This is a genomic window from Comamonas composti DSM 21721, from assembly GCF_000429845.1.
Classification (GTDB): domain Bacteria; phylum Pseudomonadota; class Gammaproteobacteria; order Burkholderiales; family Burkholderiaceae_C; genus Comamonas; species Comamonas composti.
Genome location: NZ_AUCQ01000027.1, coordinates 1 through 55,976, shown reverse-complemented (window position 1 = coordinate 55,976; position 55,976 = coordinate 1). Strand labels below are relative to the sequence as shown.

General features: G+C 61.1%; 53 protein-coding genes and 1 tRNA gene (1 of these 54 running past the window's edge). 33 read left to right on the top strand and 21 right to left on the bottom strand.

Annotated elements, in window-relative coordinates:
- From G486_RS0113435 to G486_RS0113375, 12 genes are all read left to right on the top strand, one after another.
- Window positions 1-71, top strand: partial view of a YebC/PmpR family DNA-binding transcriptional regulator gene (locus tag G486_RS0113435; protein WP_027016004.1) — the final stretch only. 649 nt of this gene lie to the left of the window's left edge; 71 of the gene's 720 nt are visible here — the last part of the coding sequence; the start codon falls outside the window, past its left edge; its stop codon occupies window positions 69-71.
- Complete coding sequence (gene purD / locus G486_RS0113430; protein WP_027016003.1) at window positions 68-1,351, top strand: phosphoribosylamine--glycine ligase; 1,284 nt, start codon at window positions 68-70, stop codon at window positions 1,349-1,351. Before G486_RS0113435 ends, purD begins: the two co-directional genes overlap by 4 nt.
- A 4-nt stretch (window positions 1,352-1,355) precedes the next feature.
- Window positions 1,356-2,303, top strand: a complete 948-nt coding sequence (gene hemF, locus G486_RS0113425) for an oxygen-dependent coproporphyrinogen oxidase (RefSeq protein WP_027016002.1) — start codon at window positions 1,356-1,358, stop codon at window positions 2,301-2,303.
- 235 nt (window positions 2,304-2,538) lie between these two features.
- On the top strand, window positions 2,539-3,237 hold the full coding sequence (rsfS, locus tag G486_RS0113420) for a ribosome silencing factor (protein WP_027016001.1): 699 nt from the start codon (window positions 2,539-2,541) through the stop codon (window positions 3,235-3,237).
- 18 nt (window positions 3,238-3,255) lie between these two features.
- The gene (gene rlmH / locus G486_RS0113415) at window positions 3,256-3,723 is read left to right on the top strand and encodes a 23S rRNA (pseudouridine(1915)-N(3))-methyltransferase RlmH (RefSeq protein WP_027016000.1); all 468 of its coding nucleotides are present in this window, start codon (window positions 3,256-3,258) and stop codon (window positions 3,721-3,723) included.
- Window positions 3,724-3,796: 73 nt separating this feature from the next.
- Window positions 3,797-4,414, top strand: a complete 618-nt coding sequence (locus G486_RS0113410) for a Maf family protein (protein ID WP_027015999.1) — start codon at window positions 3,797-3,799, stop codon at window positions 4,412-4,414.
- A 125-nt stretch (window positions 4,415-4,539) separates the two neighbouring features.
- The gene (rng, locus tag G486_RS0113405; protein ID WP_027015998.1) at window positions 4,540-6,027 is read left to right on the top strand and encodes a ribonuclease G; all 1,488 of its coding nucleotides are present in this window, start codon (window positions 4,540-4,542) and stop codon (window positions 6,025-6,027) included.
- Window positions 6,028-6,651: 624 nt separating this feature from the next.
- Window positions 6,652-7,098 carry an SMU1112c/YaeR family gloxylase I-like metalloprotein gene (gloA2, locus tag G486_RS0113400; RefSeq protein WP_245587322.1) on the top strand — a complete coding sequence of 149 codons (447 nt, stop codon included), beginning with the start codon at window positions 6,652-6,654 and terminating at the stop codon, window positions 7,096-7,098.
- A 461-nt stretch (window positions 7,099-7,559) separates the two neighbouring features.
- Entirely contained in the window at window positions 7,560-9,053 is a 1,494-nt protein-coding gene (zwf, locus tag G486_RS0113390) for a glucose-6-phosphate dehydrogenase (protein ID WP_027015996.1), read from the top strand.
- Window positions 9,050-10,054 (top strand): glucokinase, encoded by a 1,005-nt coding sequence (locus G486_RS0113385; RefSeq protein WP_027015995.1) that lies wholly within the window; start codon window positions 9,050-9,052, stop codon window positions 10,052-10,054. The genes zwf and G486_RS0113385 overlap by 4 nt, the downstream gene beginning before the upstream one ends.
- Window positions 10,054-10,995 (top strand): SMP-30/gluconolactonase/LRE family protein, encoded by a 942-nt coding sequence (locus tag G486_RS0113380; RefSeq protein WP_342667342.1) that lies wholly within the window; start codon window positions 10,054-10,056, stop codon window positions 10,993-10,995. The genes G486_RS0113385 and G486_RS0113380 overlap by 1 nt, the downstream gene beginning before the upstream one ends.
- Window positions 10,996-11,113: 118 nt before the next feature.
- On the top strand, window positions 11,114-12,796 hold the full coding sequence (locus G486_RS0113375; RefSeq protein WP_027015993.1) for a long-chain fatty acid--CoA ligase: 1,683 nt from the start codon (window positions 11,114-11,116) through the stop codon (window positions 12,794-12,796).
- A gap of 45 nt (window positions 12,797-12,841) precedes the next feature.
- Here the strand turns inward: G486_RS0113375 and prmB are convergent, their stop codons facing one another.
- From prmB to dapC, 5 genes are all read right to left on the bottom strand, one after another.
- Window positions 12,842-13,783, bottom strand: a complete 942-nt coding sequence (gene prmB / locus G486_RS0113370) for a 50S ribosomal protein L3 N(5)-glutamine methyltransferase (protein ID WP_027015992.1) — start codon at window positions 13,781-13,783, stop codon at window positions 12,842-12,844.
- Window positions 13,784-13,801: 18 nt separating this feature from the next.
- On the bottom strand, window positions 13,802-15,001 hold the full coding sequence (dapE, locus tag G486_RS0113365; protein ID WP_027015991.1) for a succinyl-diaminopimelate desuccinylase: 1,200 nt from the start codon (window positions 14,999-15,001) through the stop codon (window positions 13,802-13,804).
- Between the two features lie 74 nt (window positions 15,002-15,075).
- Window positions 15,076-16,236 carry a PilT/PilU family type 4a pilus ATPase gene (locus G486_RS0113360; protein ID WP_027015990.1) on the bottom strand — a complete coding sequence of 387 codons (1,161 nt, stop codon included), beginning with the start codon at window positions 16,234-16,236 and terminating at the stop codon, window positions 15,076-15,078.
- Between the two features lie 110 nt (window positions 16,237-16,346).
- Complete coding sequence (gene dapD / locus G486_RS0113355) at window positions 16,347-17,171, bottom strand: 2,3,4,5-tetrahydropyridine-2,6-dicarboxylate N-succinyltransferase (protein ID WP_027015989.1); 825 nt, start codon at window positions 17,169-17,171, stop codon at window positions 16,347-16,349.
- Between the two features lie 42 nt (window positions 17,172-17,213).
- Window positions 17,214-18,422, bottom strand: a complete 1,209-nt coding sequence (dapC, locus tag G486_RS0113350; protein ID WP_027015988.1) for a succinyldiaminopimelate transaminase — start codon at window positions 18,420-18,422, stop codon at window positions 17,214-17,216.
- A gap of 176 nt (window positions 18,423-18,598) precedes the next feature.
- Here dapC and G486_RS0113345 point away from each other — a divergent pair, with 176 nt between their 5' ends.
- A complete protein-coding gene (locus G486_RS0113345; RefSeq protein ID WP_084455276.1) occupies window positions 18,599-20,119 on the top strand; it encodes a methyl-accepting chemotaxis protein in 1,521 nt (506 codons plus the stop codon).
- Here G486_RS0113345 and G486_RS0113340 read toward each other — a convergent pair.
- From G486_RS0113340 to lptF, 11 genes are all read right to left on the bottom strand, one after another.
- Window positions 20,116-20,799: an RnfABCDGE type electron transport complex subunit B gene (locus G486_RS0113340; RefSeq protein WP_027015986.1), complete on the bottom strand. Its 684-nt coding sequence runs from the start codon at window positions 20,797-20,799 to the stop codon at window positions 20,116-20,118. The genes G486_RS0113345 and G486_RS0113340 overlap by 4 nt on opposite strands.
- Window positions 20,800-20,804: 5 nt before the next feature.
- On the bottom strand, window positions 20,805-22,172 hold the full coding sequence (locus G486_RS0113335) for a polyhydroxyalkanoate depolymerase (RefSeq protein ID WP_027015985.1): 1,368 nt from the start codon (window positions 22,170-22,172) through the stop codon (window positions 20,805-20,807).
- Between the two features lie 228 nt (window positions 22,173-22,400).
- Entirely contained in the window at window positions 22,401-23,405 is a 1,005-nt protein-coding gene (gene dusA / locus G486_RS0113330; protein ID WP_084455274.1) for a tRNA dihydrouridine(20/20a) synthase DusA, read from the bottom strand.
- 314 nt (window positions 23,406-23,719) lie between these two features.
- Window positions 23,720-23,795 (bottom strand) — tRNA-His (locus G486_RS0113325).
- An 85-nt stretch (window positions 23,796-23,880) separates the two neighbouring features.
- Window positions 23,881-25,776 carry a SurA N-terminal domain-containing protein gene (locus G486_RS0113320; RefSeq protein WP_027015983.1) on the bottom strand — a complete coding sequence of 632 codons (1,896 nt, stop codon included), beginning with the start codon at window positions 25,774-25,776 and terminating at the stop codon, window positions 23,881-23,883.
- Window positions 25,777-26,101: 325 nt separating this feature from the next.
- Complete coding sequence (locus G486_RS0113315) at window positions 26,102-26,905, bottom strand: IclR family transcriptional regulator (protein ID WP_027015982.1); 804 nt, start codon at window positions 26,903-26,905, stop codon at window positions 26,102-26,104.
- Between the two features lie 106 nt (window positions 26,906-27,011).
- On the bottom strand, window positions 27,012-28,163 hold the full coding sequence (locus G486_RS0113310) for a pyridoxal phosphate-dependent aminotransferase (RefSeq protein WP_034387649.1): 1,152 nt from the start codon (window positions 28,161-28,163) through the stop codon (window positions 27,012-27,014).
- A gap of 122 nt (window positions 28,164-28,285) precedes the next feature.
- Window positions 28,286-29,227 (bottom strand): CysB family HTH-type transcriptional regulator, encoded by a 942-nt coding sequence (locus G486_RS0113305; protein ID WP_027015980.1) that lies wholly within the window; start codon window positions 29,225-29,227, stop codon window positions 28,286-28,288.
- A gap of 88 nt (window positions 29,228-29,315) precedes the next feature.
- Entirely contained in the window at window positions 29,316-29,729 is a 414-nt protein-coding gene (locus G486_RS0113300; protein WP_051303505.1) for a sirohydrochlorin chelatase, read from the bottom strand.
- A gap of 129 nt (window positions 29,730-29,858) precedes the next feature.
- Window positions 29,859-30,965 (bottom strand): LPS export ABC transporter permease LptG, encoded by a 1,107-nt coding sequence (gene lptG, locus G486_RS0113295; RefSeq protein ID WP_027015978.1) that lies wholly within the window; start codon window positions 30,963-30,965, stop codon window positions 29,859-29,861.
- Complete coding sequence (gene lptF, locus G486_RS0113290; RefSeq protein WP_027015977.1) at window positions 30,962-32,074, bottom strand: LPS export ABC transporter permease LptF; 1,113 nt, start codon at window positions 32,072-32,074, stop codon at window positions 30,962-30,964. The genes lptG and lptF overlap by 4 nt, the downstream gene beginning before the upstream one ends.
- Window positions 32,075-32,097: 23 nt before the next feature.
- On the opposite strand from lptF, the gene G486_RS22320 reads away from it, so the two are divergent.
- From G486_RS22320 to G486_RS23605, 3 genes are read left to right on the top strand one after another with little or no spacing between them, the layout of a single operon-like run.
- A complete protein-coding gene (locus tag G486_RS22320; protein WP_084455272.1) occupies window positions 32,098-33,720 on the top strand; it encodes a leucyl aminopeptidase in 1,623 nt (540 codons plus the stop codon).
- A gap of 22 nt (window positions 33,721-33,742) precedes the next feature.
- Complete coding sequence (locus tag G486_RS0113280; protein ID WP_027015976.1) at window positions 33,743-34,174, top strand: DNA polymerase III subunit chi; 432 nt, start codon at window positions 33,743-33,745, stop codon at window positions 34,172-34,174.
- A 6-nt stretch (window positions 34,175-34,180) separates the two neighbouring features.
- Entirely contained in the window at window positions 34,181-34,777 is a 597-nt protein-coding gene (locus tag G486_RS23605) for a hypothetical protein (protein ID WP_027015975.1), read from the top strand.
- Window positions 34,778-35,164: 387 nt separating this feature from the next.
- Here G486_RS23605 and G486_RS0113270 read toward each other — a convergent pair whose 3' ends face one another.
- The 3 genes from G486_RS0113270 to lexA all read right to left on the bottom strand — a co-directional run bounded on the left by G486_RS0113270 (window position 35,165) and on the right by lexA (window position 37,503).
- Window positions 35,165-36,181, bottom strand: a complete 1,017-nt coding sequence (locus G486_RS0113270; protein WP_027015974.1) for a D-2-hydroxyacid dehydrogenase family protein — start codon at window positions 36,179-36,181, stop codon at window positions 35,165-35,167.
- A 171-nt stretch (window positions 36,182-36,352) separates the two neighbouring features.
- Complete coding sequence (locus G486_RS22315) at window positions 36,353-36,766, bottom strand: hypothetical protein (protein WP_156920031.1); 414 nt, start codon at window positions 36,764-36,766, stop codon at window positions 36,353-36,355.
- A gap of 62 nt (window positions 36,767-36,828) precedes the next feature.
- Window positions 36,829-37,503: a transcriptional repressor LexA gene (gene lexA, locus G486_RS0113260; protein WP_027015972.1), complete on the bottom strand. Its 675-nt coding sequence runs from the start codon at window positions 37,501-37,503 to the stop codon at window positions 36,829-36,831.
- An 84-nt stretch (window positions 37,504-37,587) separates the two neighbouring features.
- Here lexA and G486_RS22310 point away from each other — a divergent pair, with 84 nt between their 5' ends.
- The 5 genes from G486_RS22310 (at window position 37,588) to G486_RS0113235 (ending at window position 42,422) form a co-directional block, all read left to right on the top strand.
- Window positions 37,588-38,613, top strand: a complete 1,026-nt coding sequence (locus G486_RS22310) for an asparaginase (RefSeq protein ID WP_051303502.1) — start codon at window positions 37,588-37,590, stop codon at window positions 38,611-38,613.
- A gap of 241 nt (window positions 38,614-38,854) precedes the next feature.
- Window positions 38,855-39,646: an SDR family oxidoreductase gene (locus tag G486_RS0113250; RefSeq protein ID WP_027015971.1), complete on the top strand. Its 792-nt coding sequence runs from the start codon at window positions 38,855-38,857 to the stop codon at window positions 39,644-39,646.
- 104 nt (window positions 39,647-39,750) lie between these two features.
- Window positions 39,751-40,179, top strand: a complete 429-nt coding sequence (locus G486_RS0113245; protein ID WP_027015970.1) for a PaaI family thioesterase — start codon at window positions 39,751-39,753, stop codon at window positions 40,177-40,179.
- A 122-nt stretch (window positions 40,180-40,301) separates the two neighbouring features.
- A complete protein-coding gene (locus G486_RS0113240) occupies window positions 40,302-41,318 on the top strand; it encodes an NADP-dependent oxidoreductase (protein WP_027015969.1) in 1,017 nt (338 codons plus the stop codon).
- Window positions 41,319-41,513: 195 nt separating this feature from the next.
- Window positions 41,514-42,422 carry an SDR family oxidoreductase gene (locus G486_RS0113235; RefSeq protein WP_027015968.1) on the top strand — a complete coding sequence of 303 codons (909 nt, stop codon included), beginning with the start codon at window positions 41,514-41,516 and terminating at the stop codon, window positions 42,420-42,422.
- Between the two features lie 39 nt (window positions 42,423-42,461).
- Here the strand turns inward: G486_RS0113235 and G486_RS22305 are convergent, their stop codons facing one another.
- Window positions 42,462-42,992 (bottom strand): Lcl C-terminal domain-containing protein, encoded by a 531-nt coding sequence (locus tag G486_RS22305; RefSeq protein WP_051303514.1) that lies wholly within the window; start codon window positions 42,990-42,992, stop codon window positions 42,462-42,464.
- Window positions 42,993-43,309: 317 nt separating this feature from the next.
- On the opposite strand from G486_RS22305, the gene G486_RS0113225 reads away from it, so the two are divergent.
- The 5 genes from G486_RS0113225 (at window position 43,310) to G486_RS0113210 (ending at window position 50,711) form a co-directional block, all read left to right on the top strand.
- The gene (locus tag G486_RS0113225; RefSeq protein ID WP_027015967.1) at window positions 43,310-44,497 is read left to right on the top strand and encodes a multidrug effflux MFS transporter; all 1,188 of its coding nucleotides are present in this window, start codon (window positions 43,310-43,312) and stop codon (window positions 44,495-44,497) included.
- Between the two features lie 174 nt (window positions 44,498-44,671).
- Entirely contained in the window at window positions 44,672-44,959 is a 288-nt protein-coding gene (locus G486_RS24570) for a hypothetical protein (RefSeq protein ID WP_245587327.1), read from the top strand.
- Window positions 44,841-46,046, top strand: coding sequence for an efflux RND transporter periplasmic adaptor subunit (locus G486_RS22300; RefSeq protein ID WP_245587325.1), 1,206 nt, complete (start codon window positions 44,841-44,843; stop codon window positions 46,044-46,046). Before G486_RS24570 ends, G486_RS22300 begins: the two co-directional genes overlap by 119 nt.
- Before the next feature lie 16 nt (window positions 46,047-46,062).
- Window positions 46,063-49,257 (top strand): efflux RND transporter permease subunit, encoded by a 3,195-nt coding sequence (locus G486_RS22295; RefSeq protein ID WP_051303500.1) that lies wholly within the window; start codon window positions 46,063-46,065, stop codon window positions 49,255-49,257.
- 8 nt (window positions 49,258-49,265) lie between these two features.
- The gene (locus tag G486_RS0113210) at window positions 49,266-50,711 is read left to right on the top strand and encodes an efflux transporter outer membrane subunit (RefSeq protein ID WP_245587321.1); all 1,446 of its coding nucleotides are present in this window, start codon (window positions 49,266-49,268) and stop codon (window positions 50,709-50,711) included.
- A gap of 41 nt (window positions 50,712-50,752) precedes the next feature.
- Here the strand turns inward: G486_RS0113210 and G486_RS22290 are convergent, their stop codons facing one another.
- Window positions 50,753-51,877, bottom strand: a complete 1,125-nt coding sequence (locus G486_RS22290) for a site-specific integrase (protein WP_407059798.1) — start codon at window positions 51,875-51,877, stop codon at window positions 50,753-50,755.
- A gap of 211 nt (window positions 51,878-52,088) precedes the next feature.
- On the opposite strand from G486_RS22290, the gene G486_RS0113200 reads away from it, so the two are divergent.
- From G486_RS0113200 to G486_RS24035, 7 genes are all read left to right on the top strand, one after another.
- Complete coding sequence (locus G486_RS0113200; RefSeq protein WP_027015965.1) at window positions 52,089-53,045, top strand: DNA-binding protein; 957 nt, start codon at window positions 52,089-52,091, stop codon at window positions 53,043-53,045.
- Between the two features lie 132 nt (window positions 53,046-53,177).
- The gene (locus tag G486_RS24045) at window positions 53,178-53,981 is read left to right on the top strand and encodes a tail fiber assembly protein (protein ID WP_156920030.1); all 804 of its coding nucleotides are present in this window, start codon (window positions 53,178-53,180) and stop codon (window positions 53,979-53,981) included.
- Window positions 53,982-54,321: 340 nt separating this feature from the next.
- Window positions 54,322-54,840: a VC1465 family Xer recombination activation factor gene (locus G486_RS23600; protein WP_169728596.1), complete on the top strand. Its 519-nt coding sequence runs from the start codon at window positions 54,322-54,324 to the stop codon at window positions 54,838-54,840.
- On the top strand, window positions 54,837-55,184 hold the full coding sequence (locus G486_RS0113190; RefSeq protein WP_156920029.1) for a hypothetical protein: 348 nt from the start codon (window positions 54,837-54,839) through the stop codon (window positions 55,182-55,184). The genes G486_RS23600 and G486_RS0113190 overlap by 4 nt, the downstream gene beginning before the upstream one ends.
- A complete protein-coding gene (locus G486_RS24040; protein WP_156920028.1) occupies window positions 55,177-55,329 on the top strand; it encodes a hypothetical protein in 153 nt (50 codons plus the stop codon). Before G486_RS0113190 ends, G486_RS24040 begins: the two co-directional genes overlap by 8 nt.
- A gap of 28 nt (window positions 55,330-55,357) precedes the next feature.
- A complete protein-coding gene (locus G486_RS0113180; RefSeq protein WP_027015963.1) occupies window positions 55,358-55,594 on the top strand; it encodes a hypothetical protein in 237 nt (78 codons plus the stop codon).
- Window positions 55,591-55,848: a hypothetical protein gene (locus G486_RS24035; RefSeq protein ID WP_156920027.1), complete on the top strand. Its 258-nt coding sequence runs from the start codon at window positions 55,591-55,593 to the stop codon at window positions 55,846-55,848. The genes G486_RS0113180 and G486_RS24035 overlap by 4 nt, the downstream gene beginning before the upstream one ends.
- Window positions 55,849-55,976 lie beyond the last annotated feature (128 nt).

Below are 55,976 nucleotides of genomic sequence, written 5' to 3'. Positions count from 1 at the left end.
TGCAAAAGCTGCTGGACATGATTGAGGATCTGGACGACGTGCAAGACGTCTACCACAACGCTGAACTATGAAAATTCTTGTGATTGGTGGCGGAGGCCGCGAGCACGCCCTGGCTTGGAAACTGGCTGAATCGCCCAAGGCTACCAAGGTGTATGTGGCTCCCGGCAATGGCGGGACGGGCCTGGCCGGCGGGAAACTGGAGAACCTGGACATCACCGAGCCCCGGGCTCTGCGTGAATGGGCCCAGGCCGAGAAAATCGCTGTGACCGTGGTCGGCCCTGAAGCCCCCCTGGCAGCCGGCGTGGTCGATGAGTTTCGCGCCCATGGCCTGCGCATCTTCGGCCCCAGCAAGGCTGCTGCCCAGCTGGAAAGCTCCAAGGCTTTTTCCAAGGACTTCATGGCGCGTCATGGCATTCCTACGGCGCGCTATGCCACGTTCAGCGACCCTGTACAGGCCCATGCCTGCGTGGAGCAGTTCGGCGCGCCCGTGGTCATCAAGGCCGACGGCCTGGCCGCAGGCAAAGGCGTGGTTGTCGCCACCAGTCTGCAGGAGGCCCACGACGCTGTGGATTTCATGCTCGTGGACAACAAATACGGCGTGACCCACAACGAAGGTGGTGCCAGAGTCGTGATCGAGGAATTCCTCGAAGGCGAGGAGGCCAGCTTCATCGTTCTGTGCGATGGCAAGAACGTGCTGGCCCTGGCCACAAGTCAGGACCACAAGCGCTTAAAGGATGGCGACCAGGGGCCGAACACCGGCGGCATGGGTGCTTATTCGCCGGCGCCCGTGGTCACGGCCGACGTGCATGCCCGAGCCATGCGTGAAATCATCCTGCCCACGATTCGCGGCATGGAAAAGGACGGCATCCCCTACACAGGCTTTTTGTATGCGGGCCTGATGATCGATGCCGCAGGCCATCTCAAGACACTGGAATTCAACTGTCGCATGGGTGATCCCGAGACCCAGCCGATTCTGATGCGCTTGAAGAGCGACCTTGTGGATGTAATGCTGGCGGCCACCGACAGCAAGCTCGATCAGGTCGAGCTGCAATGGGACAGGCGCACGGCTTTGGGCGTGGTCATGGCTGCAGCTGGCTACCCCGAGGCTCCGCGCAAGGGGGATGCCATCACAGGCCTTCCTCAGCAACTGGATGACGCCATGGTGTTCCATGCTGGCACCCAATTGCAGGACAGCGTGCCCGTGACCAGCGGCGGACGCGTGCTTTGCGTGACCGTATTGGCCGAGAGCGTGAGGCAGGCTCAGCAAAAGGTCTATGACGTGGCGCGCGGCATCCATTTCGATGGTGCCCAGTACCGCCGCGACATAGGCTACCGCGCCGTCAAGAGCTGACCCCATGAGCGAGCAAATCAAGGGCCTGGCCGTGGCTCAGGTGCGCGACTATCTCATGGGCTTGCAGACGCGCATCACCGATGCGCTGGAGCAGGTCGAAGGCTTGCATGGGGCGCGCTTTCTGAGCGACTCCTGGAGCAAGGGCCCAGAGGAAAAGCTGCAGGGCCAGGGAATCACCAGGATTCTCGAAGGAGGGGCCGTGTTCGAGCGTGCAGGCTGCGGCTTTTCCCATGTGCGCGGGCCTCAGTTGCCACCGTCGGCAACCCAGCACCGGCCCGAACTTGCAGGTGCGCCCTTTGAAGCCATGGGCGTATCTCTGGTCTTTCATCCGCGCAACCCCTATGTGCCCACGGTGCACATGAATGTGCGCATGATCGCTGCCGGTCATGCAGGTCAGGAGCCGACCTGCTGGTTTGGTGGAGGCATGGATCTGACGCCTGTCTATGGCTTTGAGGAAGATGCCCGGCATTTTCACCACGCCTGCCGGGATGCGCTCACGCCTTTTGGCGAGCAGCTCTATCCGCGTTTCAAGACTTGGTGCGACGAGTATTTCTGCCTCAAGCACCGGGGAGAGCAGCGCGGCATTGGGGGCATCTTCTTCGACGACTTCTCTGAACTTGGCCAGGACGGCAGCTTTGCCATGCTGCGCTCGGTGGGAGATGCCTTTCTGGGCGCTTACCTGCCCATCGTCGAAAAGCGCAAAGACCTCGCCTATGGCGAGCAGCAGGTGAATTTCCAGCGCTACCGACGCGGTCGCTATGTGGAGTTCAACCTGGTCTGGGACCGAGGCACGCACTTCGGTCTGCAATCGGGGGGGCGCACTGAGTCCATCTTGCTGTCCATGCCTGCCCATGCAAGCTGGAGCTATCAGCGCGAGGATGCGCCCGGTACACCGGAGCGTGAACTGGTCGAGCAGTTTCTGCGTCCGCGCGACTGGCTTGCAGGGCTCTGACGCACATGCCAAAGCTGTGGCCGGGTCTTGCAAACCGGGCCTTCAAGCGCTAAAGCTATAATTTGCGTAGCTTCATGCACAGACCTGCTCTGTGCATTCCTTCTTCTGCGCAGCATCAAACAGCATGGACTGCAGCCTGGCCTTTAGGCCGAGTCCATGGCGCTGTTATGACAGCCCTCTACGAACCTTGAGGCGCTCGCGCTATATTGACCTCTTTCTTTTTCACATTCGCCTGATGAGCACTTCCATCAAATCAGACTCCGCAGCCAAGCGCGATGTCACCAAGCTGCAGCGCGCCATTGTTGATGGACTCGAGGATGTCAAGGCCCACGACATCCAGGTCTTCAACACTGAAGCGCTGTCGCCCTTGTTCGAGCGTGTGATCATTGCTTCGGGCACCTCCAACCGCCAGACCAAGGCTTTGGCCTCCAGTGTGCGTGAGGCCGTGAAGAAAGCCGGCTTTCCCGTACCCCGCCAGGAGGGCGAAGAAAACGGCGAATGGATCATCGTGGACTGCGGCCAAGCCGTGGCCCACATCATGCAGCCTGCGATACGCCAGTACTACCGACTCGAGGAAATCTGGGGCGAGACGCCCGTGCGCCTCAAGCTCGGAGCAGCCAAGCCTGTAAAGCCCGTCAAGGCAGATGTTGCAGGCGACAAGCCGGCGAAGGCGAAGAGCGCCGCCAGAAAAAGGCCAACGGCAGGCGCCGAGGCGGCAAAGCCCGTCAGGGCAGCGAAGCCTGTCGCCAAGACGGTGAAAGCACCTGCGAAAAAGGCGGCTGCAGGCACGGCAGCCAAGCCCGCCGCCAAGAAAAGCGCCACGGCCAAGCCTGTGAAGACCGTGGTCGTCAACGGCCCGGCAAAGACCAAGAACGCGGCGACAAAGACTGCCGGCAAGACCGCAGCCAAACCTGCAGCCAAGCGCAAGGCCTGATGTGGTGCTGAGGCTCGCATGAAGCTTCTCATCGTGGCCGTGGGTCTGCATGTACCCGATTGGGCGCAGACGGCTTATGACGACTACGGCAAGCGCTTTCCGCCCGAGCTCAAGGTCGAGCTCAAGCCCGTGAAGACCGAGCCGCGCGGCTCCAAGACCGTGGAGACCTTGTATGCAGCCGAGCGCAAACGCATTGAAGCGGCCATTCCGCGTGGTTACCGCATCGTGGTGCTTGATGAGCGTGGCACCAACCTGACGACCAAGGCCCTGGCCCAGAGGCTCAAGGGCTGGCAGCTCGAAGGTGATGACGTAGCTCTGGTCATAGGCGGGCCCGATGGGCTGGATCCGGAATTCAAGGCTTCGGCCCATGAGCGCATTCGCTTGTCGGATCTGACCTTGCCCCACGCCATGGTGCGCGTGTTGCTCATAGAGCAGCTGTACCGCGCCTGGTCCGTCAATGCCGGCCACCCCTATCATCGCGAGTAGCTCTGCGCTACTGTTTTCATAGCTGCTAGCGCTTTCTGGTAAAGGGCTGGAGGCATATTTTCATTGAATCATCATGGCGGCCTTTATCTATCTTGCCTCGCAAAGTCCGCGCCGGCGCCAACTGCTGGAGCAACTGGGCGTGCGCCATGAGTTGCTGCTGCCCAATGCCCCGGGAGATCAGGCCGAGGACGCAGAAGCCCTGGAGGCCGTGCTGCCCGGCGAGGCGCCCGAGGCCTATGTGCAGCGCGTCACAGGCCTGAAGCTGGATGCCGCCGTGGCCCGCCATGGGCGCCGCAGCCTGGAGGCCGCTCCCATTCTCTGCTCGGATACCACGGTGGCCTTGGGCTCCAGAATCTATGGCAAGCCCGATGATGCCGAGCATGCGAAGTGCATGCTGGCCGAGCTCAGCGGGCAAGAGCACCAGGTGCTTACGGCGGTGGCCTTGCAGGACGGAGGCCAGCGCTGGACAGCGCTCTCGGTATCGTGTGTGCGCTTTGCGCCCATGAGTGAGGCGCAGATAGCCTCCTATGTGTCCAGCGGCGAGCCCATGGGCAAGGCAGGAGCCTATGGCATACAGGGGCCGGCAGCTCAGTATGTATCCCATTTGAGCGGCAGTTATACGGGCATCATGGGGTTGCCACTGTTCGAGACGGCCCAGTTGTTGCGTGTGGCCGGCATGCTGCCCGATTGACGGGCTGTGCGAGTCTGACCAGACGCCTCCCGATCCCACACAGATCGGCCTCTGACTCTTGCCCTGTTCCGCCTGCTGGGCCCCTGGGTTTCAGGCATGATGGTCCTCTCATTTCTCAAAGCCCCATGCAACAAGACATTCTCATCAACTGGTCGCCCCAGGAAACGCGCGTCGCCATCATCGAAGGCGGGTCTGTGCAGGAGCTGCATATGGAGCGCCCCCTGGAGCGCGGCCTGGTCGGCAACATCTATCTGGGCAAGGTTTCGCGTGTGCTGCCCGGAATGCAGTCGGCCTTCATCGACATAGGTCTTGAGCGTGCCGCCTTTTTGCACGTGGCTGATGTCTGGCAGCGTCAGGAGGGTGGAGAAGCCCCCATGTTTGCGCGCAAGGACACGCCGCCCGTACCCATAGAAAAACAGGTGTTCGAAGGCCAGACCATCATGGTCCAGGTGATCAAGGATCCCATAGGCACCAAGGGGGCACGCCTGTCCACGCAAATCTCCATTGCAGGGCGGCTGCTGGTGTTCTTGCCTCAGGACGACCACATCGGCATCTCCCAGAAGATTCCGCAGGGCGAGCGCGATGCGCTACGCGAGCGCCTGCAAGCCCTGGTCGGCACCAAAGAGGCGGGCGGCGGCGGTGGCTTCATCTTGCGCACCAACGGCGAGGACTCCAGCGATGCCGAACTCGCCGACGATATCGCCTACCTGCGCAAGACCTGGGGCCGCATTCGTGAATCCTCTCTGCGTCTGCCTCCCATGTCTTTGCTGCACCAGGACCTGAATCTGCTGCAGCGTGTGCTGCGCGATCTCGTGGGAGAGCACACGCAAAGCATCCGCATCGACTCCCAGGAGCAATTTGCACTGCTAAAGACCTTTGGTCAGGAATACATGCCTGCAGCCGTGCCCAAGTTGCAGTTGTACAAGGGGGAGCGTCCGATCTTCGACTTGTATGCCGTGGACGAGGAAATCGTGCGCGCCCTGGGACGGCGCGTGGACCTCAAGTCCGGTGGCTACCTGATCGTGGACCAGACTGAGGCCTTGACCACCATTGATGTCAATACCGGCGGCTACGTGGGGGCGCGCAACTTCGACGACACCATCTTCAAGACCAACCTGGAAGCTGCGCAGCAGATCGCGCGCCAGCTGCGTCTGCGCAATCTCGGCGGCATCATCATCGTGGACTTCATCGATATGGTCCGCGACGATCACCAAGGCGAAGTTCTGTCCGAGTTCAAGCGCCAGTTGTCACGTGATCGTGTCAAGACCATGGCAGGAGGCTTTTCCCAGCTGGGCCTGGTGGAGATGACGCGCAAGCGCACGCGCGAGTCTCTGGCCCATATGCTGTGCGAGCCATGCCCCGCCTGCGAAGGCAAGGGGCATGTCAAGACTGTGCGCAGCATCTGCTATGAGGTATTGCGCGAAATACTGCGGGAAGCCCGCCAGTTCAACCCCCGCGAATTCCGCGTCGTGGCCTCGACCATGGTGATCGAGATGTTTCTGGACGAAGAAAGCCAGCATCTGGCCGGCTTGTCCGACTTCATCGGCAAGCCCATTTCCTTGCAGACAGAAGCTACCATGGGGCAGGAGCAATACGACATCGTGCTGCTCTAAATCATGTACGCCTTGGCTTTGCAAGCGCACATCTGAAACTCTTCTTGGCACCAAGTCCCAACTGCTGTACGGGGTTCGGCTGCACGAGCTACTTCTCTTGAGCAAATCACGGACTTGCCGAATGCACTCACTCAGGGCAGTTCATACGGCTGCTGCACCAAAGAGAGCGTTTTTACGACCTCCCTGATGCCTTGGCTGAATCGCATATAAACAATCTATCTTCTAAATAATTTTCATTAAACAATGAAAGTTAACTGGCAAATATTTTAAAAATCAACAATATTGATTCGAGTTAATCATATTTCTTGTTGTTTTTAACAAATAAAATCGCTTGGTTTTTTTACGTTATATTGATTTGGCGTTAGCATCCTGTTGCTGTAAAGAAGCTCTCTCCATGCAAAGATCTTCATGTGATAGCGCATTTTCAGGCAAATTCTTCTATCGAAAAGTCAGGCGAGGCCTATGAACCGCTGCTTGGCAATGACGGAACTATTCCCGGCTGAAAGGGATTGGACAGCCCAAGTTGGTAGATTTTTGCTGTTATGAGTTTTTCATTGTGGCGGCACAGATACTTTCTGCAATCATGGACTTGGCACATTTTCCCGAAATGGCTCGAGATAATTTATGAGAAAAAAGGACTATGCCACGGGGTTGATGCTTGAGCGTGTGCATCACATTGCCATTGTCTGCAGCGATTACCAAGCTTCCAGGAATTTCTACACTCAGGTCCTGGGGTTGCATGTGCTCGGCGAGGTTTACCGAGCTGAGCGAGGCTCGTTCAAGCTCAACTTGGGCTTGGCTAATGGGGGGCAGATCGAGCTGTTCAGCTTTCCTGATCCGCCGCCGCGAGCCTCCTTTCCCGAGGCCTGTGGCTTGCGCCATCTCGCATTTGCTGTGACGAATCTGGAAGCATCCAGAGAATGGCTGGAGTTGCAGCAAGTGAAGGCGGAGGAAATCAGAGTGGATCCTGAGACAGGGCTGCGTTATATGTTCTTTTTCGACCCCGATGGTTTGCCGCTGGAACTGTATGAAGAGCCCCGAGGCCCAGGGCTGTCGCTGCCAGACCCCTGAGAACGTGTTTACGATCTCTACGCTGCCGCGTTGGAACGCAATCGGGATGAGTTCAAAGCGATGGGCCGCAGCTTGGCCGGGGTGCAAGCAAGGGCCAGTGCGAAGAAATCGCCCGATTTCGCTCCAACCCTTCGGGCCAGTGCCTTTGCGAGCGGTCTACCGCGTTGCGAATCCTCGCAATAGCATGCTATTGCTGCGGTATCGCGCCTTGTATCCCATCCCGCACAGACACTGGCGCGGCACCGAGGAGATCGTAAACACGTTCTGAGGCCGTCGTGTCTTGATACCTATGCAGCCATGGCTCTTTTTGCGACTGCATTGAAGCGCCGGCTGTCTGGCCGGACTTTGACGGTATGCGCGTGTCCGGGGTGAAGCTTCAGGCCCTCCACCAAGCGTCTTTGTTGATTGGGAGCTGGCTGTTGGTCCTCGGTCTTTTGATGTGAAATTGCCAAGTTGAATTTATGAGCTTTGATCTGGTTTTGTTTGGTGGTACCGGTGATCTGGCCTGGCGCAAGCTGCTGCCTGGATTGTTCCAGGCCTTTCGTCACGGCAGCCTGCCCTCAGGGGGGCGCATCATAGGCGTGGCCCGTGATGATCTGGATGATCACGGTTACCGTGAATTCATACGCCAGCGCCTTGCGAAGACAGGTGGTGAAAAAAGCCCGCAGGCGCATGAGTTCGAGCGCTTTGCGACCTTGCTGCACTTTGTGCGCATGGACCTCTCCAAGCCTGAAGACTATGCGCAGCTTGCCCAGGTACTGCAGTCAAGAGGTGCGGAGACCGTGGTGATGTATCTGGCCACGGCTCCCGGGCTTTTCACCACGGTGTGCGAACAACTGGCGGCTTCGGGCCTGGCGACGCCATCGACGCGTATCGTCCTCGAAAAGCCTCTAGGCCATGATCTGAATTCCAATCGCGCCATCAATGCGGTGGTACGCCGCTTTTTTGATGAGTCCCAGGTCTTTCGCATAGATCACTACTTGGGCAAGCCCTCGGTACAGAACCTGTTTGCCCTGCGGTTTGGCAATGCATTGTTCGAGCCCCTGTGGCGACGCGAGCACATCGCCAACATTCAGATCACGATTGCCGAGGATCTGGGTGTGGAACAGCGTGGCGCTTTCTATGACGGTACCGGGGCCTTGCGCGACATGGTGCAAAACCATGCATTGCAGTTGCTGTGTGCCATGGCCATGGAGCCGCCCATCAATGCCTCGGCTGCGGCTATTCGTGACGAAAAGCTCAAGGCCTTGCGCTGTCTGCAGCCCTGGACAGCCCAGACCCTGGCTCAGCATGCGGTATGCGGCCAGTACACGGCGGGCAGCATAGCCGGGCAGCATGTTCCGGCCTATCGCGAGGAAGCGGGAGTACCAGCCCACAGCCAGACCGAGACTTTTGCAGCCTTGCGTGTGGAGATCGGCAACTGGCGCTGGGCCGGGGTACCGTTTTACATACGCACGGGCAAGCGCATGGCGGCGCGGGAAGCCAACATCGTGGTGAACTTTCGGCCCAGCCCTCACCCCATATTGAGAACGCCGGACGGTGGCAGCAACAAGCTGGTGATCAAGCTCCAGCCCCAGGATGGATTGGAGTTGCATTTATTGGCCGAGGACAAGGCCTCGCGCAACGCGCCGCGCGAGCATGGGGTTCAGACACTGGCTCCGGCCCATCTGGATCTGGATTTTGACAAGCGCTTTGGCTCCGAGCGTGTGGGCGCCTATGAAGGCCTGCTTCTGGACGCGATAGCGGGCCGCCTCAACCTGTTTGTGCGCAGCGATGAGCAGGAGGAGGCCTGGCGCTGGGTGCAGCCTCTGCTGGATTACTGGAGCGCTGATGGCAGGGGGCCACATTTTTATCCTGCCGGAACCTGGGGGCCGGAGGCGGCCAGCGTCATGCTGGCGCGCGATGGTTTTGCCTGGGAACACAGCTTTGGCAAGGCAAAGGAAAAGCTCGCATGAAAGACTCCTACCCCCGTATCGTGGCCGACATAGGCGGTACGAATGCGCGCTTTGGCTGGCTGGGCAGTCAGCATGCGGCCATGCAGCATGTGCGTACGCTGGAGTGTGAGCAGCATGCAGGCGTGGCCCAGGCTGTACAGGCCTATTTGAGCAGGGCGGGACTGCCCCGGCCGGTTGCCATGGCCATGGGCGTGGCAACGCCGGTCACCTCCGATCTGGTCAAGCTGACCAACCGTCCCAGCTGGAGCTTTTCGCAGACAGGATTGAGGGAGCAGATGGAGCTCGATCATCTCCTGGTCTTGAATGACTTCACTGCGCTCGCGCTCTCCATTCCAGATCTGCCACCGCATGAGCTGCATGCGATAGGCGGGGGCAGGGCAGTCCAGGGACAGGCGGTGGCGCTCATAGGTCCGGGAACCGGGCTTGGCGTCTCTGGCCTGCTGCCCTGCGGCCCGAGCTGGTTGCCGGTGTGCGGTGAGGGGGGCCATGTGACGCTGTCGCCAACCACGCCAAGAGAGGCGGCCGTGGTGCAGGCTCTGCAGCAGCGCTTTGGTCATGCCTCCGGGGAAAGAGCGCTCAGCGGCAACGGCCTGGTCTGGATGTATGAGGCACTTTGCGCTCTCGACGGTCAGGCCCCCGAGCCGCTGGATGCGGGAGAGGTCTGCACGCGCGGGCTGGCCGGCGATGCGCTGTGCGCTCAGACGCTGACCATGTTTTGCGCACTGCTGGGCAATCTGGCCGGAAATCTGGCCTTGACCCTGGGAGCGCGCTCCGGGGTTTACATCGGCGGCGGCATTGTGCCGCGCATGCTGGACTTCTTCGAGTGCTCCCCATTTCGCGAGCGTTTTGAGCAAAAAGGCCGCATGGGAAACTATCTGGCCGAGGTGCCGACCTGGGTCATCTGCTCGCCCGTCTCACCCGCACTCGCGGGCGCGGCCCGGGCCTTGGATCAATCGCTGTTGCAGGCTGGCATGGCGAATACACGGGGAATGGAGTGCTGATGTCTGAAAGTACGCTCTCAATGGATTGGCAGCCCTTGGCGGCTCCTGCTGCAGCCTTGGGGGAGTCGCCTTTTTGGCACGCAGAGCAGAGAAAGCTCTATTGGGTTGACATCGTGGGCCGCCGGATCAACCGATGCAATGAAAATGGGCAAGACCTGGAGTCCATGGACCTGCATGCCGAGCCCGGCTGTATCGCTCCTGTGCGTGGCGGCGGCCTGGTGATTGCCATGCGCGACGGGGTTTACCGCCTGCGCGAATGGGCAGGGCCGGTGCAGCGCATTGCCGTACTGCCCTACGATCCTGCAACGACCCGTGCCAACGACGGCAAATGCGATGCCCTGGGGCGCTTCTGGGTGGGCACGGTCTATGAGCCACGCGATGCCAGACTGGCCGCGCTCTACAGCCTGGATGCGCGAGCAGATGCCGCGCCCGATATTCGTGAACAGGCGGGGCAGGCCTTGACTGGGAACGGCCTGACCTGGTCGCCCGATGGAAAGACCTTGTACTGGGCCGACACCCCCAGCCATTGCATTTACGCCTGGGACTTCAATGTGGACGCTGCCGTGCTCAGCCGGCAGCGCGTTTTCATGCGCTTCGACCCCAAGCCGCACGGCTGGCTGCCCGGCGACGCAGGCTACGGGGGCCGCCCCGATGGTGCAGTGGTGGACAGCGAAGGCCATCTATGGGTTGCGATGTACGAAGGCGCACGCGTGCTGCGCATCTCCCCCGAAGGCCGTGTCGTGCAAAGCTATCCCACGCCGGTACGCTGCCCCACCATGCCTGCTTTCGGAGGGGCTGACGGTCGGACGCTGTTTCTCACCTCGGCCTCCCATGGGCGCAGCGCACAGGAGATTGCACAGCTGCCGCTGTCGGGCAAAGTGCTGGCGCTCAGGGTCGATGCCCGGGGATTGGCCGTCAACGACTTCGACCCAGGGGCTTGAAACCGGGCTTGAGCTGAATCAGGGATGGTCGCCTAAGCGACCCTGACTTGGTGGCTTCCCCGATGCCCGGACCTGACTTGCGGTCTAGGCTTCGCAGGTTCAAATCAGGTTTTTCCCTATGCGCCCTCATTACCAATTCTGGCCCAGCCGCCTTCCGCACTCGATTACGGTTCCCGAAACCAGCGTCTGGCAAAATCTTGCCGTCAACGCCGCGCGCTATCCGCGCAAGACGGCCGTTCGCTACTTTGGCCGCGATACCAGTTATCGCGAGCTCTGCGAGGGCAGCGAAAGGCTGGCCGCCTATCTGCACGGTCTGGGGGTTGAGCGCGGCGATCGCGTGATCCTGCTCATGCAGAACACGACCCAGCTGATACTCGCGCATTACGCCATCCTGCGGGCCAATGCCGTGGTCGTGCCCGTCAACCCCATGAACACGGCCGCCGAGCTGTCTCACTACATCAGCGATTCGGGAGCCAAGCTGGCCATCACCACCGCCGATCTTGCCGGCGAACTGGCCAAGGCCAGCAACGGCTTGCCTGCACAGGATCGGCTCGCCCATATGCTGGTCAGCCAGTTCACGGATGCGTTCGATGCCAACATCGAAGGGCCTGAAGCGCCCCCAGAGCAATGGCGCGACTGGCTTCTGACCCAGCGCCCCCTGCCGCAGCTTGACGACGGTCAGATCCATGAATGGCAGCAGGCCCTTGCCTGTACGAACCAGCCTCCCGAGCATGTGGTGGGGCGCGACGATCTGGCCGTGTTGCCATATACCAGCGGCACCACAGGGCTGCCCAAGGGGTGCATGCATTTGCACCGCTCGGTCAACCACAATGCACTGGCCGGGGCCTACTGGGGCTCGGGCACCAGCGACAACGTGGTGCTGGCGGTGGTTCCCATGTTCCACATCACGGGCATGGTCTCCATGCTCTACAGCTCGATCTACCTGGGTGCGACCCTGGTGCTGATGCCGCGCTGGGACAGGGAGCTTGCGGGTCGCCTGATCTCCATGCACAAGGTCACGAGCTGGACGAATATCCCCACCATGGTCATCGACCTCATGGGCAGTCCCAACTTCGCCCAGTTTGACCTGAGCAGCCTCAAATACATTGGTGGTGGCGGCGCCGCCATGCCCCAGGCCGTGGCCCAGCGCCTGCTGGACCAATATGGGCTGCGCTACTGCGAGGGCTACGGTCTGACCGAGACCTCGGCGCCCTCGCACAGCAATCCTCCCGATCATCCCAAGCAGCAATGCCTGGGTATTCCGTTCATGAGCGTGGATGCGCGCATCATCGACCCCGATACCGGAGCCGAGCTGTCGGTTGGAGAGCAGGGCGAGATCGCGGTCCACGGCCCCCAGGTATTCGAAGGTTACTGGAAGAACCCGCAGGCCACGGCCCAGTCCTTCATGGAAATCGACGGCAAGTCCTTCTTCCGCACGGGCGATCTGGGGCATATGGACGAAGACGGCTACTTCTTCATTACCGACCGCCTCAAGCGCATGATCAATGCCAGCGGCTTCAAGGTCTGGCCGGCCGAGGTGGAGTCGCTGATGTTCCGCCACCCTGCGATTCAGGAGGCCTGCGTGATCTCCATGCGCGATGCCTATCGCGGGGAGTCGGTCAAGGCCGTGGTCGTGCTGCGCGCAGGCCATGAAGCCACGACTCCCGAGGAAATCATTGCCTGGTGCCGCGAGAACATGGCGGTCTACAAGACCCCGCGTGCCGTCGAGATCGTCAAGGCTCTGCCCAAGAGTGGCAGCGGCAAGGTGATGTGGCGCTTGTTGCAAGAAGCGCAAGCTTGAAAGGCTTGCTGCGCCGCGCCTCGCTTGATGCCTGTGGTGCCGGCGCTAGATCCAGCGCCGGCCTTCGGCCCAGGCCTGCAAGGCCTGAGCCGTGATCAGCAGCACTTGCTCATCGCCTGAACTCGTGTCCAGCCAGAAGACCGGCAGATCGGGAAAGGCCGCTTCGAAGAAGGCTTTTTCATTGCCGATCTCCAGTACCAGTACGGCCTGCGGGCTCATGCGCGCGGGCAGGTCCTTGAGCAGGGCACGCACAAAGTCCATGCCATCCGTGCCACCGGCCAGAGCCAGCTCGGGCTCGGCGCGGTATTCGGCAGGCAGTCCGCTCATGCTCTGGGCATTCACATAGGGCGGATTGCACAGCACCAGGTCCCAGGGGCCGGGCAGGGCCTGCATGCCGTCGGACTCGACAAGACGCACGCGCTCCTTCAGAGCATGGCGCTCCACATTGATGTGGGCCACGGCCAGGGCATCAGGCGAGATGTCGGCACCTGTGACGCAGACCTCGGGCCAGGCCATGGCGGCCAGCACGGCCAGACTTCCATTGCCCGTGCACAGATCCAGCACTTCGCACGTCTGGTCCGAGAGCCAGCCGTCTATGGAGCCGTCGGCCAGTAGTTCGGCAATGAAGCTGCGCGGAACAATGGCCCGCTCGTCCACGTAAAAGGCCACGCCTTGCAGCCAGGCCTCGTGCGTCAGATAGGCAGCGGGTTTGCGGCTGCGGATGCGCTCTTCAAAAAGAGTAGCAACCAGCGCTTGCTGGTCATGTGCTACAGCCTGATTTGCTATGGATTCTGAAGTGCCGGGATCAAGCTCGCTGTCCAGCGGCAGGCCCAGGCGCCACAGCACCAGCCAGGCGGCTTCGTCCTCGGCCGTGGCCGTGCCATGACCAAAGGCCACACCGGCGGCGGTGAGCGCGGCCGCGCCCGAGGCGATCAGGGCCGAGACGGTATCGCCGCTGACGGCAGGGAGGTTGGAGGTGGATGACATGGGTTTCCCAGGGCCGGCCTAGCCGCCCAGTTTGCGCTGCAGCTCTTGCAGGCTGCGGCGATAAATGTTCTTGAGCGGCTCTATGTCGGCCACGGCGATGTGCTCGTCGATCTTGTGGATGCTCGCATTGGGCGGGCCCAGCTCGATCACCTGGGCGCAGATCTGGGCAATGAAGCGGCCGTCGCTGGTGCCGCCCGTGGTCGAGAGCTCGGCTTGCAGCCCGGTCTCGGCGCGTATCGCCGCCTGCACGGCTTCGACCAGCATGCCGGGTTCGGTCAGAAACGGAAGGCCCCCCAGGGTCCAGTCGATCTCGTATTCAAGCGCATGGCGATCCAGCACTTGCTGCACGCGCTGCTGCAGGCCCTGGGCTGTGGATTCGGTGCAAAAGCGGAAGTTGAAGTCGATGACCACATGGCCTGGAATCACGTTGGATGCCCCCGTGCCTGCATGGATGTTGCTGATCTGCCAGCTCGTCGGCGGAAAAAAAGCATTGCCCTCGTCCCAGCGTATCTCTGCCAGTTCGGCAAGCGCAGGCAAGGCCTGGTGTATGGGGTTGCGGGCCAGTTGAGGATAGGCGATATGGCCTTGTATGCCCTTGACCATGAGCCTGCCGCTCATGGTGCCGCGGCGCCCGTTCTTGACCATGTCGCCCGTGCGGTGCACCGAGGTGGGCTCGCCCACGATGCACCAGTCCAGGCGTTCGCCGCGCTCGCGCAGCAGCTCGACCACGATCTTCGTGCCGTCGTGCGCCGGACCTTCCTCGTCGCTGGTCAGCAGCAGGGCGATGTTGAATGCGGGCTCGGGCGTTGCGGCCAGAAACTCCTGGAGGGCGACAACAAAGGCCGCGATCGAGGTCTTCATGTCGCTTGCACCACGCCCGTAGAGCTTGCCATCGCGGTGTGTGGGGACAAAAGGGGGGCTGCTCCACTGCTCCAGAGGGCCGGTGGGCACCACGTCGGTATGGCCGGCAAAGACCAGGGTGGGAGCGCTTGCAGTCTCTTCTGTTTTGATAGCTGCCAGCGCTTGACTGGAGGGCGCTACAAGCCTTTTTGCCCATAAATTTCGCACCCGAAAGCTATCGGGCCCGCTGTCCAGGCGCTCGCAGACGAAGCCCAGCGGTATCAGGGCATCGGCAATCAACTCGAGGCAGCCGGCATCTTCGGGTGTGACCGAGGGCAGGCTGATGAGCTGCTCGGCCAGTTGCAGGGTTTGGGACATGGTGCGGGTGGAAACAGAAAATCGGAAAGGCCGGGGAAACCGGTGCGTTCCGACATTGTGAGGTGAGAAAAAGCTCAGTCGGACTTGATGTCGAGCACGATTTCAGTAAAGGACGGTGCGTCGTCATTGCCCTCCATCACCGCCTGCGGGGACGCGGGCGCAGCCATGGCGCGACCCTGGTCGTTCTCCAGCCGCCACATCAGGTTGGTCGGGGAGTCTGCATAGGACAGACCTTCGTCGCGCGAGATTTTTCCCGACTGTATGAGCGCAGCCAGATCCTCCTCGAAGGTCTGCGAGCCTTCGGCCATGGATTGCTCCATGGCATCGCGCACAGCCGAGAAGTCGCCACGCACGATCAGGTCGGAAACCAGCTTGGTGTTGAGCAGCACCTCGACCGCAGGCGCGCGTCCTCCGTCGAGGGTGCGGATCAGGCGCTGCGAGATCACGGCCTTGAGCGCCGAGGACAGCTCGCTGAGCATGGTCGGGCGGATTTCCTCTGGGTAGAACGAGAGAATGCGGTTGAGCGCGTGGTAGCTGTTGTTGGCATGCAGGGTGGCCAAGCACAGGTGGCCGGACTGTGCATAGGCCAGGGCTGCGGACATGGTCTCGCGGTCGCGGATCTCGCCGATCATGATCACGTCCGGGGCCTGGCGCAGCGCGTTCTTGAGCGCCACCTCCAGCGAGGCCGTGTCGGCTCCGATCTCGCGCTGATTGACGATGGAGCGCTTGTTGGAGAACTGGTATTCGATGGGGTCTTCGATGGTCAGGATATGACCCGTGAGCTTTTCGTTGCGCTCGTCGATCATGGCCGCAAGCGAAGTGCTCTTGCCCGAGCCCGTGGAGCCCACGACCAGCAGCAGGCCGCGCTTTTGCAGGATGAGCTCGCTGAGCACGGGCGGCAGGTTCAAGGCTGAGAGCTTGGGAACCTGCTGGGCCAGAAAACGGATCACGACCGCATACGAGCCGCGCTGGCGCATGGCGCTGACGCGAAAGCGCCCCACACCGCGCAGCGGCACACCCATGTTGAGTTCGCCCGTGGTCTCGAGCTCATGCATGCGCTCGGCAGGGACGATCTCGGCCAGCAGGTTGCGGGGAGCATCGGGCGGCAGCAACTGGTTGTTGACGGGCACGCATTCGCCATTGATCTTGATGAGCGCAGGCGCATTGACTGTGAGATACACGTCGGAGGCCTGCTTTTCAGCCATCAGACGCAGAATCTTCTCCATGGTGCTCATTGATTTTCCCCCTCGGTCGTTATGGGAGGCCTGTCGAGCTGCGTCGACAGGCCTCGGGCTAAGGGCATTAGTATGCCTTGGCGCATGAGGGCCGCAGGAGGACTTGAGGATCAATCGCGCAGCAGGTCGTTGAGGCTTGTCGTGGAGCGGGTCTTGGCGTCGACCTTTTTCACGATGATCGCGGCATACATGCTGTAGCGGCCATTGTCCTTGGGCAGATTGCCAGAGACCACGACGGAGCCTGCGGGCACGCGGCCATAGCTGATCTCACCGGTTGCACGGTCGTAAATCGGGGTGGACTGGCCAATGTAGACGCCCATGGAGATCACGGAGTTCTCCTCCACGATCACGCCTTCGACGATCTCCGAACGCGCGCCAATGAAGCAGTTGTCCTCGATGATGGTCGGATTGCCCTGCAGGGGCTCGAGCACGCCGCCAAGGCCGACGCCGCCCGACAGGTGCACATGCTTGCCCACCTGGGCGCAGGAGCCCACGGTGGCCCAGGTGTCGACCATGGTGCCTTCATCCACATAGGCGCCGATGTTCACGTAGGAGGGCATGAGAATCGCCCCCTTGGCAATGAAGCTGCCACGGCGTGCCACGGCAGGAGGCACGACCCGCACGCCCGTGGCTGCGATCTCGGCCTCGCTCATGTCGGAGAACTTGGTCGGCACCTTGTCGAAAAAAACCAGTTCGCCAGACTTCATCAAGGCGTTGTCCTTGAGGCGAAAGGACAGCAGCACGGCTTTCTTGAGCCACTGGTGCACGGTCCACTGGCCCACGCCTTCGCGCGTGGCCACGCGCAACCGGCCGTTGTTCAGGGACTCGATCACATGCTCCACGGCCTGGAGGACCTCGGCGGGTGCGGCTGAAGGCGAGAGCTCGCCGCGATGATCCCAGGCGGTATCGATGATGGATTGCAGTTGCTGTGTCATGGTGCTTATCTCGGTGAATTCGGCAAGGGGCTGGAAAAAAGGTCAGGCCTGCAGGCGACGGGTGATGAATTGCGCAATGCGCTGCGCGGCTTCGAGGCACTCATCGACCTCGGCCACCAGAGCCATGCGTACGCGCTGGGCGCCGGGGTTGTGGCCCCGGGCCTCGCGCGCCAGATAGCTGCCGGGCAAGACTGTTACGCCCTGGTGCGCGTAAAGCTCACGTGCAAACGCGGTATCGCTCAGGCCCAGCTCCTCGGGAATTCGCGCCCAGAGATAAAAGCCTGCATCGGGCAGGCTCACATCCAGAACCCGGGCTAGCAGGGGTGTGACCTGGTCGAACTTGTGCTGATAAAGCGCGCGATTGCGCAGCACATGCTCCTCGTCCCTCCAGGCCGCAATGCTGGCCGCCTGGATCACGGGGCTCATGGCGCTGCCGTGATAGGTGCGATAGAGCAAAAAGGCGCGAATGAGATCGGCGTCGCCGGCCACAAAGCCGCTGCGCAGGCCCGGCACATTGCTGCGCTTGGACAGGCTGGTGAACATCAGCAGGTTCTTGAAGTCAGCGCGCCCGAGCAAAGTTGCAGCCTGCAGACCGCCGAGCGGGGGCTCGTCAGTGAAGTAGATCTCGCTATAGCACTCATCGCTGGCAATCACGAAGCCATGACGGTCGGACAGTGCAAACAGCTTTGCCCATTCCTGCAGCGGCATAACGGCGCCTGTAGGGTTGCCGGGCGAGCAGACGAAGAGCAACTGGGTCTTGCCCCAGACCTCGTCGGGTACGGCATCCCAGTCCACGGCAAAATTTCGCCCCGGGTCGCTGGCTGTGTAATACGGCATGGCTCCGGCCAGCAGGCTTGCGCCCTCATAGATCTGATAGAAGGGATTGGGGAACACCACGCATGCACCGGGCTGGCTGTCGTCCACGATCGTCTGGGTGAAGGCAAACAAGGCTTCGCGAGAACCATTCACAGGCAGCAACTGGCTTGCTGCATCAATCTCTATCCCATAACGCTTGCGTGCCCAGTCGGCGCAGGCATCGCGCAATGCGGGCTCGCCCGCAGTGGCCGGATATTTGGCAAGGCCCGAAAGATCGGCACACAAGGCCTGGGTCACGAACTCTGGTGTGGCATGGCGCGGCTCTCCAATGCCCAGGCTGATGGGACGCAGCCCCTGAGGAGGCGAAGCCGTGGCCAGCAGTTGGCGCAGACGCTCAAACGGGTAAGGCTGGAGACGGGAGAGTAGGGGATTCATGGATTTGCATTATGAAGTGATGCACTTTGTGCATGAATTGATTCAGCGTTGATCGGCTTTTCTGGCCTTGTTTTTTCACTTTGTTACCCTTACTCCGCTTATGGAGCCCAAGCATCATGCAAATTAATATTAGTTAAAAAACTTGATGTCCATGGACACTGGGGAAGGAACAAGACATGGAGACAGGCACCGTCGGCAATTTGCCAGGCTTGCGCGATTCGTCGCTCAAGGCGGTCGCGGGTTTTGTGGGCCTTGTGGCCTGGATCATGCTAGGGCCTGTGCTCTTGCTGCAATTGGGTGAGCGGCTACCCCAAGAGTGGTGGGCTCAGGCTTGGCTGTCGCTATGGGGCTGCGGTCTTTTGCTGGTTTTTTACAGGCTATCCGTTCGCCCTCGTACAGGGCAGTTGCTGCAGGAGCGGACCATGCACTGCATGGCCCAGGGGGACCTCAGCCTAGGCCTGGTGCCTGCAGGCGTCGACGGCAAAAGCAATAAAGGTGTTACTCCTGTGTTGCGTGACATGGCCAGGGCTTTGTCGGCCATGGTCGCAGATGTGCGTAGCAATGCCGTGCTCGTGGCCCAAGCCGGGCAGGAACTGGTGCTTGAGCACCAGGCCTTGTCCGAGCGCACGGAGCAGCAAGCGCAAAACTTGGCACAGACTGTAGTCAGCGTCGAGCAGTTGAATGCGACCGTTCAACACAACGCCGAGGTTGCGGGCGTCGTTCACAAGCAGGCCAATACCGTGCGCAGTGCAGCCGATCAGGGGATGGAAGTCATGGGCCGGGCCGTGGAATCCATGGCCGAGATTGAGCACAGCACGGGCCGCATGCGTGAAATCATTGGTGTCATAGACATGATTGCATTTCAGACCAATATCTTGGCACTCAACGCAGCTGTTGAAGCGGCCAGGGCCAGTGAGCAAGGGCGGGGGTTTGCCGTGGTTGCAACCGAGGTGCGTCGTCTGGCACAGCGCTCGGCCCAGGCAGCGCAGGAGATCCGGGAGCTCATTGGAGGAGCAGTGCAGCAGGTGGAGCGCAGCACCGGCTTGATTCGTGCGGCCGAAGGGGAGATGTGCCGGGTCTCGGAAGGCATACGTCAGGTTGCCTCCCATATGGGAGCGCTTTCAAAGTCTGCAGTCAGCCAGAGTCAGGGCCTGGCTGAAATCAACCAGGCCGTGTGCGAGATTGACGAGATCACTCAACACAACATGCAAATGGTCGGAGAGGCTCTGGGGTTGGCAAAGGCCCTTGGACATAGGGCTCAGACGTTATCGAGCTCGGTCTCTCGCTTCAAGCTGAGTCAGGGAACGGCCGAAGAGGCGGTGGCTTTGCTTCAGTCTGCGCTCGCCGGCGCCCACAAAGGGCAGCCTACGGAAAAGCTGCTTGCTGCTGTCAATGATCCTGGGCAGCCGTTTCACGACCGTGACATGTATGTCTTTGCCCTGAGCCCGGATGGCAGCTATCGCGCCTTTGCCGGTAATCCGAAGCGCGTAGGTATTCGCCTTCAGAGCCTTCCGGGAATTCAGGGAGAGAGGCTGCTGGCTGACATCATCGCCCAGGCCGAAAGAGGCCCGGGTTGGGTGGAGTACGACATCACCAACCCCGCAACCCAGCAGGTACAGACAAAGCTCTCGTATGTTCGCAAGCACGACGGTTTGTACTGGGGCTGCGGCGTCTACAAGAGCCTGGCCGCCATCTAGGCCTGCTTGCCGTCCGGGTCCCGTTGGTTGCGGGCCTTCGCAAGAATCGCTGCAATTTTTGCTTGCTTGTCCGTGACTCTGAGTTCCTGCTCTGGCCCCCGAGATTGCACAGCCGAATCGCTGGGGTGAGCTCCTGCCTCGGCAGCAATCCGAAATGCGAGCGGCTCTTGGGCTTGTCGTTTCTTGTGAACAGCATAGCGCTGACGTGCATGCAAAGCCTGAGCAGGGCTCCAGGCCTGCCAACCTGTTGCTGACCCGCTTGAGTTGTGCAGCTCAATGCAATCCACGGGACAGACGGGAATACACAACTCGCAGCCAGTGCAATGGGCGCTGATCACGGTGTGCATGAGCTTGTTTGCACCCAGGATGGCATCCGTCGGGCAGGCCTTGATACACAGAGTGCAGCCGATACACCAGGACTCGTCCACGACAGCGATTTGCAGTGGCCCTTCAAGTCCGTGCTCGGGGTTGAGTGCGATCACGGGCCGGCCCGTGATCTCTGCCAGTCTTGCCACACCTTCGAAACCACCCGGAGGGCACTGGTTGATGTCTGCCTCATTGTCAGCCAAGGCCTGGGCATAGGCTGCGCAATCGGCATAGCCGCAGCGCGTGCATTGGGTCTGAGGCAAGGCTGCGTCGATGACAGCAGCCAGACCTTGCAAGGGCATGGCTGCTTGCATGGTGCTCAAGCCGCCTTGATGCGCCTGCTGGGCACAGGCGCCTCGGTGATCGTCGTGCTACTGCTGAGGCTGCTGGCATGGCCCGCTGCACTGGCCTCGGTTGCACAGGGCGGTTGGTGGGCAAGTATGAAATCGCGCACCTGTGGATAAACGATTTCGCGCCAGCGTCTACCGCTGAAGATGCCGTAATGGCCAGCGCCTTGCACTTCAAGATGCTGGCGCTGGTCCGCAGCAATTCCGGAGCACAGCTCATGAGCGGCACGCGTCTGGCCCGAGCCGGAAATGTCGTCAAGCTCGCCCTCGACGGTCAGGAGCGCGCTGCCCTTGATGTCTTGGGGGCGCACTCGTTCCAGCTGTCCTTCAGGAGAGCGTACCTCCCAGCTGCCTTTGACCAGCTTGTAGTCCTGAAACACCGTCGCAATGGTCTCAAGGTAATAATCTGCATCCATGTCGAGTACCGCGTTGTACTCGTCATAGAACTTGCGGTGGTGCTCAGCACTGGCGCCATCTCCCTTGATCAAGTCCTTGAAATAGTCGTAATGACTCTTGGCATGGCGGTCGGGATTCATGGCAACAAAGCCAGAGTACTGCAGGAATCCGGGGTAAACGCGCCGACCTGCACCGGGATAGCTGTCCGGGACCCGGTAAATCACATTGTTCTCGAACCATTCGAAGCTGCGGTTCTGAGCAAGGTTGTTGACGGCCGTGGGGGAGCGGCGTGCATCAATAGGGCCGCCCATCATGGTCATGGACAGCGGTGGAGTCTCTCCACGACTGGCCATGAGAGATACGGCCGCGAGCACGGGAACCGTGGGCTGGCAGACGCTGATCACATGGCATTGTCCGTATTTGCCTTGCAGATAGCGGATGAACTCCTGGACGTAGTTCACATAGTCGTCCAGATGGAATTCACCTTCGCTGAGTGGAACCAGGCGTGCATTCTTCCAGTCCGTGATATAGACCTTATGTCCACCAAGCATGCTTTGCACCGTGTCGCGCAACAGCGTTGCATAGTGACCCGAGAGAGGGGCAACGATCAACACGACAGGCTGGCTGAGCATGGTCTCCAGCGTTTTGGGATCGTCAGAGAAGCGTTTGAAGCGGCGCAGTTCGCAAAATGGCTTGCTGACCTCGACGCGCTCACGAATCGTTACATCCACGCCACCCACATCCACGCTGCGAAGATCGAATTCGGGCTTTTCATAGTCCTTGCCCAGGCGGTAGACCAGATCAAAGCCCGCTGCCATGCGCTGAGACATGGGGCCTTGGCTCAGCATGGAGCGAGGATTGCTGTAAAGCTTGGAAGCTGCCTGGGCAAAATCGGCAAACGGTTCGACCATCGAGCGCTGGATTTCGTAGAGCTGGTAGAGCATGGCACTAACTCTTTCTCTTATAGTGGTTTTGCTGCGGTGCAATATATCAGTTGATATTGATTAATTTTTACCATAAGCCCCTGTTTATATGTCAACTTTCTTGAAATCTTATGGAGACATGCGTAAACGCTGTTGCAAAGAATAGGGTTTGAGGCCTAGGCCAAGGCATGCATCAGTGGATTCAAGACTGCTGAAATTCAGCCTCGACCTCGGATCTGAGTCATGGAACTAGAGCTGCGGCTTGGTACGTGCGATCTCCATGACCCGAGCTGGTGGAAGCTCTTTGAGCTTGTGGTCGCTCCAGACCTGGCGCCATCGTCTGGCCCCTGCCAAGCCGTTGCGCAGACCCAGCATGTGTCGGGCAATCGAATACCAGTGCGTTCCGTGCGTGCTGGCCTCGCGCTCCATATAGACCACCATCTGCTCCTCGATCCGCTCGCGTGTGATTTCCTGCTGCTCTCGTCCGTAATACAGCGCATCCCAGGAGGCCAGCCACCAGGGGTTGTGATAGGCCTCGCGCCCGATCATGACACCGTCCAGATTGCCAAGAAGCTCCTGCACCAGCGTATCGCTTTTGATACCGCCATTGACGACCATGGTGAGCGAAGGAAAGTCTTGCTTGAGCTGGCTCACGATCTCGTAGCGCAGTGGCGGAATATCGCGGTTTTCCTTGGGAGAGAGGCCCTTGAGCCAGGCATTGCGTGCATGAACAATAAACACCTCACAGCCTGCATCGGCGACCTGGCCTACAAAGTCGCGCACAAATTCGTAGCTTTCGTTCCGATCTATACCGATGCGGTGTTTGACCGTAACCGGAATGTCCACGACATCGCGCATGGCCTTGATGCAGTCGGCGACCAAGGGGGCCTCCTTCATCAGGCAGGCGCCAAATGCGCCGCGCTGCACTCGCTCACTGGGACAGCCGCAGTTGAGATTGATCTCGTCATAGCCCCATTGCTGACCCAGGCGCGCACATTGGGCCAGATCAGCAGGCTCGCTGCCGCCCAGCTGCAGGGCCAGAGGATGCTCCTCTGCCTCAAAGCGTAAATGTCGGGGCACATCGCCATGCAGCAGTGCCCCCGTGGTCACCATTTCTGTATAGAGCAGGGCATGCTGACTCAGCAGCCTATGCAGATAGCGGCAATGCTTGTCGGTCCAGTCCATCATTGGCGCCACGCTCATGCGCCACATGCTGCTATCTATTTGATTTTCAACGATTTTATCGGCACTCATATTGCAAAAATCTTCTGGCGGTGCACTGCGATCCATCTTTTCACCTGTTCTTTATCGTCGGTGTTTGGAGGTGCACCGCGAAGTCTATGGCTCGCATGGGGCTCGATATCTTGAGAGAAGAGCCCAAAGAGCCTTGGCTTTCAGGTCTCAGGCCTGCAGCAAAAGACAGTGAACTGCTTTGCTCAGAGTCTCAGGCGCTTACGCGGCGGCATCGATGCCAGAGATAGGTGGGGGCGATCCAAGACTGCTGGTCTTCATGCCTTTGCAGCGTTTGAAAAGAAAAAAGCCGTTGATTGACAACGGCTTTTTTTATTTGGGGTGGCTGATGGGGCTCGAACCCACGACAACAGGAATCACAATCCTGGACTCTACCAACTGAGCTACAGCCACCGGAAGAGATTTCTATTATATGTCAAAAAACATGCTCAATTTTGAAGTTTTTGTTTTTTCTAAAACTTCTTTATCGCCTGAATTTTCAGGGATGTGCGACCTTGATCTGCACTTTGAACTGTTTTTTGAGAAGCTCGTAGTATGCCATAGTTTCAGCCATCCCCGACATTTGCGCGAACTGCTGGGTCTGCATTTGCACGGTCTGGGTATCCTGGGCCGCGCGCTCGGCGATGCCCAGAACCTTGACCACGGCATAGCCTGCGTTGCCCAGATCGACCCCAACCCATTGCGGCCAGGAGTTGGTGGGCGCGCGCAACACGGCATCAATCAAGGGCTGGGGCAGGTTTTCGGTCTTGTCGCGGCCCAGCACCTGAGCAGGGCCCAGTTTTGCAGTGTCGGGCTGTGCCTCCCAGGCCTTGAGTTTGTCCTGGCCTTCGGCTTTGGCAAGTTCCGCTGATTTGGCTTGCGTATACAACTGGCTCAGCTTGGTCTCAACCTCATTCATGGCCAAGGTGCGTGCCGGGCGGTATTCGCTCACACGGCCTGCGACAAGCAGACCTGGGGCCAGTTCAACGGCATTCGTATTGCTTTTGTTTTCCAGCACCTCGGAGGAGAACAGGGCTTCCAGAAAGCGCGGGTTGTTCAGCGGGGCCTGAGCCGTGGCCTGGGGCTGGCGTGCCACATGCTCGGCTTTTTGCAGCTTGAGCTTGAACTGCTCGGCTGCAGGAGCCAGGCTTTCAGGCTTTTCATACACGGTGTTGGTAAAAGCCTCGGCCATCTCTGCAAATTTGGCCTGGGCGAGCTCTTGCCTGCGCTGCGCCTCCAGTTCGGTACGCATGGATTCAAAGCTTGGCGCTGCGGGCTTTTTGATGTCCGTGAGCTCGATGATGTGAAAACCGAAATCGGTTCGCACCAGATCGCTGACACTGCCCTTGCTCATGGCATAGACCGCATCTTCAAACGGCTTGACCATCGCGCCATGGCCGAAGAAGCCCAGGTCGCCACCGGCAGCGGCCGATCCCTTGTCATCCGACTGGGTCTTGGCCAGTTCGGCAAAGCCCTTGGGGTCCTTGCGCACCTGGGCGAGCAGCTCCTCTGCCTTGGCCTTGGCCTGATCAACCTCGGCTTCAGGCGCATCCTGCGCGACCTTCACCAGGATATGGCTGACGCGACGCTCTTCAGGGCCTGCAAGACGCTGTTCGTTTTGCTGGTAATAGGTGCGCAGGTCGTCTTCACTGACCGTGATGCCTGCAGCCACGCTGGCCAGGTCCAGCATCAGGTACTCGACATCAGCTTCTTCGGGCTGCTGGAACTGGCTGCTATGGCCTTCATAGTAGGCCTTGAGCTCCGCCTCCGAAGGCTGGACCTTGCTTTGATAGCTTTTGGCGTCAAAGCGCTGGACCTGCACTTCCCGGTGCTGGTAGAGCGCATCGATGGTTTGCTTGACGCGCGCATTCGTGGCAAAAGCCGTGTCCGAGACCGTGCCCAGAACCTTGTTCAAGGATAGTTCGCGGCGCAGGTTGGCCTCGAAACCTTCGGGGGTCATGCCTTGGGAGCCGAGCAGGGCTGCATAGGCCTTGGCGTCGAGACTGCCATCTGCGTTCTTGAGCGAGGCAATGGCCGGAATGTCCTGCAAGGTTTGCACGAGCTCGGCGTCCGATGCCGTGAGATGCAGCTTTTGCACGGCTCTGAGCAAGACCTGCTCACGCACCATTTTTTCCAGCGTGGCATAGCGGGCCTCGGGCGAGTCCAGGAACTTGGGGTCCATGGACGGGTTTTCCGCGCGCAGACGGTCGGCCTCCATCCGATGCGCATTGTCCCAGTCGGACTGCTTGATATCGTGTCCATCCACCCGGGCGACGGTGGCACTGGACTCGGTAAAGTAGTTCTGGTTAACGCCTACAAAAATGAACGAGGGAATGATCAGCAAGAACAGCAAGATCATCACGAACTTGGAGTGCTTGCGGATGGATTCGAACATGGTCTGTCTTTCTGTCGCAGAAAAAGAAAAGGCGAACTCTGGTTCGCCTTTGGTCCAATACAGGCAGCAGGCAGGCAAGGTCTTTGTCGCAGGCTTTGCAAAGGCGAAATCGCTTTTGCGAATCCACGGATCTCAAAGCCAGTCAGCCAAGCCGGCAACCAGAAGGGGGTCGAAGCCGCCATTCTACGTTCTCGGCCCTGTCGTATTTCAAGAGCCAGGGCCTTTGATCTCGTCCGGTCGTGATTCCTGCCCCATCTGGAGCAGGCCATCGACGGGGAGCGGTGAAGCCGGCTGGATCATGGCTGTGCCTTGCGCAACGTCCACATCAGGCCCGGTCCAGATCCTGCTGCAGGCGCTGTACCACGCGCTGCAGGGCCTGGGTACCGTCCTGCCTGAGACAGTCTGCGCTGACATAGCGCGCGGGGCCACCCACGCTGATGGCCATGAGCGGCAGGCCATGGCCGGGAGAGAAGGCCAGCGCTATGGCATTCACATCGGAGTTCCAGTCCCCGAAGGAGCAGGACAGCCAGGGCTGGGGATGGTCGGCGGCGGGCGGCCATAGCGGCAATTGCTCCTGGGCGGCCTGCCATTGCTCGGGGGCGTGCAGCTTGAGATAGTCCAGGGCCTGCTGGCGTTCGGCCGCCGGGCTGGCGGCCAGCCAGGCGCGCCCTATGGCTGTCGTGGCCAGGGGCAGGCGCGAGCCCATGTCCAGGTCGTGGTGCAGGAAGTGGGCGCTGGGACAGTGCTCGAGATAGACCATGTTGTGCCGGTCGCGCGTGGCCAGGGCGACCTCGGCCAGCGTGGATTCGGCCAGGCGGCGCATCCAGGGCCTGGCGATGCGGCGCACATCCAGGCGCGAGAGCATGGCACTGCCCAGGGCCAGCGTGGCCGTTCCCAGGCGGTATTTGTTCTGTTCGGGCACATGGATCAGATAGCCGAGTGCCGTCAGCGTGCGCGTCAGGCGCGAAATCGTGGACTTGGGCAGGCCGCAGCGTTGGGCGATCTCCTGGTTGCCCAGCAGCTTTTCGCCCGAACGAAAGCAGGACAGCACGTTCAAGCCCCGTGCGAGCGAGGTCACGAAGTGCCGGTCCTCCTCGGCGGGCAGGGGAGTCGGTCGTGGCGAGGGCATGCCCCCACCATAGGGCAGGAGCGGCTGCGCGGCTGTCACCTCGGGGCAGCCCGGCTTTTGCTGCAGGAAAAGAAGTTTCGCCAGCTCTGCGCCGAATATGGTCGGCTCAGAGTCTGCGCAGTCTTTGCACGGCCTCGCGCAAGGTGTCGTCCTTCTTCGCAAAGCAAAAACGCACCACGCGCTGATCGAAGCCATCGCCGTAGAAGGCCGACAGCGGAATCGCCGCCACGCCATGCTCCTTGACCAGCCATTCGCAGAACTCGGCTTCGCCAAGCTCGGAGACCGAGGAGATGTCGGCGCATGTGAAATACGTGCCCGCCGAGGGCAGGAGCCTGAGGCGCGAGCCTTGCAGGCCCTGGGAGAACAGGTCCCGCTTGGCCTGGTAGAAGGCGGGCAGCTCCAGATAAGGCGCCGGGTCTTGCATGTAGCTCGCAAGGCCCAGCTGCATGGGCGTGTTCACGGTGAAGACGTTGAACTGGTGCACCTTGCGAAACTCCGCCGTGAGCGCAGTGGGTGCGGCCACGGTGCCGACCTTCCAGCCCGTGACGTGGTAGGTCTTGCCAAAGCTGGACACGATGAAGGCACGCGCCGCCAGTCCTGCAAAGCGCGCGGCGCTCTGGTGGAGCTGGCCGTCATACACCATGTGCTCGTAGACCTCGTCGCTGATGAGCAGCACATTGGTGGGTGCAAGCAGGTCTTCGAGCTCGCGCATCTCGGCATCGCTCCAGATCGTGGCGCTGGGGTTGTGCGGGCTGTTGATGATCAGCAGGCGCGTACGCGGCGTGATGGCGGCTGCGATTTTCGCGAAGTCGGGCCTGAAGCTGCCGGGCGTGAGCGGCACGCGCACCGCCTTGCCGCCGGCCAGCTCGATGTTGGGCACATAGCTGTCGTAGCAGGGATCGAGCACGATGACTTCGTCGCCCGCATGCACGGTGGCCAAGATGGCCGTGAGAATCGCCTGGGTGGCGCCGGCCGTGATGGTGATCTCGGCATTCGCGTCATAGCGCCTGCCATAGAGCGCTTCCATCTTGGCTGCCACAGCCTCGCGCAGCTGGGGCATGCCCGTCATCGGCGGGTACTGGTTGTGGCCGGCCTGCATGGCCGCCGTGACTGCATCGACCAGCCTGGGGTCGCAGCCGAAATCCGGGAATCCCTGGCCCAGGTTCACGGCCTGGTGCTGGCTGGCCAGGGCCGACATGGTGGTGAAGATGGTGGTGCCGACCTTGGGCAGCTTGCTCGGAAATTGCGGGGTGGACATTGGGGAAATACCAGACAAAGAAATTTTTGTGAGCTGCTAGCGCTTGTCAGTAAAGGATTTCAGGTCTTAAACACCCTGAAATCCATATATACCAAGCGCTAACAGCTCATTTTTTATTTGAATCAGAGCTCGTAATCATGCACATGCCCGCTCATGGCGCGCATGATGAGATCGCGCGACAGGCGGTCGCTGAGCAACTCGGCAAATCGGTAGACGAAGTTGCGCAGATAGGCGCCGCGCTTGATGGCTACGCGGGTCACGCTCTGGCCGAACAAATGGCCCATAGGACGCACGACGAGATCGCCCGTGGGATCGTCGCGCATGGCCATTTCGGCAACGATGCCCACGCCCAGGCCCAGGCGCACATAGGTCTTGATCACATCCGAGTCAATGGCTTCGAGCACGATGCGCGGACGCAGCCGGCGCGACTCGAACGCCTGGTCGATCTTGCCTCGGCCCGTGAACGAGGGGTGGTAGGTGATCAGCGACTCCTGGGCAATGTCCTCCAGGGAGATGCGCTCCTTCTGCGTCAACGGATGACTGGTGGGCAGCACCAGCACATGCTGCCACTCATAGCAGGGCAGGGTCACGAGGTCCGGGTAGTCGGCCAGGGATTCGGTGGCCATGCCGATGTCGGCGACCTCGTCGATGACCATGCGCGCCACTTCATGGGGCGTGGCCTGGTGCAGACTGACCGTGACCTTGGGATAGAGCTCGCGCAGGCGCGCCACGGACGGCGGCAGCACATAGCGCGCCTGGGTGTGGGTGGTGGCAATCGACAGGGTGCCGCTGTCCTGGGCGCTGTACTGCTCGCCGATGCGCTTGAGGTTGCCGATCTCGCGCATGATGACTTCGATGCTCTTGAGGACTTCGAGGCCGGGCTCGGTGATGCGCTTCAAGCGCTTGCCGTGGCGCGCGAAGATGTCTATGCCCAGCTCTTCCTCCAGCTCGATGATGGCTTTGGAGACTCCGGGCTGCGAAGTGTGCAAGGCCTTGGCGGCCTCGGTGAGGTTGAGATTGCGGCGAGCCGCCTCTTGGACGAATCGGAATTGATGCAGGTTCATGGCAATGACAACAAAAATCTGCCTGCCATTATGCTTGATTTATATAAAGAATCGATTTGTTATTTTTTGAATCAGATCATCCCAAGGGCTAATCCTCTTTCTTTTCCAGGCTTTGTAGCGCAATTCGGGCCAGCAGGCCGGTGACCAGCGGGTTTTCTCCAGCTGCAGGCTCAAGCACAAGGTCCAGCTGCGGATGCTGCATGCGCACCAGCTCCACCAGCCTGGGGATATCCTGGCGCGCATGCTTGCCCGTGCCCAGGAAAAGTGGAAGCACCACGATGCGCGAGGCGCCTGCGGCGACAAGTTCAGCTGCGGCCGTGGGCAGCTCGGGCTCGCAGGCGTCGAGATAGGCGCAGCAGCAGGCCAGATGCGGGGCCTGCTGCTGCACGGCCTGCAGCACGGCCTCGATGGGTACACGCCACAGTGCATCGGGCGAGCCGTGGGCCAGCAAAATCAGGCCGCTGCCGGCCTGGGCAGGATCAAGGTCTTGGTTCAAGGTCATCAATGGCTCTCCAGTCTGGCCCTTGGCCTTCGATACAGGCGCAGCCCGGGCCACAGATGCCGAGCAAGGGCCGCTCCTCAGCGATGGCATCGTCCCCCTTAGGGGAAGACGCCAAAGGCGGCTCAGGGGCTAGCGCCGCAATACCAGCCAGCCAAACGCCGTCAGCGACAGCAGGGTATAGAGCAGGCCCGGCGTAGCTGCAGCCAGCCAGGGCCGCCAGGCCTGCAGCGTGCCGATGTAGCCGAACACGTTGTTAAGCAGGAAGAAGCTGATGCCGGCCATGACTCCGCCGAACACATAGGCCGCGATACCGCCCGAGCGAAAGTGCAGATAGGCAAAAGGCAGGGCGAGCACCACCATGACCAGGCAACTGAGCGGATAGAACACCTTGCGCCAGAACTCGATCTCGTACTTTTGCGCAGCCTGGCCGTTGGCCTCCAGGTGGCGCACGTACTGGAACAGCGAGATCGTGGACATGCGGTCGGGTTTGAGCAGGGCTGCCGAAACCATCTCGGCGCTGATGCGCGTAGGCCAGGTCATGCTGCTCTCATTGGCGCGCACCAGCTGCGTGAGCTCGCCGCTTTGCTCCAGGCGGCTGACGCTTACGCCCTGCAGGTGCCAGAGCTCGTCACGCTCGTCGACACTGGCTGATTCGGCGTGGATTTGCGCCGAGATCCGGCCCTGGCCGTCGAAGTCGAAGATGCGCACGTTCGCGAACTTGCCGGGCGCCCGCACGGCGCGCACATTGACGGCCACCGAATGCTCGCCCTGGCGCTCCTTGAGCCAGGCCCCGGTGGCACCCGTGGAGAGCTGGCCCATTTGCGCCGAGCGCAGCTTCTGGCCCAGGTTTTCGGCCGCCGGCGCAAGATAGTCGCCCATGGCAAAGGTCAGCAGCACAAAGGCCGCGCCCAGCGCCAGCAGCGTGCGCAGGGCCAGCCAGGGCCCCATGCCGCTGGTGCGCATGATGGTGAATTCCGAGCTTTGCGCAAAACGTGCCATCACGTAAATCGTGCCTATGAGCACGGTAATCGGCAGCAGCTCGTAGAGGTGGCTGGGAATGCGCAGCGCCACGAAGATCAGCGCATGCGCGACGCCATAACTTGCGCTGCCAGCGCGGTTGACCCAGCGCAGCTCGTCCACGAGGTCGAAGAAGAAGAACAGGGCCAGAAAGCCCAGCGTGACAAAGGCGACCGCAAAAACGATGTCGCGGTACAGAAGCCGGCGTAGAACCTTCATGCAGGCAGCTCCGGGGAACGGTTCCTCTTGCGCCACAGATCACGCAGCGACCAGCGGTTGTGGCGGGCGGCCAGCACCAGCAGGCCGATGACCAGGGTGCCGCCGTGCAGCAGCCCGGCCATGGTCGGCATGCTGAGCTTGCTGGCCGCCACCCAGCTTTCGGCCAGGGTCATGAGGTTGTAGTAGACGATGAAGGCGAACAAGGCAATCATGAGGCTGCTGCTGCCACCCGCGCGCGGGTTGACGCTGGCCACGGCCAGGCCGAGGATGACGAAGTTCAGCGCGGCCAGCGGCAGACCCAGGCGCCAGCCGAGCTCGGCGCGAAAGATGGGCTCGGTGCGCTGGACCAGCAAATGCGTGGGCGTGCTGCGCGCGGCCAGCTCCTCGGCCGCCGCGCGGCTGCCACTGCCACCCATCTGGGTCCCGTATTCCTTGAACTCGCTGATCTTCACGCCGCCGTCACTGGCCTGGGTTTCCATGCGCTGGCCGTCGCTCAGAACTGCCACGCGCTCGCCCTTGATGATCTCCAGCCGCGCGCCGCGCGCCGAGGTCACGGATTCACGCCCGCGCTCATTGGTCACGATGAACACATTGCTGGCCGCCATGTCGCTGGGCGTGTCCTTGTCGATGAAGAACACGCGCGTGCCGCCGGCCGACTCCTGGAACTCGCCGGGCGCAATGCGGTCGATGTCGCTGCGCTGCTCGAACTCGCTCTTGATCTGCTCGATCTGCTGGTTGCTCCAGGGCAGGATCAGCAGACCCAGCGCGGCTGTCACGGCAATCACCGGCCAGGCAAAGCGCAGCAGCGGCCTGAGCAGGCTGGCCATGCCCTGGCCGGCTGCAAACCAGATCACCATCTCGCTGTCCCGGTACATGCGCGACAGCGTGCCGACCACGGCCACGAACAGGCCCAGGCCCAGAATCATCGGAAGCTGGCCGAGCACGGTCAGGCCCATGACCAGCAGCACATCGGAAGGGCTTACGCTGCCCTTGTAAGCTTGGCCCAGCGTGCGTATCAGCATCATGGTCATGACCACGGTCACAAGCACGACGACGGTAGCGCCAAAGCTGCGGGCCAGCTCTTTGCGTATGGATGAATCGAATAACATTGGCTGAAAGGAAAACACCGATTATGAACTTTGAACTGAAGTCGTTGACGACTGCGGCCGCAGCGCGCGAAAAGTGTGACTTGTTGTTGGTGCTGACCACGGCAGCCTCGGCTCAGGGCAGCGACGCGCTCTCCGCCCTGGTCGCGCATGCACTCAAGGCCGGGGATTTCGAGACCGGCGCGGGCAAGCAACTGCCCATGTACAACCTGCCGGCCGTGGCGGCCAGGCGTGTGCTGCTGGTCGGCGCGGGCTCGGGCTCGGCGCGCGACGTGCGCCAGGCCGTGGCGGCGGTGGCGAGCGCCTTCAAGGCGCCGGGCGTGGCCAAGGCCGTGCTGTGCTTTGCCTTCGAGACCCAAGGTCCGGCCCTGGCCGCAGCCGTGCTCGCGGCCAGCGACGCCTGCTACACCTACACGCTGACCAAGTCGAAGCCCCAACTGCCCACGCTCCAGAAACTGGTGTTCGCGGCCCCGGCGCATGCCTCTCTGGCGCCGGCCTTCAAGATCGCCCAGGCCCAGGTCCATGGCATGGACCTGGCGCGCGAATGGGCCAACCGCCCGGCCAACCACGCAACGCCCAGCATGCTCGCCGAGGCTGCGCGCGGGCTTGCCAAGCTGCCCGGCATCAGTTGCAAGATCCATGGGCCGGCCGAAGTGGCCAAGCTCGGCATGGGGGCATTCATGGCCGTGGCCCAGGGCTCGGCCCAGCCGCTGCGCTTCATCGAATTGCACTACAACGGCGGCGCCAAGGGCGCAGCGCCCCAGGTCGTGGTCGGCAAGGGCATTACCTTCGACAGCGGCGGCATCTCGCTCAAGCCGGCAGCCGACATGGACGAGATGAAGTACGACATGGGCGGTGCAGCCAGCGTGCTCGGCCTGTTCCAGGCGCTGGGCGAATTGCAGCCCGCAGTGAACGTGGTGGGGCTGATCGCGGCCTGCGAAAACCTGCCCAGCAGCACGGCCGTCAAGCCCGGCGATGTGGTCACCAGCATGAGCGGCCAGACCGTTGAAATCCTCAACACCGATGCCGAAGGCCGGCTGGTGCTGTGCGATGCACTGACCTATGCAGCCCGCTTCAAGCCTGCAGCGCTAATCGATATCGCCACGTTGACCGGCGCCTGCGTGATCGCCCTGGGCGGCCTGCGCAGCGGCCTGTTCGCCACCGACGATGCGCTGGCCACGGCCTTGCAGAGCGCAGGTGATACCGCCCAGGATCCGTGCTGGCGCATGCCGCTGGACGAGGAATATGGCGAGGGCCTGAAGAGCAATTTTGCCGACATGGGCAATGTGGCCGGCCGGGCCGCAGGCTCGGTCACGGCGGCCAAGTTCCTGCAGCGCTTCGTGGGCGATACCAGCTGGGCTCACCTGGACATCGCAGGCACGGCCTGGAAGAGCGGTGCCGCCAAGGGCAGCACGGGCCGGCCCGTGGGCTTGCTGCTGCACTACATGCTGGCCCAGGAGAGCCGGGGGGCTGCGGGTAAGCCGGCCACAGCCAAAGCCAGGCCGGCCGCAGGAAAGACGGCCGCCAAGCGTGCCAGTACTGCCGCCCGTACTGCGGCAGGAAAGAGCCCGGCTGCCACGCCCGTGGTGACCGAGGCCAAGGCCGCCGCGCCTGCGCGTACGCGCCGCAGCAAGCCGGCCCAGGCTTGAGGCCCGGGGCAGGGAGCAACGCATGACCCAGGTGGCCTTTCACTTCAACGCCCCGGACAAGCTGGCCTATGTCTGCCGCTTTGCGCGCAAAGCCTTGCGCCATGGCAGCAAACTGGTCATCCATGGAGGCGGGCCTACGCTCAAGGCCTTGTCGCCAAGGCTTTGGAGTCTGGCGCCTGCGGAGTTCCTGGCCCATGCGGGCGAGGGCGACGAGGCTCAGCTTCTGAGCCTGTCGCCGATCGCTCTGCTGGAGAGCCTGGATGCTGCGCCCCACCACGATCTGCTGCTCAATCTGGGAGAGCAGGTCCCGCCGCAGTTCCAAAGCTTTGCGCGTGTGGTCGAAGTGGTCTCGGCCACCGATGAGCAGGACCGCTGGTTTGCGCGCCAGCGCTGGAAGCACTACCAGGCCCAGGGCCTGGAGATCGTGCGCCATGACTTGGTGCTCAAGGGGTAGTCGAGCATGAACACATCTCCCAAAGTCCCGCCGCGCTTTGTGCCGACCTTGACCGATGTGGTCAGGCCCGTGCCGGAAGAATCGCGGCAAGCGCCTGCTGCCCTGGAATCTGCCGAGGAGCAGGCCGCCCTCCCGGCGGACACTTTAGAGACGCAGACTGCGGCGGCTGCCGGCCCCGCAGACCACGGCCTGGACGAAGTGATCCCGCCGCATGGCGAAGGCTTTCTCCATCTGGGGCGGGGTGTCATCGAGCTGCCAGTCTCGGCATCCCTGCCGGCATTGCAAAGCAGTGTGGCCGAGCCTGGGCAAGATGCTGCCGTGCAGACCGCGCACAGCCGAGAAGCCGAAGCCGTGGTCAGCCCCTTGCCGAAGACAACCCTGGACAGAGGGGAGGAACTGGTCCACAGACTGATGCAGAAGGTCGACCTGGAGCTGGACCAGCGTTTGCGCGAGGCCATTGCCAGCGTGGTTCAGGAGCAGACGCGCACCCTCGTGGCCCGCATGCGCGAAGAAGTGGAATTCGTGGTGCGTCAGGCCGTCTACGAGGCCGTGGCTGATGAGCTGGCCCAGCAGGCCCAGGCCTCGCGCAACAGGAACTCTTAGAACGTGTTTACGATCTCTACGCAGGCGCGTTGGAGCGCAATCGGGATGAGTTCAAGGGGGTGGGGCGCGGCTTGCGCGGGGGTGCAAGCAAGCCACAGCGCTAGAAAATAGCCCGATTTCGCTCCAACCCTTGGGGCCAGTGCCTTTGCGGGCGGTCTACCGCGTTGCGAATCCTCGCAATAGCGCGGCTATTGCTGCGGTATCGCGCCTCGTATCCCATCCCGCACAGACACTGGCGCGCCGCGAGGAGATCGTAAACACGTTCTTAAAAAAGGAGCTGATTGCGCTTGCCTATTGGCGGTTTCAGATCGAAACCTGCTCAGAATCCCCTGCTGGCGCGTGCTAGCAGCTCTCTTTTTTGAAGGCGGAAAGCCTGCCCGGGATTTTTCAGCGCGCAGAAGCAGGCCTGCTCAAGGCCTCGGGATTGAGGATATTGCTGGGCTGACCCGCAATAAAGTTCACCACGTTCTCGAAGGCTGCACGAAAGTACAGCTCGTAACTGTCCTGCTCGACATAGCCTATGTGCGGCGTGCAGATGCAGTTCTCCAGCCTCAGCAGCGCATGACCTTGCAGGATGGGTTCGCTCTCGAACACGTCCATGGCGGCAAGGCCGGGGCGGCCACGGTTCAACGCGCCAAGCAAGGCATCGGGCTCGACCAGCTCTGCCCGCGAGGTATTGACGAACAAGGCCGTGGGCTTCATGCGCGCCAGGTCCTGGGCCGTGATCTGGCCGCGCGTGGCATCGTTCAAGCGCAGATGCAGGCTCAGCACATCGCTGTGCGCGAAAAAATCTTCGCGCGTGGCGGCCGTGCCAAAGCCGTCGGCAGCGGCCTGGCGGCGAGACTCCTCGCTGCCCCAGATCCAGACCTGCATGCCAAAGGCCTGACCGTAGTGCGCCACAATGCGTCCGATGCGGCCATAGCCCCAGATGCCAAGGCGGCGCCCGTACAAAACATTGCCCAGGCCGAAATTTGCAGGCATGGATGCGGCCTTGAGCCCCGACTGCTGCCAGGCCCCGTGCTTGAGGTTGGCAATGTACTGGGGCAGGCGACGCATGGCCGCCATGATCAAGGCCCAGGTCAGCTCGGCCGGGGCCGTGGGCGAACCCACGCCCTCGGCAATGGCCACGCCATAGGTCGTGCAGGCCTCGACATCGATATGGGCACCCGCCTTGCCGGTCTGGGCGATCAGCTTGAGGCGGGGCAGCTTTTCCAGCAACTGCCGCGTGATCTGGGTACGCTCGCGTATGAGCACGATGACTTCGGCATCGCGCAGACGCACCGACAGCTGGCCCACGCCCTTGACGGTATTCGTATAGACCTTGGTCGTGAAGGGTTCCAACAGGCTGGCGCAAGACAGCTTGCGCACGCAGTCCTGGTAATCATCAAGGACGACGATGTTCATGTCCCGATTGTGCCTTGGTCACAATACGGCGCAAAAGCAACAATCGGTAATTGCGCCAGGGGGCTTGACCGGCACTCCTCAAGCAGTTAGCAAGATCTAGGGCCTTGTGCCAGGTGGGCAGCGCTTGCAGCTCGACCATGAAGGTCCTGGCAGCACAGCGAACAACAAGGCTCAATCCCCCATGCGCTCCAGCGCCGCGCAGACATCGGCCATGCGCCCGGAGATGAGCAGGCATTCAGGCCTGTCCACAGGGCGGCGCTGAACAATTCGCAGAGCAGGCTGGGCGCGAACATGCTCGGTCTGCCCAGGCTCATGGCATGTGCTTGCGCATGGCTGGAATGCTTGCAGAGCATCGGGCTTTCGCGATGCCGCCACCAGCCGCCTCCGGCGTGCAGGGCGGCGTGCAAAACTCAGAACCTGGACACGGCCTGCGGGCGCTGCATGGCCAGCGTCGGCACAGGCCTTGGCGCCGCCGGGATGCAGGTTGCGATCAGGAAGATCGATATCTGGTTCGCTGGCAGGCCTGGGGCCAGGCGCTGCTCCCAGGCCCACAGCCAGGCGCAATAGTGATTGGGTAAATCCCATATGGCAACTCCTTGTTCGCAAGCTTCAACGCCTTGTGTGCGCGCAGGGGCTTCAGGTTCGGTTTACATGGACATGCTGTTGCGGATCAGGCCCACGGCCAGGCCTTCGATTTCAAAAGGCTCCTCGGAGCTCACGCGGATCACCGGGTAGTCGGGGTTTTCTGGCAGCAACTCCACCCCGCCGGCAGTCCGGCGCAGGCGCTTGACCGTGACATCGTCGCCCAGGCGGGCGACCACGATCTGGCCGTTGCGTGCTTCGCGGGTGGACTGCACGGCCAGCAGGTCTCCGTCCATGATGCCCGCGTCGCGCATGGACATGCCGCGCACGCGCAGCAGGTAGTCGGGCTTGGCCTGGAACAGGCTGGGCTCCACGGAGTAGGTCTGGTCGATATGTTCCTGGGCGAGAATGGGCGAGCCTGCAGCCACGCGGCCGACAAGAGGCAGGACCAGCGGGGCCAGAGCGGCCAGGGGCAGGGCAAAGCTGGAGCCTCTTGCCGCGTTGATGTTGCGCACGGTCTCGGCCTTGAGGCGTATGCCGCGCGAGGTACCGCTGACGAGTTCGATCACCCCTTTGCGTGCCAGGGCCTGCAAATGCTCTTCAGCCGCGTTGGCGGACTTGAAGCCCAGGGTGCTGGCGATTTCTGCACGTGTGGGTGGGGCGCCAGTGCGCGCAATGGCGGTTTGTATGAGATCCAGAATCTGCTGCTGGCGAGCGGTGAGCTTGGGATGGTCGAGCATGGCTGTGGCTTGGGGTTGTACGGGCAAGGCGACGTTGTCTGATAATTTGTACAGTAACTGTATTTTTAACCAGTTTTCATCGAGATGCAAGAGAGCAAGACAAGGCTGCTGATTCTTGGCACGGGTGGCACCATTGCAGGCCGCGCTGCAAGCCGCTCGCAGGGCGTGGGCTATCAGGCGGGCGAGATCGGAGTGGAGATGCTGCTCGATGGCCTGCCCGAGTTGAGGTCGCTTGCAAGAGGTGAGCTCGCGATGCAGCAACTGGCCCAGGTGGACAGCAAGGACATGAGCTGGAGCGTTTGGCGCGGTCTGCTGCAGGCCTGTGCCAGGGCTCTTGCCGATCCGCGGATCAAGGGCCTGGTGATTACCCATGGCACGGATACGCTGGAAGAAACCGCCTGGCTGTTGCAGCATGTACTGGCCGTGCACAAGCCCCTGGTGCTGACTTGCGCCATGCGGCCCGCCACGGCCCTGCTCGCCGACGGCCCGCAAAACCTCTGCGATGCCGTGGCCCTGGCGGCTAGCGGCGGGCGCTGCGGCGTCTGGGTGGTGGCAGCCTCGGAAGTGCATGCTGCGCAGCAGGTGCAAAAGGTCCACCCCTACCGGTTGACGGCCTTGCGCTCCTTTGAGGGTGGCCCGCATGCGGTGATCGAAGAGGGTGCCGTGCGCTGGCTGGTGCCTGCTGCAGAAAGTCCGCCGGCTCAGTCGCTCTGGCCCAAGGACCAGGCGGCTCTCGATTATTTGCTGAGCCTCGATGATCTGCCATGGGTGGAGGTGCTGGTCAGCGCTGCCCTGGCCCGGCCTCAGGCGCTGGAGGCCCTGATTCAGGCTGGCTTGCGCGGCCTGGTGCTGGTGGGCACGGGCAATGCCACCGTTCACCAGGCCCTGGAGCCTGTCTTGCAGCGCGCGCGGGAAAAAGGTCTGCGCATACGCCTGGCGACGCGCTGCCTGGAGGGCTTGCCCGTGGCCCAAGAGCAGCCGGGTCAGGCCGGCGCCGAAGGGGCTGAGCTGGCCCGCCAGCCCTGGCCCCAGGCGCGCATTGCGCTGATGCTGGAGCTGGCCCTGGAGGACTTCGGCAGGTCAACGGACTCGCTGCACCAACCGGCTTGAAACCGCACGGCAAGCAGCCCAGGTCATGGCAGTGTTGCAGCCATCACCGGTGCTGTGCAGAGCAGGTTTTCGATTTCGACACCCAGGTGACATCCACGGCGCAGGCAGGCTTGCACAATGAACGCTCTCGAGAGGCTCATGTCCAGGCTCCTTCAGGGCGCCGGCACAGCCAATCATCACTCATCACTTCATGCACAAATCGCGGCCCGGTGTGCGGCGCCATGGACAAGGAGACTTCACAATGACACGCAAGGTACAGCAACTTTTCAGCCTCGAGGGCAAGACCGCCCTGGTGACCGGTGGCTCGCGCGGTCTGGGCCTGCAGATGGCCCAGGCTCTGGGAGAGGCAGGCGCCAAAATCATGCTGACTTCCCGCAAGGCCGCCGACCTGGAGCAGGCCGCTGCCGAGCTCAAGGCCCAAGGCATCGAGGCCGACTGGATTGCCGCCGACTGCGCGAACGAAGCCGATATTGAGCGGCTGGCCACGGAAACCATGACCCGCATGGGCCATGTGGACATTCTGATCAACAACGCGGGCGCCAGTTGGGGGGCTCCCGCCGAGGACCATCCGACAGCCGCCTGGGACAAGGTCATGAACCTCAATGTGCGCGGCTATTTCCTGCTGAGCCAGCAGATCGCCAGGCGCAGCATGATTCCGCGCAAGAGCGGCCGCATCATCAACCTGGCCTCCATCGCCGGCCTGGGCGGCAACTCCAGAGGCATGAAGACCATTGCTTACAACACCTCCAAGGGCGCAGTCCTCAACTTCACGCGTGCCCTGGCCGGTGAATGGGGTATCTACGGCATCAGTGTGAACGCAATCTGCCCGGGCTTTTTCAAGACCAAGATGGCCGAGGTGCTGATCGAGACCCTGGGCGAGGATCAGATGAAGTCCCACGCGCCGCTGCGCCGCCTGGGCGATGATGAAGACCTCAAGGGCATCACCTTGCTGTATGCCAGCGATGCCGGCAAGCACATCACGGGCCAGTGGATGGCAGTGGACGGCGGCGTCAGCGCCCTGGTCGGTGGTTGATCACACCCTGGGCCGGCCTTTGGAAAAAACGAATGCGCTTTGTTCATCGCGGCTTGCAGCGCGGCTATGCTCGGCAGCTTTGTTGAGTTGAACTGGAGACATTTGTGCAAAGCTTTGGCCCCACCATTCCCTTCGTAGAGCATCTGGGATTCACGCTTCACAAGATGGAGGGCGGCGAATCCGAACTGCGCTACGAAGCTGCGCCCGAACACATGAACACCTTTGCCATGACCCATGGCGGCGCCCTGATGACGCTGCTGGACGTGGCCATGGCCGTGGCCGGGCGCAGCCTGGAGAGCGAGAACTTCGGCTGTGTGACCATAGAGATGAAGACCAGCTTCATGCAGCCCTCGCGCGGACCTCTGGTCGCCAAGGGACTGGTGCTGCACAGAACCCGGACCATGGCCTATACCGAGGGCCGGGTATTCGATGCCTCGGGCCGCCTTTGTTGCCATGCAACGGGCACCTTCAAATACATGCCGCGTGCGCCCAAGCCGGGGGCAGGGGGCGAGACAGCCATCGTCACCGATTGATGCATGCGCTCCGGCGCGGCCATCATGTACCACCTGCTTGCCAGGTTTGGTTAAATAGGGTTGTAGCGCTTTACTGACAAGCGCTGACAGCTATTATTTTTGAATATCAAGGAGACACAGCCATGCCATTGAATCAGCAAGTCCTGCTCGACAACCGCCCCGAGGGCGAGGCCGTGGAAAGCAACTTCCGCCTGGTGCAGACCGAAACCCCTGCGTTGAGCAAAGGCCAGGTGCTGGTGCGCCACCACTATCTGAGCCTGGATCCCTACATGCGCGGCCGCATGAACGACAGCAAGAGCTACGCCGAGCCCCAGCCTCTGGGCGAGGTCATGATTGGCGGCACCGTGGGCGAGGTCGTGGAGAGCCAGCACCCCAAGTACACACCTGGCGACAAGGTCGTGGGCATGGGCGGCTGGCAGGAGTACAGCGTGGTCGACGGCGACGTGCCGGGTGCGCTGCGCCGCGTGGACACCACGCATGTGCCGCTGTCCCATTACCTGGGTGCCGTGGGCATGCCGGGTGTGACTGCTTGGTATGGCCTGGTCAAGATCATTGCCCCCAAGGCGGGCGAGACCGTGGTGGTGAGCGCCGCCACGGGCGCCGTGGGCAGCGCTTTCGCGGCCCTGGCCAAGGCACGCGGCTGCCGTGTGGTCGGCATTGCGGGCGGCCCTGAAAAATGCAGCTACGCGACCGCAGAGCTGGGCTTTGATGCCTGCATAGACTATCGCGCCCACCCGGATGTGAAGACCATGTCCAAGGCGCTCAAAGAGGCCTGCCCGAATGGCATCGACGGCTACTTCGAAAACGTGGGCGGCTACATCCTCGATGCAGTCTTGCTGCGCACGAATGCCTTCGCTCGCCTTGCTCTGTGCGGAATGATTGCGGGCTACGACGGCCAGCCTCTGCCCATGGCCAATCCGGCGCTGATTCTCATCAACCGCCTCAAGCTCGAGGGCTTCATCGTCAGCGAGCACATGGAAGTCTGGGGTGAGGCCTTGGCCGAGCTCGGCGGCCTGGTCGCAGCCGGCAAGCTGCGTCCGCGCGAAAGCATTGCCCAGGGCCTGGCCTCGGCGCCTTCGGCATTTCTGGGCCTGCTCAAGGGCAAGAACTTCGGCAAGCAACTGGTGAAGGTCATCTAAACCCCTGCCAAGCAGCACCCCGCCCACTCTTCAGCAGGGGGCGACAGCTGGTCCAGGGCAAGCCTTGCTCGGCGCCCCTGGTCCGGGCGGGCCGCACCAGCTCCGCGAGCGGCGGCCCCTCGGGGATGACCTGCCCAGGACCTGGTGCCTCTTGCCTTGCTGGGGCACATGAACACAAGAGCAAAGGAGATAAGCATGATCAAGAACTTCAAGGGCAAGACGGCGGTATTGACAGGAGCGGGCTCGGGCTTCGGCCTGGAGTGCGCGCGCATTGCAGCACAGAAAGGCATGAACCTGGTGCTGGTCGATGTACAGCAGCAGGCTCTGGACCAGGCCGAGGCCGAACTCAAGCAGACAGGCGTTCGGGTCATGGCGCGCCGCGTCGATGTCTCCAAGGCCGAGCAGATGCAGGCCCTGGCCGATGAAGTCCAGAGCACGTTCGGAGCGCCGCACTTCGTCTTCAACAATGCAGGTGTGGGCTCGGGCGGCCTGGTCTGGGAAAACAGCGTGGCTGACTGGGAGTGGGTGCTGGGCGTCAACCTCTGGGGTGTGATCCATGGCGTGCGCCTGTTTACCCCGATGATGCTTCAGGCCGCCAAGACCGATCCCGATTTCGAAGGCCACATTGTGAACACGGCCAGCATGGCCGGCCTGCTGGCGCCGCCCAACATGGGCATCTACAACGTCAGCAAACATGCCGTCGTGAGCCTGAGCGAAACCCTCTACCAGGATCTGGCCCTGGTGTCGGACCAGATCAGTGCCAGCGTGCTGTGCCCGTATTTCGTGCCCACGGGCATCAGCCACAGCGAGCGCAACCGCCCTGGCGCTCTTGCCGCCCAGCCCCAGACCGCAAGCCAGAAGATAGGTCAGGCCATGACCGACAAGGCCGTGGTTTCCGGCAAGGTGACGGCGGCCGAGGTCGCGCAAAAAGTGTTCGATGCCCTGGTCGCCAACCAGTTCTACATCTACAGCCACCCACAGGCCCTGGGTTCGGTGCAGACGCGCATGGAGGATGTGGTCCAGGGGCGCAACCCCACGGATCCGTTTGCCCACAAGCCCGAGCTGGGGGAGAACCTGAAGGCGGCCCTGCGCGCAGGCGGCTGACAAAGAAGTGCATAAAGACGCGCATTGCCCAATGCGCGCTCAGTCGTCATCGCCGGCGCTCTGCTCCTGAAGCGGCTCGTCGGCGTCCGCTGTCCAGGGGCGGACCAGACGCACGACCAACAGGCTGGAGCGATTCATATCGGCTCGCGTCTGCAGACTCTCGAAATCGATGGCCCAGGCCTGCTGCGCCGACAGCCGGGAGCCCGGGCTCTGGCTGCCGCCTGCCACATGCGCATAGTCATAGGCATTGACGGAGCGCGTGCTCACGCTAGCCGAGCCGCTCCAGTGCCAGTCACGCGGGGCCTGGGGAAAGAGCTCCGCAGAGAGCCCTGGAGGTCGCGTATCCCGTGAGATCAGGCGGCGCAGCTCATTGATCCGGGGCAGCCGCCAGCGCTGCCCATCCTGCTGGCTGCGCTCGGCCGCGAGCTGCTGGGCCTGCTTGTGGCTCAGCAGCAGCGCAAATCCTGTACAGTGATGCCCGTTCCAGTGCATGCCTTCCACGCAACGCGGCCATAGCAGATGGGCCCGCCTGTCGATCACGAACAGGCCATCATCCGAGAGTTCGAACATGGCCCGGGCTTTCTCCTGGGCAGGCGCTTGTGGCTGCTGTGCGAATACGCATCCGGCTGCGGCCAGGCTGGCGGCGAGCACCAGCCTGCTGCCTTGGTGAAATGCATTTGAAACACAAGCACCAAGCCCTGTGGCACTGATGCCTGCAAGTCCGCGAAGTTGCAAATGGCTCAACATGGCACCCTCCTTGGCAAAACCGCAATCAATGCAGAGCAGATTCGCTATCTGCTGTAAGACTTTCAACTCCGTGGCCGATAAGGCCCACTTTCTTCATCGGCGCCATTGGCGAGTTTCTTGAATCGCAAGCGCCTTACTCTATGTCCTTATCTCCTGTTATCCGCCTGGCCCTGATCCTGGGTCTGCTATCCGCGATCGGCCCGTTCGCCATCGACATGTACTTGCCGGCTCTGCCTCAGATCGGCAGCAGCCTAGACGCCCAGGTTGGCGCCGTGCAGGCCAGTCTGACCGCCTTCTTCCTGTCGCTGGGCCTGGGGCAACTGCTCTATGGCCCGGTTTCGGACATGCTGGGGCGCAAACCCCCGCTGTACTTCGGCCTGGCCGTTTTTCTGCTCGCCAGCCTGGGCTGTGCGCTGGCTCCCAACATTCAAACGCTGATCGCCCTGCGCCTGGTCCAGGGCCTGGGGGCCGCAGCCTGCATGGCCATTCCCCGTGCCATCGTGCGCGATCTCTATACGGGCTACGAGGCGACACGCATGATGTCTCTGCTGATGCTGGTCTTCAGTGTTTCGCCGATTCTTGCGCCCCTGGCCGGCAGCGGGGTGATTGCGCTCAGCAGCTGGCGCGGCGTGTTCTGGGCCGTGGCTGTCGCAGCCTTGCTGGGCCTGGTGGCCGTGTTTTCCGTGCTCCAGGAAACGCGCGACAGCAAGGCCAGGATCAACAGCAGCCTGGGAGGCGCCTTCAATGCCTATGGAGTCCTGTTGCGCGACGGGCATTACCTGGGCTTGGTCTTCATCGGTGGCTGTGCGCTCGCAGGATTCTTTGTCTATCTTGCAGGCTCGCCGTTCGTGCTCATCAACCACTACGGCCTGAGCTCCACCCAGTACAGCCTGGCTTTCGCCATGAACGCGATCGCATTTGTCGGTTCGTCCCAGTTCACGGGCTGGTTGAGTCAGCGCCTGGGCTTGGTGCGCCTGGTGAAGATGGCGGCCAGTGCTTCGGGCGTGGTCATGAGCAGCCTGCTGCTGTATTACCTGCTCGGCGGTGACAGCCTGACGGTTCTTCTGAGCCTGTACTTTATCTGCAGTGCCCTGATGGGCCTGGTGATACCTACCACGTCCGTGCTCGCACTCGAAGAGCATGGTGCCATTGCGGGAACTGCTTCGGCCCTGCTGGGAACGCTGCAAATGCTCAGTGGTGCGGTTGCCATGCAGATCGTCGGGCTGTTCTCTTCGGGGCAGCCTCTGCCCATGGTTGCAGGTATGGCCACGGGAGCCTTGCTGGGCGTTGCCCTGACCTGGATCACCCTGGGAAAAGTACGAGGCTGAGCTGAGGCACTGTCGCATCTGTATCTGAGGGTCACGCTGACTCATCTGAGAACTGGCAGCCTGCATGAGCCGCAGCCAGAGCGGTTATGCATAATTGGTTACATTTGCGATAGATCTTTGGATGGCTGTTTTTGCCTGAGGCGCATTGCTTGACTTGCTTTACAAAGAAGAAATATGAGTCAAGCACAATGTTCTGGTTTATTAACGAATCTTCTTGTGTCGATCTATGCTTTTTGCCGAACCTTCTTCGCTGAGTTCGCGCCTGAGGGCGCTTTTTTGTTCCCAGCGCGGCAAAGAGCACGTTGCCTGGCGGCAAGATTATGGAAGCTTGCTGCTGGGCTGCTTGCTGGCTGCTGGCTTGCTGGGGGCCTGCACAAAAACAGCCGACTCGGCTGCGCCCTCGACCCAGAAGGCTGCGCAAGTCGGGGTGATCACCCTGAAAAAGCAAAGCCAGCAGCTTGATGTGAGCCTGCCAGGGCGTACGCGAGCCTTTCTCACGGCCGAGGTCAGGCCTCAGGTCTCGGGCATTTTGCAAAAGCGCTTGTTCACCGAAGGTGCGGTGGTGCGCCAGGGGCAGCCGCTCTATCAGATCGATGCAGCCATGCTGAGTGCCGCCGAGGCCAGCGCCCAGGCAGCTTTGGCAAGAGCCCAGGCCAGCGCCCGGACTCTTGCCTCGACGGCCCAGCGCAATGCCGAGCTGGTGAAGATTCATGCGGTGAGCCAGCAGGTGCACGAAGAGAGCCAGGCCGCAGCCGCTCAGGCACGCTCGGATGTGGCCGTAGCCCAGGCAAGTCTCGACAGTGCGCGCATCAATCTCAAGTACAGCCGCATAGAGGCTCCGATCAGCGGACGCATCAGCCTTTCGAATGTGACCCCGGGAGCGCTGGTCACCGCCAACCAGGCCGATGCCTTGACTTCCATTGTTCAGCTTGACCCCATGTATGTGGACTTCACCCAATCGAGCAGCGAACTGGTGGCACTCAAGCGCGACTGGGAGGCAGGCCGCTTCCAGAGAATCGATGGAAACAAGTTGCCTGTGCGCATCCGCCTTGACGATGGCAGCGACTACGCGCATGCGGGCCTGCTGCAGTTCTCGGGCATGATCGTCAACCCCAGCACTGGCAGTGTGACGCTGCGTGCCGAAGTGCCCAACCCCGAAGGCCTGCTGATGCCCGGCATGTATGTTCAAGCCTTGCTGCCAACAGGGCTTGCGCCCGAGGCCCTGCTTATTCCGCAGCGTGCGGTGACGCGCGACCTCACGGGCAGGGCAAGCGTGTTCGTGATCGGCGAGGATGGCGTGGTCGAGAGCCGTCCCGTGGAGATCGAGCGTGCCGTAGGCAATCAATGGCTGATCGAGAGCGGGCTGAATGCAGGTGAGCGCGTCATGGTGGACGGCTTTCAGCGTGTCAAGCCTGGCGACAAGGCAACGCCCCTGGAGTTGGAGCTGCAAGCCGGAACTGGCGCCAAACCCGGAGCAGGAGGGCAGCCGGCCGCAGCGCCTGCAGCAGGAGATGACAAAGCACCAGCCCGCGTGGCAACTGCACGCTGAGCGGGGCTAGACACACATGGCTCAGTTCTTCATCAGCCGGCCCATTTTTGCCTGGGTCATCGCCATCATCATCATGCTTGGCGGGGCGCTATCCATCTTCACGCTGCCGCTGGAGCAATACCCGGATATCGCGCCCCCGCGCGTGACCATAGGTTCTCAGTACACAGGAGCTTCGGCCGAGACCGTGGAGAACTCGGTGACCCAGATCATCGAGCAGCAACTCAAGGGCATAGACAACATGCTCTATATGAGCTCCACCTCGGATGCTGCAGGCCGCTCGCGCACCACGCTGACGTTTACACCGGGCACGAATATCGACGTTGCCCAGGTGCAGGTGCAAAACAAGCTGCAATCGGCGCTCAACCGCATGCCCGAAGCCGTCAAAAGCCGGGGCGTGTTCGTGAACAAGGGCGGCCAGGATTATCTGGTCACCTACAGCTTCTTCTCCAACGACCCGGCCATGAGCCAGGTCGACATCGGCGACTACCTGACCAGCAATCTGGTGGACGTGATCGGCCGCCTGGACGGCGTGGGTGATGTGAGCGTCTTCGGCACCAACTATGCGATGCGCATCTGGATGGATCCGGCCAAGATGGAGAAGTACGCGCTGATGCCCTCGGATCTGGTGACGGCGCTCAATGCCCAAAATGCCCAGGTCTCGGCAGGCCAGCTCGGAGCCTTGCCCTCGGTTCCCGGTCAGGAGCTCAACGCAACGATTACTGCACGCACCAAGCTCAAGACCGTGGAGCAGTTCGAGGCCATCGTGCTCAAGTCGGACCCGGATGGTTCGGTGGTCACGATCCAGGATGTGGCTCGCGTCGAGTTGGGTGCGGAAAACCTCACCGTCAAGTCCAAGCTCAATGGCATGCCAGGCGCGGGCATGGGCATTGTGCTGGCGGACGGCGCCAATGCCATGGAAGTCTCGGATGCGATCGCCGCCAAGCTGGCCGAGCTCAAGCCATTCTTCCCGAATCAGATCGATTATTTCGTGAGCTCCGACTCCACGCCTTTTGTGCGCGCCTCCATCAAGGAAGTGCTGGGGGCTCTGGGCGAAGCCATGGTGCTGGTGGTGATCGTGATGTTCGTCTTTCTGCAGAACTTCCGCGCCACGCTAATTCCCGCGATTGCCGTTCCTGTGGTGCTGCTCGGTACCTTCGGGGTGCTGGCGCTGGCCGGGTACTCCATCAATACACTGACCATGTTCGCCATGGTGCTGGCCATCGGCCTGCTTGTTGACGATGCCATCGTCGTCGTGGAGAACGTGGAGCGCGTCATGCACGAAACCGGGCTGAGCCCGAAGGAGGCCACGCGCCAGTCCATGCGCGAGATCACGCCGGCCCTGGTGGGCATTGGCGTGACGCTGTCGGCCGTGTTCGTGCCCATGGCGTTTTTTGCAGGCTCCACGGGCGTGATCTATCGCCAGTTCTCCATCACCATTGTTGCCGCCATGGCGTTCTCGGTGTTCGTGGCGCTGACGCTCACGCCGGCCTTGTGCGCCACCTTGCTCAAGAATACGGGCCCTGCAGGTCATGCAAAAACGATTCGCAAAGGGCCTCTGGGACTGATGGACCGGTTCTTCCGCTGGTTCAACCACCACTTCGATGCCACGGCAGCCCGTTACCAGGGAACGGTCGCCTATACGCTGCGCCGCACCAAGCGCATGGTGCTTCTGTTCATCGTCATCTGCGGGGCCGTCTGGCTGCTCATGAACAAGCTGGCGACCTCGTTTTTGCCCGACGAAGACCAGGGCTTTGTCTATGTGAGTGTGAACCTGCCTTCGGGTGCAGCCGACGCACGGCTGCAAAGCGTGCTCGATCAGGTGCACGAATATTTCGCCAGGCAGCCCGATGTGGTCAGCTTCAACCAGGTCTCGGGCCTCAATGGCGACCAGAGCTCGGCACGTGGCTTTGTGCGGCTCAAGCCCTGGGATGAACGGCCTGCCGCAGATCAATCCGCTGCTGCCATTGCGCACAAGGCCACCCAGGATCTGGCCTCGATTCGCGATGCGCGTGTCCTGGTGCTGCTGCCTCCTGCTGTGCGAGGACTGGGGTCGAGTTCGGGCTTCAACTTCATGATCAAGGACATGAATGGCCTGGGCCACCAGGCCTTGCTGGAGGCCAAGGACAAGTTTCTCGCCGAGGCGCGCCGCCACCCTGAGCTCACAGGCCTGCGCATGACCAATCTCGAGGATGCAAGCGAGTTGCGCCTGAGCATTGATGATCGCAAGGCTGCGGCTCTGGGCCTGTCCTATACCGACATCAACAGCGTGCTCTCCAGCGCCCTGGGTGGAACCTATGTGAACGACTTTCTCAACAACGAGCGCGTCAAGCGCGTCTATATCCAGGGCGATGCGCCATACCGCATGCTGCCCCAGGATATTTCCAGCTGGACGGTTCGCAACAACAAGGGCGAAATGGTGCCTTTCGGCTCCTTCTCCAGCAGCCACTGGGCCTATGGCTCGCCCCAGCTCATGCGCTACAACGGCAATCCGGCCTATGAAATCGAGGGCAGGGCGACTCCTGGCGTGAGCTCGGGCAAGGCCATGCAGATCGTGGAAGATATTCTGAACACCTTGCCATCAGGCATTGGCTACGAATGGATTGGCGCCTCGCTGCAGGAGCGCCAATCGGGCGCCCAGGCCCCGCTGCTGTATGCGATCTCCATACTCTTTGTGTTCCTGTGCTTGGCCGCACTCTACGAAAGCTGGACGGTTCCCCTGTCGGTCATGCTGGCTGTCCCTCTGGGCGTGGTCGGGGCCTTGCTTGCCACACATCTGCGGGGTCTCACGAACGACGTTTACTTCCAGGTGGGCCTGCTGACCACGGTGGGCTTGGCTTCCAAGAACGCGATTCTCATCGTCGAGTTTGCAGTGCAACTGCAAGAACAGGGCAAGAGCATCTTCGACGCCGTGGTGGCGGCCGTGCGCCTGAGGCTGCGGCCCATCTTGATGACCTCCCTGGCCTTCGGCTTTGGCGTCATTCCTCTGGCCATCGGCACGGGCGCAGGCGCAGGCGGGCGCAATGCAATCGGCACGGCCGTGCTCGGCGGCATGCTGGCCAGCACGCTGCTGGGCATCTTTCTCGTCCCCGTGTTTTTCCTGCTAATACGCAGCTGGTTCAAGAGCCGTTCGCGCACCGATGACTCGCGCACCGATGACGACAGCCATACACCATCTTCTCAGGCAGAGCCAGCCGGGAAGGGGACGGCATGAGAGACTTCATGGATTACCTGAGCAGACTATCGCTTCGTCCCCCTGCCATGGCCTGTGCTTTGCTGGCCTTGAGCTTGAGCGCTTGCAACCTGGCGCCAGTCCTTCCACAGCCGTCGGCCGGAATGCCCACGGCTGTGGACGGGGAGGGCGTACAGGCAAGCCCGATTTTTGCAAGCGAGCAGAGCCTGGAGCAAGCCAATGCCTTGAACTGGGTGAAGTCGCCTCGACTGGCCGAGGTCATCGCACTCGCGCTCAGCCATAACCGCGACTTGCGTGTGGCTGTGGCCAATATGGAAAAAGCCAGAGCCCAGTACGGCATCACCTCGGCAGCGCAACTGCCCACGGTCAATGCTCAGGCCCAGGGCAGCCGCAGCCGCTCTGCTGCTGATCTCTCAAGCAATGGTCAAGCCGCGATTTCGGAGCAATACACAGCGCAGCTGGGGTTTGCCAGCTTCGAGCTCGATCTCTGGGGGCGCCTGCGCAACCTCAGTGAAGCCGGGCTACAGCAGTTTCTCCAGAGCCAGGCAAACCAGCGCAATGTGCAAATCGGCTTGATTGCAGATACAGCGACGGCCTGGCTGAATCTGGCAGCCAACCTGGATCGCCTGCAACTGGCGCAAGATACCCTGACCACGCGTGAACAATCGGTGGATCTCACCAGCCAGATGTTCAAGCTGGGGGCGGCCACAGGCTTAGCCGTGGCGCAAAGCTTGGCTCTGCGCGACGCCTCTCAGGGAGAGGTCTTTCTCTACGAAGCCGAAGTGCAACGCAGCCGCAATGCTCTTCAGTTGCTGACCGGCGGACCAGTCCCTGAGGATCTGCTGCCCGATCAAGATGCCACGGCAAAGGGCCAGGCCCTGGGCCCGATCTCCCCCGTACCGCCCGACATCTCTTCAGGCGTGCTTTTGCAACGCCCCGACATACTGGCAGCAGAACACAACCTGCGCGCCATGAATGCCAGCATAGGTGCCGCTCGGGCCAACCTGTTTCCGACGATAAGCCTCACGGCCAGCGTGGGAAGCGGTAGCCGCGAGCTCGACCAGCTGTTTGCCGGGGGCAACCGCACCTGGAGCTTTATCCCCTTGATAAAGCTGCCGATCTTTGACGGCGGAGCCAATCGTGCCGGAGTGGAAGTCGCCCAGGCCAATCAGCAGATTGCACTGGCCCAGTATGAAAAAACGGTACAGACGGCGTTTCGCGAAACAGCAGATGCGCTGCTGGATCAGAAGCAATGGGCCTTACGCCACGCGACACAAAAAAGCCAGGTCCAAGCCTCGCAAAAAGTGCTGGACCTATCGCAAGCACTTTTCACGGCAGGCTCGGATAACTATTTATCCGTTCTTGATGCCCAGCGCAGCCTGTATACCGCTCAGCAGACGCTGATCAGCCTGCGCCTGTCTGAGCAGTTGAACCGCGTGACGCTTTGGAAGGTCCTGGGTGGAGAGCTAGCCTGAAGCTGGATCTCCACAGTATTTCAAAGTCGGATGGAGGCTTCTCAAGAAGCGCCAGACTCGCTGTCAAACAAGCGGGCAGCTTTGTTATTGAGCGCCGTATCGGCGCGAAAGTAACCTAGTACCGTATTTACGCTTTGGTGCCCAGTCAATGCCATGGTGTCTGGCAACGGCACATTCTGACGCCCGGCTTCGGTCACGAAGCCTGAACGCAGCGAATGGGCCGAGAAATTACCCTCAATGCCTGCCAACGCACAGCGCTGCAGCACGATGTTGCGTACGGCCGCAGGCGACAAGGGCTCACCCAAATGTCCACCCTTGCGTATACGCCGAAAAATAGCGCCCTCACGAATCCCCGAGGCCTGCAGCCACTGCCTCAATGCCAAAGCGGCCCGGCCTGTCACAGGCTTGTGATTTTCTGGAGCATCTAGTCCACTTTGATTGGTCTTGGAGAGGTGCAGCGTATAAACAAAGTCCTGCTCTCCCACGGAACGCAGATACTGCATCTGGGCCGAGCTGACTTCGGAACGGCGCCTCCCTCCACTGGCCCAGGCAAACAGCAGCAAGGCCCTATCGCGCAAACCGCGCAAGCTGTCATCGCAAGTTGCAAGCAATAGCTCCAGCACATCGCGTGTCAGAGCATCTTTCTTGTCGGGATGCTGACCACGCCGCGCATAAGCCTTGCGTGTGCGCGACATCAGCTCACGCACGGCCACATCTTGGCAGGGATTAGGCAGCCCATGGACCTGATGCGCCTTGGAAAGTACAGCCATACGATGCACCAAGGTGCTATGTGCAGGCGGTCCTTTTTTTCCTTTGTAGCCTGCATCGACCAGGGCCTGGTCAAGAGAAGAGGGCATTTCACACATCAGTCCTGCAGCAGTTTGCCTTTGTGCATGGTCGACGATGAACTGCAACACACATGCAACTCCGAGTGGGAGTCTGAGTTGCTGCCCGAAACGCAGCACATGCCAAGCCGCCCAATAGCGCAGCGCACTCTGATAGCTGGATCGCGTATTGGGAGACTCTCCCTCGCGCATGAGATCGCTCACAGCCTGCTGGATTCCTGGTTGGAGCGCTATTCCAGGAGTAGAGACCTCTTGAAGCAGAAGAGCTTGCTCATCTTTTTTGGCCATCAAAACTGAAGGCGGTGAGGAACTGAAGTTCATGCGCCATTGTCTCCCGTGATCAAGACAGCACCTCAGTTGCAGGATTTTCAGGTTGCCGGACAAGCTCTTTCCGACTCTTTTGCGAACTGAATCCTGTAATGTGGCTTTGTTATCTATATGCAATACATATCATGTGTGATATATTACAAAATACAGTTATAACTAGCGATAACAAACACTTATCGTCACTTATTTTGAGAGAGTCTCAGATATGCAAAAAACAAGTAGCCGAGGCGTGCAGGAAGCCGATGTCTGGGCAGCCGCTGATGCCTTGATAGCCCAGGGCCTGCGCCCAACGATTGAGCGCGTACGCCAACACATAGGAAGAGGCTCACCCAACACCGTCAGCCCCATGCTGGAAACCTGGTTTGCCACCTTGGGGCAGCGCCTGGGTGTGGCAGCCGGACAGAGTGAGTCCGTCGCCTCGCCGATTCCCGATCCTGTGCAACGCCTTGCCCAGGAGCTCTGGAGCACAGCCCAGCAAGAAGCCATGGAAGCCGCGCACAAAGCGCTTGAGCTGCGCGAAACCCTATTGCAAACAGCCCAGCAAGAGCACGAGGCCCAGCAAGAACAACTGAGCCAAAGAGAAGTCGCCATGCAAGCCCAGAAGGAGGCCATGGATCAGGCACTGCAGGTAGCCCAGACTCAGTCCAAGGATTTATCACGGCGACTCGATGAAATGCAGCAACAGTTGCAGGACCGCGATCAGCGTCTGGAAGAAATGCGCGACGTCTTGAGTGAAACGGCAAGGCAGAGAGAAGACTTGCTGAACAAGCATGGCCAGGAAATACAGACCGCAGCCCAGGAGCGTCAGCGCCTGGCCGAGCAATACGCCGGCAATGAAAGACACATGCTCAACGAGCTTGACCGAGCACGCCAAGAGCTGGCTGCAGCGCGTAAGACAGCGGCCGAGCAGGAACGCAAGGCCGATGCAAAACTCCAGGACTTGCTCTCACGGCACGATAGCCTTGAACAGGAAACACTGAGTCTGCACGCCCAACTGCAATCCGCCCAGAATATGGCAGCTCTCGCCCAGCAGCGGGCATCTGATCTCAAGAGCCTGCTCGAAGCCCAGCGCTCCTCAAGCGGCAACAGCCCCGACAAAACCAGCCTCGCCACAACCCGCAGATCCATGTCACGCATACGTGATCGCCGAACGCTGCGTTAGGACGCATGCATCTTTTAGCTTGCCGCAACTCCCCACCTAGTTCGCGTTGCGTGATGCCTGCAGAGCAGGGCGGTAGTCAGTCAAATCTACTGTAAACGCTCTGTCCTATGATTCGGCTAGGAGAGATGAAATATGGGTATTCAGGATAGGGATTACTGGCGCGAACGCTATAGAGCACGAAGAAATGTGAACCCAGGTCAATGGCGGCCAGATGAGCGCAGACCTTCATATATCGATTTTCGACCACCAAAAAACAATGAGCCAAGTTTTATTGGCAAGATTTTTCTGACGATTTTCGTAGCTTTGATTTGTGTACTTGTTTATAGAGGTGCGAAAGACCGCCTGTCCAGGCCGGAGCCAGTGCGAGAAACAGCAGTGCAGCGCTCAGATGCGCCATCTTCTGCTCCAGCTCAGACAACCAGTCGCAGTGTAGAGCCGCCTGTAGTGCGGGTTCCAGCGAATACAGGGCAGGTTTATCGCTGTGGCAATACCTACAGCAATCAACCTTGCGAAGGCGACAGGTCGGTCAATGTCAGCATTGCTGCTCCTGCCTTCGGCGGGGCTTCGGGAATGCGTGAGATTTACCTCTGCAAAGATATTTATGACAGGCTGTATTGGGAAAGCAGCCCGTGCTCGTTAAATAACCGAATGATGCAGCGCATTGCGAGTGTGCCAGCCGATATTCCTTGGGAGCAGCAAGTAGCCGTTGCGGAGCAGCAGTGGGCTAAGGCCAGATCCATAGCGTCCGAACAGATTGTGCCTGTAGTTCCACAGCAAGCAGCAGGTAAAGCAAATGCGGCAGAGTGCCAAGCTCTTGAGGAGCGAGTAAATTGGCTGGATTCTTTGGGGCGTGTTGGTGGTGGAGGTTACACAATGGACTGGATTCGTGAGCAGCGACGTTTGGCGCGTGATCGCCAATTTCGCATTGGCTGCTAGGTGTCGCATCCCGGATTGCCGGTGTACGCAACGCCACGCCGACGTTGCCAGCGACAGGACCTGCTGACGCTGACCTCCGGCAACTCACATGACAAGCGCACGGATAGCGGTGCTTCATTTGCTCAATCCAGGCGTACTGAGAATGTGCTGATGCACGAAACATCAAGTTACGCCCATACAAAGTATGATCGACACTTGGGCGCAAACAATCTGCGCAGCATGCGATTAAACATAATATACATCGTATCTAGTTAAACAGAAGCTCGGTATCCGGCGCCATGACCGCGATACCCGCCTCCAGCTTGCCCGCAGCTTCCGTGTCATGTACCGGAGTCTGGGCATGGATCTGCACGCCTGCGCGCAGTTTCTTCACGTGTCGACCCGGACTGTACATAACTGGGAGTCCGGCAAGCACGACATCCCGTATGCCACCTACAAGCTGCTGAGGTTACTCAATCGCATGGAGCTGCCTGGCCAGTCCTGGCAAGGATGGTGCTTCTACGGCAACAAACTGATTTCGCCCGAAGGACGCTCGTTCGAAGGCAAGGACAGCAACTGGTGGGGTCTCCTGGTGCTTCGGGCCAGGATGTGCAGCGAGTTTCAGGAGAAGTTGCGAGCAGCTGAAGCTGCACGAAGGGGCCCCGCTTGCGGGGAAGCATCGGGCAGCTTCAGCGGGCTTGAAATGAGTGAAGTACCTGTAACACTTCACTTTAGTCTCACCAGTGACACAGATACCCGTTCTGCAGCTGCCGGATTGACGTTTCCTGTAACACGTCAATCAAGTCTCACTCATGAGAATTTTTGCCTAAAAAACGGGCAATCAGACGCCGTCAATTCTGACTTGCAGGAGGCCGCATGACCTCTATGCATGTCCAACATCAGCAAGCCTACCTAAAGCGCAAACGTGCCGGCATGAATCGCTCGATTGCAGCTTGGGACGGCCTGACCACGGCCAAGGCTCAGGAGCTGGCCAAGGCCGCCTACAAGGCCGTTACCTGGCACTACAGGGCCTCGACCGCCGCTGATGCGTCGGCGCTGCGTGTTGACCTGGTCAAAGCCTTTGCAGCCCTTTTGGCTCGCCAGGACGGTGATCACCACGCTGCAGCCTGGCTGGATGCCTGGATGGCTGACATGCCTTCCACCTGGACAGCCCAGTACCCGCTGTACAGCCTTCCCCAGTCTGGGGAGGTACCCAATGCGTGAGCTGATGCTGCATCTGCTGCCAATGGCGGCCGCGTGGCTGACCTGGCAGGGAACGACGCCCCTGCCCTCGATCTGCGATCCGCCAGTGGCGGTCAAGGAAATAAAAGCGGGGCGCTTCGCTGTTACTGGCAGCTGGCACCCCTGACCGATTCACAGTTAAAGAGGAACTGAAAATGGCTGATCAAGAGTTTAAAGCAGCTCAGGCTGCATGGATGAACATCGTTGCTGGTGCTGAAACAGCTCTGCTGGAGAGCAAGACTCTGCAGCAATTGCAGCAAGGTGCGGCACTGCTTCTTCGTGTGGCCAGGGCTGATGAAAGGCCTGAGGCTCGCATAGTCGTAGCCTGGCTGGAAAGCATGGGGCTCTCGACCTCACTGGGCCTTGCGGCTCTGGAGGTTGAGGGACTATGAGCCGCTTCACCGACCAGCTCTACCGCACCTGGCTGGGCCAAAACGGCTATTCAGGCCCTCACCGCTCGACCCGTGGGGGTATGGGGGGTGTGCCCCCCATGTCAAACCAGCAGCGTCCGATAACCGCTGAAAAAGAATCGCGTGGCCGAGCTGCTGCAAATGACGATTCGTATTCGCGCCCTGATAAACAGGGTTTCGGTTATGTGGACAACATTATAAAAAACGACCCATCCTCTTTTTTTAAGAGCGAATGAAGATTATTATCTTGTCAAGACAAAATAATGGCTTATACATCGTATCTAGTTAAACAGAAGCTCGGTATCCGGCGCCATGACCGCGATACCCGCCTCCAGCTTGCCCGCAGCTTCCGTGTCATGTACCG

Excerpts from the sequence above, each read along its gene's own strand:
- G486_RS0113310 (WP_034387649.1), bottom strand. The coding sequence starts at position 28,163 with ATGTCCACCCCGCAATTTCCGAGCAAGCTGCCCAAGGTCGGCACCACC.
- G486_RS0113335 (WP_027015985.1), bottom strand. The coding sequence starts at position 22,172 with ATGCTCTACCAGCTCTACGAAATCCAGCGCTCGATGGTCGAACCGTTT.
- G486_RS0113180 (WP_027015963.1), top strand. The coding sequence starts at position 55,358 with ATGGCTGATCAAGAGTTTAAAGCAGCTCAGGCTGCATGGATGAACATC.
- lexA (WP_027015972.1), bottom strand. The coding sequence starts at position 37,503 with ATGCTCGACCATCCCAAGCTCACCGCTCGCCAGCAGCAGATTCTGGAT.
- G486_RS0113240 (WP_027015969.1), top strand. The coding sequence starts at position 40,302 with ATGCCATTGAATCAGCAAGTCCTGCTCGACAACCGCCCCGAGGGCGAG.
- G486_RS22315 (WP_156920031.1), bottom strand. The coding sequence starts at position 36,766 with ATGGGATTTACCCAATCACTATTGCGCCTGGCTGTGGGCCTGGGAGCA.
- G486_RS0113235 (WP_027015968.1), top strand. The coding sequence starts at position 41,514 with ATGATCAAGAACTTCAAGGGCAAGACGGCGGTATTGACAGGAGCGGGC.
- G486_RS24045 (WP_156920030.1), top strand. The coding sequence starts at position 53,178 with ATGGGTATTCAGGATAGGGATTACTGGCGCGAACGCTATAGAGCACGA.
- G486_RS24570 (WP_245587327.1), top strand. The coding sequence starts at position 44,672 with ATGAGTCAAGCACAATGTTCTGGTTTATTAACGAATCTTCTTGTGTCG.
- G486_RS22310 (WP_051303502.1), top strand. The coding sequence starts at position 37,588 with ATGCAAGAGAGCAAGACAAGGCTGCTGATTCTTGGCACGGGTGGCACC.
- G486_RS0113360 (WP_027015990.1), bottom strand. The coding sequence starts at position 16,236 with ATGAGCACCATGGAGAAGATTCTGCGTCTGATGGCTGAAAAGCAGGCC.
- dapC (WP_027015988.1), bottom strand. The coding sequence starts at position 18,422 with ATGAATCCCCTACTCTCCCGTCTCCAGCCTTACCCGTTTGAGCGTCTG.
- G486_RS0113225 (WP_027015967.1), top strand. The coding sequence starts at position 43,310 with ATGTCCTTATCTCCTGTTATCCGCCTGGCCCTGATCCTGGGTCTGCTA.
- G486_RS0113190 (WP_156920029.1), top strand. The coding sequence starts at position 54,837 with ATGACCTCTATGCATGTCCAACATCAGCAAGCCTACCTAAAGCGCAAA.
- G486_RS24040 (WP_156920028.1), top strand. The coding sequence starts at position 55,177 with ATGCGTGAGCTGATGCTGCATCTGCTGCCAATGGCGGCCGCGTGGCTG.
- dapE (WP_027015991.1), bottom strand. The coding sequence starts at position 15,001 with ATGTCCCAAACCCTGCAACTGGCCGAGCAGCTCATCAGCCTGCCCTCG.
- hemF (WP_027016002.1), top strand. The coding sequence starts at position 1,356 with ATGAGCGAGCAAATCAAGGGCCTGGCCGTGGCTCAGGTGCGCGACTAT.
- G486_RS23600 (WP_169728596.1), top strand. The coding sequence starts at position 54,322 with ATGGATCTGCACGCCTGCGCGCAGTTTCTTCACGTGTCGACCCGGACT.
- G486_RS24035 (WP_156920027.1), top strand. The coding sequence starts at position 55,591 with ATGAGCCGCTTCACCGACCAGCTCTACCGCACCTGGCTGGGCCAAAAC.
- G486_RS0113375 (WP_027015993.1), top strand. The coding sequence starts at position 11,114 with ATGCGCCCTCATTACCAATTCTGGCCCAGCCGCCTTCCGCACTCGATT.
- G486_RS0113345 (WP_084455276.1), top strand. The coding sequence starts at position 18,599 with ATGGAGACAGGCACCGTCGGCAATTTGCCAGGCTTGCGCGATTCGTCG.
- G486_RS22305 (WP_051303514.1), bottom strand. The coding sequence starts at position 42,992 with ATGTTCGAACTCTCGGATGATGGCCTGTTCGTGATCGACAGGCGGGCC.
- G486_RS22290 (WP_407059798.1), bottom strand. The coding sequence starts at position 51,877 with ATGAACTTCAGTTCCTCACCGCCTTCAGTTTTGATGGCCAAAAAAGAT.
- G486_RS0113410 (WP_027015999.1), top strand. The coding sequence starts at position 3,797 with ATGGCGGCCTTTATCTATCTTGCCTCGCAAAGTCCGCGCCGGCGCCAA.
- G486_RS0113250 (WP_027015971.1), top strand. The coding sequence starts at position 38,855 with ATGACACGCAAGGTACAGCAACTTTTCAGCCTCGAGGGCAAGACCGCC.
- G486_RS0113305 (WP_027015980.1), bottom strand. The coding sequence starts at position 29,227 with ATGAACCTGCATCAATTCCGATTCGTCCAAGAGGCGGCTCGCCGCAAT.
- purD (WP_027016003.1), top strand. The coding sequence starts at position 68 with ATGAAAATTCTTGTGATTGGTGGCGGAGGCCGCGAGCACGCCCTGGCT.
- G486_RS22320 (WP_084455272.1), top strand. The coding sequence starts at position 32,098 with ATGAACTTTGAACTGAAGTCGTTGACGACTGCGGCCGCAGCGCGCGAA.
- dusA (WP_084455274.1), bottom strand. The coding sequence starts at position 23,405 with ATGAGTGCCGATAAAATCGTTGAAAATCAAATAGATAGCAGCATGTGG.
- gloA2 (WP_245587322.1), top strand. The coding sequence starts at position 6,652 with ATGAGAAAAAAGGACTATGCCACGGGGTTGATGCTTGAGCGTGTGCAT.
- lptG (WP_027015978.1), bottom strand. The coding sequence starts at position 30,965 with ATGAAGGTTCTACGCCGGCTTCTGTACCGCGACATCGTTTTTGCGGTC.
- rsfS (WP_027016001.1), top strand. The coding sequence starts at position 2,539 with ATGAGCACTTCCATCAAATCAGACTCCGCAGCCAAGCGCGATGTCACC.
- G486_RS0113315 (WP_027015982.1), bottom strand. The coding sequence starts at position 26,905 with ATGCCCTCGCCACGACCGACTCCCCTGCCCGCCGAGGAGGACCGGCAC.
- G486_RS0113340 (WP_027015986.1), bottom strand. The coding sequence starts at position 20,799 with ATGCAAGCAGCCATGCCCTTGCAAGGTCTGGCTGCTGTCATCGACGCA.
- G486_RS0113210 (WP_245587321.1), top strand. The coding sequence starts at position 49,266 with ATGGATTACCTGAGCAGACTATCGCTTCGTCCCCCTGCCATGGCCTGT.
- G486_RS0113380 (WP_342667342.1), top strand. The coding sequence starts at position 10,054 with ATGTCTGAAAGTACGCTCTCAATGGATTGGCAGCCCTTGGCGGCTCCT.
- G486_RS22295 (WP_051303500.1), top strand. The coding sequence starts at position 46,063 with ATGGCTCAGTTCTTCATCAGCCGGCCCATTTTTGCCTGGGTCATCGCC.
- zwf (WP_027015996.1), top strand. The coding sequence starts at position 7,560 with ATGAGCTTTGATCTGGTTTTGTTTGGTGGTACCGGTGATCTGGCCTGG.
- G486_RS0113320 (WP_027015983.1), bottom strand. The coding sequence starts at position 25,776 with ATGTTCGAATCCATCCGCAAGCACTCCAAGTTCGTGATGATCTTGCTG.
- rlmH (WP_027016000.1), top strand. The coding sequence starts at position 3,256 with ATGAAGCTTCTCATCGTGGCCGTGGGTCTGCATGTACCCGATTGGGCG.
- G486_RS0113270 (WP_027015974.1), bottom strand. The coding sequence starts at position 36,181 with ATGAACATCGTCGTCCTTGATGATTACCAGGACTGCGTGCGCAAGCTG.
- rng (WP_027015998.1), top strand. The coding sequence starts at position 4,540 with ATGCAACAAGACATTCTCATCAACTGGTCGCCCCAGGAAACGCGCGTC.
- lptF (WP_027015977.1), bottom strand. The coding sequence starts at position 32,074 with ATGTTATTCGATTCATCCATACGCAAAGAGCTGGCCCGCAGCTTTGGC.
- prmB (WP_027015992.1), bottom strand. The coding sequence starts at position 13,783 with ATGTCATCCACCTCCAACCTCCCTGCCGTCAGCGGCGATACCGTCTCG.
- G486_RS0113300 (WP_051303505.1), bottom strand. The coding sequence starts at position 29,729 with ATGACCTTGAACCAAGACCTTGATCCTGCCCAGGCCGGCAGCGGCCTG.
- G486_RS0113200 (WP_027015965.1), top strand. The coding sequence starts at position 52,089 with ATGCAAAAAACAAGTAGCCGAGGCGTGCAGGAAGCCGATGTCTGGGCA.
- G486_RS0113385 (WP_027015995.1), top strand. The coding sequence starts at position 9,050 with ATGAAAGACTCCTACCCCCGTATCGTGGCCGACATAGGCGGTACGAAT.
- G486_RS0113280 (WP_027015976.1), top strand. The coding sequence starts at position 33,743 with ATGACCCAGGTGGCCTTTCACTTCAACGCCCCGGACAAGCTGGCCTAT.
- dapD (WP_027015989.1), bottom strand. The coding sequence starts at position 17,171 with ATGACACAGCAACTGCAATCCATCATCGATACCGCCTGGGATCATCGC.
- G486_RS23605 (WP_027015975.1), top strand. The coding sequence starts at position 34,181 with ATGAACACATCTCCCAAAGTCCCGCCGCGCTTTGTGCCGACCTTGACC.